The organism is Cytobacillus sp. QJM3NY_8 (genome assembly GCF_056173585.1).
Window position 1 is genome coordinate 1,482,509 of the sequence record NZ_CM149681.1, and the last position, 55,837, is coordinate 1,538,345.

Genomic DNA, 55,837 nt, shown 5'->3' on the forward strand with positions numbered 1-55,837 from the left:
AATTAAATCTTCAATCTTTAAATACAGTTAAAATGATTGGACTAAGAAGGTAAAACTAAACTCTGGCGGAAATCGGCCAAAAAAATAGCCAGCCGAATGGTCGGCTGGCTGCATTTAATTAGTCTTCACAGATATCCAGGTCAACATCTGCAATACATTGAACAGCGCAGAAACATGTTAAATCAACGGTAACACAGTCATTTGTACTGCGGAAGTAGTCAACTTCGCAAACCTTTCTTAAGTCGATGCAGCAGTCATCTGCAAGGTTTACTGTCTTGTCAGGGCCTTCTTTTCTGTTAACCGGCTCCAGTACACGAAGCACCGCGCAGCAGTTATCGAATACTTCTTCTACTCTAAAAAAGATCGAAACACATGCACAGTCATTTCCTGTAAAGAATGCATGGAATGGTGAACCGTCCGCAGTTTTTAATGTGAATACGCGTGTATCCGGACGCTTATGGCGCTTTCTGTTTGAAGGTGATATCGCTCCAAGCGGCTCCAGGAAACAGTTGGAAGGGCATTCGCACACATCTTCTGCGTTATCTTGAATATCTTTTATAGCACGAACTACTTCACATACACAGCTTTTGCCTTTGAAGTCGTCTTTTTTTCCACAACCCATTTTTGTTTTCCTCCTTGTTTGTTTCTTGTGGTCTACACTACTAACATATTGCCGAAGTGCCCTATGGGTTACGGACAAACGCCTTGTTTTTTGAAAAAATAGGCTATTTTTTTACATTGGAGGTGAAAAAAATGGACATAACACCTATGGAACTGCTGATTTTTGCTCTTGCAAGCTTCAGGCTGACCAGACTGATTGTATTTGATAAAATTACCGAGTTTTTGCGCAAGCCTTTTTTGGAAGAGGTTGAAGAAAAGGATGAAAACGGCGAAATTGAAGTTTTTTTGGTTGTGAAAGATGGAAAATTGCGAGGTTTCTTGGGAGAACTTTTAAGCTGTTACTGGTGTACTGGTGTGTGGAGTGCGGTTTTTTTATATTTGTTATATTACTTCTATGCATCATTGGCAGCTCCGGTGCTGCTGATTTTAGCAGTTGCCGGACTTGCAGCTATTATAGAATCTCTGGTGCAAAAATTAATTAATTAATTTGCTTATAGCTATTTGTTCCAGCATGTGGGCGTTTGTTTTACACAAGCTTTGAGGCTCAGCATAAATTAAAAAGAGGAAAATTATTGTTAATGGAGGGCCTCAATGATGTTAAAGAATCATAAGGATCAGCACGCGGAAAAAACACAGCCGGTCAGCAAGAAAAAGAAAAAGGGGTGCGGCTGCGGAAAAAAAACGAAGAAAGCTCAATAGCCGGAGGTCCCGGCTTTTTTTTATTGTTTTCTTCTGGGAAAAATAGGATGGGAAGTAATATTCATAAATCCAAAACTATTCGAGGACAATATAATTAAAGATTCTACATAGGAAGGGACTATTATGAAAAAACTTTTATCGTTTATTGCATTTTCACTGATCTTATTATCAGGCTGCAGCGGAGATGGAAAGGTGACAGAGAGCGACCTTGCGCTGCTCAAAACGACTAATCCCCCTGCTGTATTAATTGATAAAAATACAAAGGGAAATTTGGATTTAGTTGAAAACATTGAACATGACGTCGAAAAAATGAAAGAACTTTATGATGTTGCAGTGGTAAAGAGCAATGGGGATACTCTAGTTGCTTACAAAGTGAAGCATTTGCAGCGATTCCACATGAAAAAAATTGAAAAGAAAATGACAAAAATGCTTGAGGAGAAATACCCTGATGAGAACTTCATTGTTTCAAGCGATTATAAAATCTTTATTGAGGCAGTAGAGCTCCAGGAAAAAATGAAAGATCCCAATTTTACAGACAAAAAGGCTAAAAAGAAACTTGATAAAATCATAAAGCTTAAAAATGAAATGACATAGGAAGGGAGCAGCGGCATGAGTAAAAAAACAAAAACACCGGAACAGCAGCAATATGAGAAGCTTGAGCAAAAGCATGAGCTGAAGCGCCCAGTCCTGAAAAATTGCATTCGTGCTTTCTGGGTGGGAGGTCTCATCTGTGTTGTTGGACAGGCAATAACTTATTTTTATATCTACTTTTTTAACTTTACCGAACAGACAGCCGGAAATCCAACTGTTGCTACCATGATCTTTATCTCCATGCTGCTGACAGGTTTTGGCGTTTATGACCGTTTGGGCCAGTTCGGCGGAGCAGGCAGTGCAGTTCCTGTAACGGGATTTGGAAATGCTGTAATTTCAGCTGCTATTGAGCATCGAACGGAAGGCTTTGTCCTGGGTGTAGGGGGAAACATGTTCAAGCTTGCAGGGTCGGTTATTCTTTTTGGTGTGTTTTCGGCTTTCGTCGTGGCCCTAATTAAAACGCTATTAATTATTTGGGGGGTTATTTAATGCTAAAGGGAAAACAATCCTGGGTCTTTCAAAACCGTCCGGTAATTGCAGCTGCAGGTGTTTCCGGCGGGCCATTTGAGGCAAACGGCAATCTGTCAGAGGATTTTGATGTTCTGCATGATGATTTGTGGATGGGTGAAGACTCTTATGAGAAAGCACATCGGATCCTTTTGGAAGAGGCGGGACAGACTGCCTTAAATAAGGCAAATGTCCAAAAGGAGGATGTACAATTTTATATTGCCGGGGATTTAATCAATCAGATAACACCTTCAAGTTTAAGTGCAAGAACGATACAAATCCCATATTTCGGGGTTTTCGGAGCTTGTTCAACTTCAATGGAAGGACTTGCGCTGGCATCCTTCATTGTTAATTACCGTGGTGCTGATCACGTTTTGACAGGAGCTTCCAGCCATAATGCGGCTGTTGAAAAACAATTCAGATACCCGACAGAATACGGAGGCCAAAAGCCTCCAACAGCACAGTGGACAGTAACTGGTGCAGGTGCGGCACTGGTCTCAGCAAACGCAGCTGGTTCGAATTTGCCGGTTACCACTTCTGCTACAATCGGCAAAGTAATCGACATGGGTTTGACAGATCCTTTTAATATGGGAGGAGCTATGGCGCCGGCAGCAGCAGATACCATTACTGCACACTTCAAAGACATGCAGCTGGATCCATCTCATTACGATCTGATTGTCACAGGGGATCTTGGGAGAATTGGCCAGGAAACAGCTTATGAACTGCTCAAAAATAATGGATTGAACATAGATAGAGAGAAATTTAAAGATTGCGGATTAATGATTTATAAAGATGATCAGCCAGTCCAGTCTGGAGGAAGCGGCGCAGGGTGCTCGGCTGCTGTTTTGTACGGACACCTTTTGAATCAAATGAAACAAGGGACTTACAAGAGAATCCTTGTTGTCGCGACGGGCGCTTTATTATCACCATTGACATTCCAGCAGAGTGAAAGCATCCCCTGTATTGCACATGCAGTTTCAATCGAAATGACTTAAAGAGGATGTTAAAAGGAGGAATATTTGTATGCTGCCTATGTTTTTTTGGGCTTTTGTAATTGGAGGCCTATTTTGCGTATTTGGACAAATATTATTTGATGTTTTTAAGTTAACACCTGGCCATACATTAAGTCTTTTGGTTGTATTGGGAGCTGTTCTTGATGGTGTTGGCCTTTATGAACCGCTTGCGGACTTTGCGGGGGCCGGAGCGACAATCCCTATAACAAGCTTTGGCAATTCCCTCGTCCATGGAGCCCTTCAGGAAGCTGATCAGCACGGGCTTGTCGGCGTATTGACCGGAATGTTCGAAGTAACCAGCTCCGGTATTTCAGCTGCGATAATTTTCGGTTTTATCGGTGCACTAATTTTCAAGCCAAAAGGGTAAATGATATGGTAAATACACAAGAATGCCTTCAAGTTATTTAAAAACAAGCCTCTTATTTCAATCTGACTGAATAAACCAAGCCTGCCTTGGGAGCTTGCCCATACCCCTGCTTTATTTTCACATATGTTGTAGGAAGAAATCCAGGTGAGGTGAGAGGCATGGGCTATGGCTATGGAGGCTGCGGATATGGCGGGGGCTATGGGAATACGTTTGTTCTAATCGTCGTCCTATTCATTTTACTCATTATCGTCGGCGCAAGTTTCTACAATTAGATTCACAAAGGCTGACTCAGAACCGGCAGCAGGTTTTGTGTTGGCTTTTTTGCGTATCAGTACATAAATTTTTAATACATTTCACGTTTTTCGCCCACCTTCATAAGATATAAAGGAGTAAATGAAGGAGCGTGATTGAGCAGGATGGATAACAACTTTTTTAAAAACCTTGAAAAGAAAACAGGCGTAAATATGAAGGATGTATTGGAACTGGCCGGCTCATTGCAGAATGCAAATTTTAAAGATGAAAAAACAGTACGAAATGTAATCAAAAGAGTTTCGCAAATTGCTAATAAACCCGTTTCCAAGGATATGGAAGATAAGATTGTGAAATCGATTGTTGCTGATGGAAAGCAGCTTGACTTTAATACAATTTCCCAGATGATGAATAAAAAATAACAGAAGGACCTGGCCGGGTTGCAGCCAGGTCTTCTGTTTATTTTCCGCCTTTATTCCTGCCGCTTCTTGTAATGGGGGCAAGGAACCTTGAGGCATATGCCTTCCGTCCCCGCCTTTTTTCCGGCACAGAAATGTATAAGTCCTTCCTTGCCCTTGTAACGGCAACGTACATTAACCTTCGTTCTTCCTCCAGCGGTGCAGACTCACCTGAACGGTAAGCTTCCAGTGCATGATCATGCGGGAGGTTTCCTTCAACTGCACCGGCAACATATACCACATTATATTCAAGCCCCTTTGAACGGTGGATAGTGCTTAATGTAATGGCATTATCATTATTCCTGCTGAGGCGCTTGATTTCTTTGTTCATGGCTCTCATATGTTCAGTGTGCTCCAGAAACTCATGAAGAGATTGAAAGTTGCGCGCAGCGACCTTCAAATCTTTTATATCATCAGAGCCTTTATCCATTTTATTGCCTTCATTGCCGCGTTTTTTTATAAAGTCCTGGAAGCCCAGTTCTTTTTCAACAGTTTCAATTGCAGTGATGGGACTAAGTCCTGAGATTGATCTGGTAACAGGGATCACTTTTTTTAACTTGCTTTCCTGAAAAGCAAATCCTGTTTTTATAAACTTTAGGCACTCCAGCATTGAGCAATCCTGCAAGATGCTTTCTGCCTTAATATCCTGAAGGACTGATTGTTTAACAAATAGAGAAGGGAGCATATCTTTCAAGGCATTCTGGTCATCCTCATTTAATGATAACTTTAGAAAAGCAAGCATGCTCCGAACAATAAACCGATCATAAAATGATTCGGCATCCTGATCCAATTTAAACGGAAGGCTGGAATTGGCCAGCCTTTCAAAAATGGCCCTGCTGCCAGTATGGGTGCGGAATAATACTGCAAAATCCCGCGGCTCATATCCTTCTTCAATTTTTTCCTGAATATCAGTCATAATCATCGTTGCTTCTTCTTCCTCATCAAAAGGAAAAAAGAGGAAAGGGTGCTGCCCGCCAGAAAATTGGGCATTCATGCTTTTGACACGTCTATGTTTATTTAAAGAAATGATTTGGTTCGCTGCTGATACGATTTCGTGAGCAGAGCGGTAATTCTGATTCAATGTTATAACTTTAGCACCAGGGAAATCTTTCTCGAAATCTAAAAGATATTGGGGATCGCTTCCTCTGAAAGCATAAATAGATTGATCATCGTCACCCACTGCACAGACATTCTTTGTTTTATCGGACAGCATTTTCATAAGCTCATATTGAACATTATTAATATCCTGGAACTCATCGATCAGAAAATAATGAAAGCGATTTTGATATTGTTCAAGAATTTCAGGCTTTTCATGAAAAAGAGCATGGCAGCCTGTCAGCATATCATCAAAATCAAATAATTCTCTTCTTAATTTTGTTTGTTCATACCTTTCATAAAGAATCGCGGTCTGTTCCTCCCAATCATTCTTTGGATGAACCCTCCCGGGTACGGTAAGAGAGTTTTTCCAATAGCTAATTTGCTGGAGGGCAAGGTCAAAGGCAAATTCCTTTTCATCGAGCTTTAAGTCTTTGCTGGATTCCTTAATGATCTGTTCCCGCTGCCATTCTTTATTAAGGAGTTTGCCGGAAGACCATTTTTCCGGATTGTGGAAGGAGAGAATCCGGTAAAACAAGCTGTGAAAAGTGCCGGAAACGATTTGCCTGACTTTTCGTGAATCCATTCCGGGATATTGGGTAAGGCGCTCCTTCATTTCAGCCGCAGCCTTAGCTGTAAAAGTAACGAGCATTATTGATTTAGGATCGATATCTTTCTCGCGGAGCATAAAAGCAGTCCTGGTTGTTAAAACTCGGGTCTTGCCGCTCCCTGCTCCTGCAAGAACGAGCAGAGGCCCATCAATATGTGAGACAGCCGCTGCCTGCTGTTCATCCAAAAAGACTCCTGCTTGTGATAGGGACTTTAGGTATTCATCAGGGAAACTAGGATTGTGAGTGCTTTCCTGGATATAAGGGGGGATATTTTTTGCCGGCTGAGCTTTTTTAAAGGCTGATTCGATTTCTTTTACAGCAGCAGAAGCAATGGGCCTTGAAACAGGAACTTTAAAGCCGTTTCTTTCTATATATTCTTCAGTTTCAATCTTAGCTGATTCTTGTTTCATTATTATATCCTTGCACATCCTGCTGCTTTGCTGAATATGATAAAAATGAGGCTCATCCATAATTCCTAAATACAAACGGACAGAAGCTCCGCAATCAGGGCAATGCAGCTTTCCTTTTTTGCCTTCTTCATAAATATGCTGAAAACTTTCTCGATTCAATTGTTCCAGATTCACTGCTTTATTATGTAAAATTGCTGTCTTCATAAAAAATACCCCATTTTTATAAATTGCCGAGTTTAAATTATTTATCATCCTTATAACAAGACAAATTTTATCATAACAAACCGGTAAAGGATTCTAAAGTGCTTTTCTGTTTATAATTTTATGTAAACGGGTACATAAAAGTAAAGATTGTTTCGTATACCTTTAATAATTACATACATAGAGAATAGAGAGGGGAGCATTCATGGGCTACATTTTACCTGTACCTTCATATCAGTATAGTCAGTATGCAGAAAGAGAGATTGGCACAAAATATGATCCATTTCATTTCGTTCCAGTTTCCAAAATATCGGCACAATCCAATTCAAAAGATTTCCGTCATGAGCTTCCTCTTAATATTCAAAGAAGGCTAACCAAATCAAATCCTCAGCAGCGGGCGGACAACCAAACACGGAGCACCAGAAAAAAGGCAGAAGAAACATACGGAGAGCTGACGGGTAAAGGCCGCTATATTAGTGAATGCATATAAGAAAAGAAGGAGAGGCTCAGTACGTTTGCACGTGCAAAGCCTCTCCTTTTTTCCACTCTGCGTATAAGACATCTTTGACATTATTGGCGCCATTGTTTTTAATTTCATTAATAAGCTTTGTTTCGTCCCAATTGATGCTTTTGAGATTATCCCAAATCACTTCCCCGTCTAAAATTAAAGTTACTGGCAGCTCGATATTAATTATTGGGAGTTTTAAATCTCCAATGGTTGGGGTCGAGTAAAGTGTTTTTTTTAATGCACTGACCGTTCCATCTGTTTCAAGAATGGCATATTCGCATTCCCTGATTGAAAAGACATCCTTTGAACGGAGGAGGTGCTGGAGCTGATTAAGGTCGAGATGATTTTTCTTCAGTTCTTCATAGACGATTTTTCCTTTTTTTATAACAATAGAGGGTTCACCTTCAAGAAGCTTGCGTGCCCGTTTAAATTTTTGGGTAAGGATTTCTGTTGTGTAAATGAGAATCCCCCATACTGCAACAGCAAAGAATATTTCGGGGATTCCAGTCTCCTGATCATATAGGGCATTTCCCACCAGCTCGCCTAACACGATGGCCGAGATGAAATCAAAAGGAGTAATCTGTGTGATCTGTGTTTTGCCCAGGAGTTTTGCCATAATAAATAAGAAAAAATATCCTATCACAAGTACACTTACGATATGCAAATATTCCATTCAAACCACTCCTTAAAATGCTGTATCTGGAATAGTGTTTGCAGAATGCCCCAAATTATTGCATACAAAAAAGCTCCTGCCATCCTGGCAGAAGCTTTTCCGCTATATCGTTTTTTTCATTGTACGGTGGGGAATCCCGGCATCCATGAATTCTTCCGAGATTACCTGATAGCCGAGCTTTTCATAAAAAGGGATAGCCTGCGTCTGGGCATTTAATTTTAAGGCAGGCAAGCCTTGTTTCTTAGCATGCTCTTCGATTTTATCCATTATTGCTTTTCCTGAGCCGCTCTGACGGTTCTCCTTCAGAACGCATATTCTTTCCACTTTGCCATTGCCGTCAACAGTGCGAAATCTTCCGGCACCTGCAGGCATGCCATTATTATATAGTACAAAATGGACTGCTTCGTCTTCGAACTGATCGATTTCCTCTTCTTCAGGAACATTTTGCTCGTTGATAAAAACTTGTTTCCTTACTGAGAAGGCATCGTGCAATTCTTGTTCAGATGAGACTATTCTTACTTCCACTTTTCACTATTCCTTTCCTAGCCTGAATGTTTCATAAACGGTCCATGAGCCGTTTTCCAGCTGATATAGAAGATGAAAACGATCCACAACCTCTTCGTGATTAACAGGCTGCATTCTTAAGCTCCCATATACATCGGAATGTTCATCATTGGAGAGTTTTTGTCCGATGGTAATATGGGGAACAAAATTATATTCAGGTGTATCGCCGCTAATATGATCATTCAGTTCAATATGTAACTCTTCGAGCTGGGCTGAAGGCTCAATTTTAAAATAAATGACATTGTTGACAGGCTGGAAAGAGCTGATTTTTGTAGCATTTATATGAAATGGCTCGTGTTTCTTCGCTATTCCATGAAGTGTTTCCGTCAGCTGTTTTATTTCTTCTTCAGATGCTTCAAAGCGTGATCTTAATGTTACATGCGGAGGAATTAAAGCATAATGCGGATCATACCGCTTTCTATAAGAATTGGCCAAATCCTGCAATTTTTTTGACGGGAAAATAACTATGCCGTAATTAGTGTTCATACAACAACCTCCATGTTCAGTATTTTTTATAACTGGCAGGCTAAAATGAAATGAAAAACACTTGGTTGGTCTATTATAGCAAATTTTCTAAATTCAATATATAATTATACCTTTTTTCATAATAAAAAACAGTATGTCAAGATAATCTTTTTATAGCGAATGAATAGGTCTTTTTACACATCAAAGTTAAAACATAGACTTTAGCGCCCTTTTTAAATCAGGCTGCCAGTAGGTCCATGTATGATTTCCATCAAATTCATCATAGAAGTAAGGGAATTGTTTCTGCTTAAATAAACTGGAAAGCTCCCGATTTGGAGTAAGAAAATCTTTCTCTTCACCCCCTGTGGTCTTTACAGATGATTCGCCTTTCCCGATAACGTGATAAATATTAAGAAGGTGGGCCTGCGTAAATTCCTGCACTGCCTCTGTAACGGAGGTGTCAACATAAGGTGATTGAAGAATTAACCTCCCAAAAGTATTAGGGTATTGCAGGGCCGCCATTAATGAAACAGTTGCCGCAAGTGAGTCTCCCATAAGGGCACGTCCCATCCCCATTTGATAAGTAGGGAATTCTCGGTCAAGATATGGAACCAGCTCGTGTGCAAGGAAACGAATATAAGCATTATGCTGTTCGCCGTCCGGATGATATTTCTTCCATCTGTCTTTGACGTTTTTATAAGGGACACCAACAATGATGATATTTTCAATTTCTTTATCTTTTAGTAATTCATCCGCGATGCGCCCGACTCTGCCAAGCTGGAAGTAATCTTTGCCATCCTGGGCTATGACAACAGTGTATTTATATAAAGGTGAGAAGGATGCGGGCAAATAAATGAGCAGCTCGACCTCTTCACCCAGTTCCTTGCTCTCGATTGCAATATCTTGTATTGATCCTCTAGGGTAATCCATCATTTTTTGTTCCTCCGTTTAGTTCTGTTATGTTATGTAAGAGTTTACAATGAGATTTTATCATATATATATAGGAATTGCTTTTTCCTTGCATTCTCATTCATGGGTCATGCCGCTTTATTTTGGATAAAATTAACAAATGGGGTGAATCAGTTGCAAAAAGACAATTAACAGCAATTTTAAAAGCAAGGAGGGATCATTTGACAATTCAGATAAGGTTTATGTTAGTATATAATTGATAAAATCTAATCTTTATAAGGGGGAAATAGGATGAAAAAGAGAAGTATATTCCTAGCCACAGCTCTGCTGTTAGCGCTTTCTATGGTTCTTGCAGCCTGCGGAGGCGGAAAAGATGAAGGCGGCGGCGATGGAGAAGGCGGCGGCGCAGACAAGCCTAAATTCATGAGCATCGTGACTGGTGGAACAGGCGGTACATACTATCCGCTGGGCGGATCATTCGCTGAGATTATTTCTGATGCTACAGGCATTGATACAAATGCTGAAGTTTCAGGTGCATCTGCAGAGAACATGAACACACTGAAAGATGGCAATGCTGAGATTGCTTTCTCTCAAACAGATATTGCTTCATATGCACAAGAAGGAAAATTAATGTTTGAAGGTGCAGCAGTGGATAATGTGAGTGCGATCGGCACGCTTTATCCGGAAACGATCCAGATCGTTACTACTGCAAAATCTGGCATTAAATCTGTTGAAGACTTAAAAGGCAAAAAAGTTTCAATAGGAGCTCCTGGTTCAGGAACTGCTGCGAATGCAGAACAGATTCTTGAAGTGCACGGAATCAAATTGGATGACATTCAAAAGCAGGATCTTTCTTTTGATGAGTCAACTGCCGGAATACAGGATGGCAATATTGATGCAGCATTCGTTACAGCAGGAACTCCAACAGGTGCTGTTGAAGGACTTTCTGCAACTGAAGATGTTGTGATCGTTCCGATTGAACAGGATAAAATCGATGCATTAATCGAAAAATATCCTTACTATGTACAGGATGAAGTGCCATCTGGAACATATAAGCTTGCAGAAGCTGTGCCAACAGTAGCAGTACAGGCAATGCTTGTTGTTTCTAATGACCTTTCAGACGATGTAGTTTACGATGTTACAAAAGCAATCTTTGAGAACCTTGACAAAGTTACACATGCCAAAGGAAAAATGATTAAGGCTGAAAATGCTGTCAAAGGTACTGGCATTGAACTGCACCCTGGTGCTAAAAAGTACTTTGACGAAAAAGGCTTTAAAGCTGAATAATCTTTCAATAACATAATCCAATGATGAAATTTGGCCGGCTGTAAAACCTTTTAAGGTGATTGCGCCGGTCAATTAATTTTTAATTGAAATGGCAACCAATTGTAAAAGATGACAATATTTTTTAGGTGGAGGTTCCATGAACTTTAATAAGCCAGGGAATAAAAAAGCGGTCCTGGCACTCCTCGTAATCTTAACCATCGCAATCATGTTCTTCATACCCATTAAGCAGGCAGTTGTTTTTGAGTATCAAAACAAAGGAAAGGTGATTGCTTATTTCCTGATTAAAGAGGACAGAACCTTTAAGATAAAGTATACACATTCCATCCACCTTACAGATGTTGTAGAAAGCTATACTATAACCGAGGATGGAAGGATTAAATTGTTTGAACTCATGTATGAGGATTTTGCCATCGGCATGCCTGAGAATGCTTCAGATGGAGAAACATTTGAACAAAAGGACGGCAAATATTATATTAAGAATATGAAAAGGTTTTTTCCTTCATTTGACTTAAGGCTGGGTAAGGTCAGAGCGAATCACAGAATGATCTTGCAAGGCGAAGAATATGTCCTTACAGACTATATCGAACCTGGCACATGGGTACGGATAAAGGCAAAAAAAATAAACTTATTCGAGGTGTTGAAAGGAGTGAATATCCTTGGAAAATAAAGGGGAAACATTATCACTTGAGGAGCAGCAGAAATTGCTGGAAAAATACGATCCAGAGGCTGGTACAAGGAAATTAGGAGGAGTATTAGGCTGGATCGTCTTTTTTGGGCTTTTAGCATTTTCACTGTTCCATTTATATACAGGGGTTTTCGGGATGCTTACAGCCCAGCTGCAGCGTTCGATTCATTTAGGTTTTGCATTAGCCCTAATATTTCTATTATTCCCTGCAAGGAAGAAAGACAGGGGACGAAAGCATAAAGTTGCCTGGTACGATATCATTTTAGCTATACTGGGTATTGCGGTAGGAGCTTATTGGCCGCTTTTTATTGATGAAATTGTCATGAGGGCTGGCCGTCTGACCGAGATTGATTTTTATGTAGGACTAATTGCAGTTCTTCTGGTACTGGAAGCGACCAGGCGAGCGGTTGGACTTCCAATAACCATTATTGCCGTCATTTTTCTTGCCTATGCTATGTTCGGGCCATATATGCCGGCATTTTTGGCGCACCGCGGTCTTGATTTAGAAAGATTGGTGCAGACCATGTTCTTTACGACCGAGGGAATCCTAGGTACTCCATTAGGCGTATCTGCTACGTTTATATTCCTATTCTTGTTATTTGGTTCATTCCTTGTAAAAACGGGTGTAGGGCAGTATTTTAATGATTTGGCTGTATCCATCGCCGGAAAGAGAACTGGCGGACCGGCGAAGGTTGCCATTTTCTCAAGTGCTCTACAGGGAACAATCAGCGGTAGTTCTGTAGCTAACGTAGTAACTTCAGGCTCTTTTACCATCCCAATGATGAAAAAGCTGGGCTACAAGAAAGAATTCGCCGGCGCAGTTGAAGCGACTGCATCAACCGGCGGCCAGATTATGCCTCCAATCATGGGTGCTGCTGCATTCCTGATGGTTGAGTTTATTGGCGGCGGCATTACATACTGGGATATTGCCAAGGCAGCTGCTATTCCAGCCCTTCTATATTTTGCCGGGGTCTGGATAATGACTCACTTCGAAGCAAAACGTGTAGGACTTAGAGGGCTGAAAGATGAAGAGATGCCTAACCGTAAGGAAGTATTGAAGAAGATTTATCTGCTGCTGCCGATTTTGGCAGTTATCATCCTGCTAATGAGCGGAATGAGTGTAATACGTGCAGCTCTTTGGTCAATTGTAATTACGGTTGCAGTAAGTATGATTAGCAAGGAAACGCGCATTGGATTCAGAGATGCTATCGATGCTTTAGTTGATGGTGCACGCACGGCTTTGGGCGTTGCTGCAGCAACTGCTGCGGCAGGTATTATTGTTGGGGTAGTTGTAAAGACAGGTCTTGGATTAAAGATGGCGAATGGCCTCCTTGATCTTTCGGGCGGACTGTTGATCCCGACTTTGATGCTGACAATGGTTGCAGCGATTATCCTTGGAATGGGATCACCAACAACTGCAAACTATGTTATTACATCAACTATAGCTGCCCCAGCAATCATCCTTCTGGGCGTACCTGATTTATCTGCTCACTTATTTGTGTTCTACTTCGGTATTGTGGCAGATGTCACACCTCCAGTTGCTCTTGCAGCATTTGCGGCGGCTGGTGTATCCGGCGGAGATCCGATAAAGACGGGAGTAACAGCTTCAAAGCTTGCCATAGGGGCTTTTATTATTCCATACATGTTTGTCCTTTCACCGGAATTATTGATGATTGATACAACCTGGTATTATTTAATCTGGGTAGTATTCACCGCTTTGGCAGGTATGATGGCAATCGGCGCTGGGGTAATTGGCTACTGGCTGCGTAAATTGAATATTTTTGAAAGACTGCTGGGAATTGCAGGGGGACTATTGCTTATCTACCCTGAAGGGGTTACTGATATTGTAGGATTAGTTATTTTTATCCTGTTGATTGCATTGCAGGTCTTCATTAAAAAAGACGATCAGGCAAAGCCGCAAACAGCATAATAATTAAAGAAGGAAGGATGCTCACATATGAGATCCTTCCTTTTTGCTTCTGCAGCTTATAGCCTGTCAGGATCCCTGATCGCTATGGCCGATTGAAAGGGTGGCATTAACAAAATCATCTTCGCTGCTGGTTAATAACACAGAGAATGTACCGGGTTCATCTCCTTCATATACTTCATCACTGAGGGTTTCTTTTAATAGTTCGCTTTTATATTCAATGATTTCACGCTCATTGTTATCTTCTTTAAATCTGTTAACCTCTTCAGCATCTTTCGGAATGCGTTTTTCGATAAAAGCAAGAACCTCTTCATTACTCATATCTTTTTCCATATCTTCAAATTGCAGCTCAACATTTACTGCCCGATGCGTTTGAAACTCTACCAGCATACTGTCTCCATTGAAGCGGGCAATTTCATTATTATTTTTATTTTCCCCATAAGCCTTTGTGAAAAGATCCCGTGTGTCTCCTAAACCAACTTCTTCAGTGATCTTTTTGTTATCTCCCGGAGCTTCCTCTGTTTTCGCCCGCTGTTCTTCCGTAGAAGGATTATTCTTGTCTTCATCCTCTACAATTTGCTCTTCATTCGGATTACAGCCTGCCAGTATAAGGATTGCTGAAAACAAAGCAGCAATCAATGAGTAGCTTTTCATAAAATCCTTCCTTTCTTTAGCTTAAATTATTTAAGGGCCAAATCCCGGTTAGAGAGTATATACCCGAATGAGGACCAGATAATCGGGGAAAGAAAGGAGCATAATAAAAAGCCGTACTTCCATGTGAAATACAGGCTTTGATGAATAAAATGAAATATTTTGAAAGAAGGCTCCTTTTAGCTGATCTGGCGAGCTTTCTTTTCGGGCAAAATGGACATGATATGGTTCAAGTTGAAAATGCGCATTTGTTTTCTATATAAACAATAGGCTAAAATCGTGCTGCCTCGAAGTTCTTTTATTAATATTTTTCTTTGTGTAAATGAATTGCGTTTGGAGAGATAAATGATTTCCACAGGCTTTCTCTCTTCCATAGCTCGATAAAGAATTCCTTTCATAGAGAAATCCCCCCTTACTTTTATTTACATTATACACGAACGCGTGTTCCTTATCAAGTAGGGTGCGAAAATTTGTTCGTATAAAAAAGACTTCACAAGTGAAGTCTTTTAAATAATCTTTAAACCCTTATTTTTCAAGTGATTAAGCAAAACAGTGCCGTATTGTATGGCATAGCCTAAAAAGACGGCAACGAACAATGTGCCTAATCCAACTGGACCGCCTAAAATAAGGCCAATGGCCAATGCCAATAATTCATTAATTATACGTGCGGTCTTAATGCTGATATTTAGCCTTTTGGCAGTTGCGATCATTAATCCATCAATTGGGCCGCTGAATAATTGCGGACGGATATATATAGATACCCCGAAGCCCAGAAATGAGACACCTGTGATGAAGGCAAGGATCTGAAGGGAAAAGCTTGTAACTGTGATGCCGCTGAAAACAAGCTCCATCCAAAAATCGATCCCCACACTCGCTAAAATGGTTCCAATAAATGATTTAAACTGGGGCTTTTCCCAGGTCAGCAGAGCATTGAAGAATATAAGGGATGCTGTTACCAGAAATGACCATGTTCCGATTGTCAGACCGAACTTATTAAAAAGGCCAACATAAACAGTGTCCCAGGCACCTGCACCGAGATTGGATAAGATAATTAATGAGACACCGAGAGTGAGAATAAAATAACCTGCAATTATTTGAATGAATGTTGTGTGTTTAATCATGTTGTATCCTCCCCAATAAATATTACCGTAATTAAATAAATTCTCAAGGGAAAGAAAAGGAAGAAACTTATTGAGTATTCATAAGCCAGTATGGGGAATAGCACTTTTATTAATACTCTAACACATAAAAACAGCTCCCAAATGGGAACTGTTTTAAAGATACTTATACCTTAATATCAATTTTTGCACTTTTCTTCAATTCTTCTACATGCTTAACCAGCATATCCTGCTGTTTTTGCTGTTCGAGCTGCTGCTTGATCTGAGGCTTTACTTCCTCCAATTTAGGCGGCTCCTGTCCTTCAGCACCACCCTGGCTGGCATATTCATCATAGAATTTCTGAATTTCAGCATCTGTAACTTCCCCTGGTTTAATCTCGCCATTAATATATTTCGTATATTTAATATTGTTGGCAATTTCCTTCTCTAATGAGTCAGGGTTAAGGCCAGCCTGTTTCATTGCTGTTTCGAATTCCTTGTCGTCCTTGAATTGTCCTTTTGTTTCTTCCAGCTGCTTTTTGACTTCTTCATCAGAAGCTTTGTAGCCTTTTTTGTCTGCCTCTTGGAGAAGAAGTGTCTGGCCGACTAGACTGTCGAGTGTCTGCTCCTTGATTTTATCTGCAGCATCTTTGGTAGTAGGGTCTTGTCCCATTTGCTGATACATCATTTGTGATGAAGTAAGCACGCTGTTATACTCGCGGCCAAGGATTTCCTGGTCATTAACGATTGCAACAGTCTTTTCTTCATCAAGCTTTTGTTTGTCCATTTTCTTTTGCATTTCTTCCATTTGCTTCTGTTGGTCCTGCTGGTCGGTTTCAGCTGTTTTCGCTTCCTCTTTTTTATCTGCACTCTTGCTTTCATCATCAGCTCCACAAGCAGCTAAAACGGCAGATATTAATACTAGTAAAAAGGGATACATTAGTTTTTTCATTAATATTTCTCCTTCCGTAACCCTGTATGATTTGATTCAGCTAACAAAAGAATCATATAGAGGGCATTATAAAGCATATACTCTTAAAAAGATACCTTTAAGGCATAAATGCAGAATTTGTAATGGGAATGTAATCTAGTTTCCAAGCTGATAACCTTATAGTTTATGGATGAAATATAGGTATTGACTTTTATGTTAGAAAGAAGTATATTTTATATTGTCCCCAATACAGGGAATATCATAACGATTCCGTAGCTCAGCTGGGAGAGCGCTACCTTGACAGGGTAGAGGTCGCTGGTTCGAACCCAGTCGGAATCATCAGTTAAAAGCCTAGAGCCTCAATGGTTCTAGGCTTTTTCTATATTCTTAAAAATATAGAGTAAACCCCAATTGTTGACGGAATTTTTAAATGCTATTTTTATGCCGTTTAAAAAGTGAGTCTAATTTGTTAGCTGCTCCCTGTTCTGCAGTTTGTAAAAAATGTCCATATTTATCCATGGTTATACGGATATTTGAATGACCAAGTCTCTTTGAAATGATTTTTGCGTGAACACCCTGATTTATTAATAGGGTTGCTGATGTGTGTCGCAGATCATGTAACCTGATAAATCGGACACCAGCCCGGTCAGTAAATCGTTTCTACCAGGTAGTAGGGGTAGTGGGATAATAGTGTTTTCCGTTCTCATTGCAAAAGACAAATTCATGCTCATGTTCAATCCACAAATCTCTCATACGCATTTCTTTTTTCCAGTGTATAAGAAATTTTTTTAGCTCTTCGATCACCATAGGTGACAAAGAAATAACGAAACTATAAATATTAAAAGGGCTGGAATAAAAGTGAATAAAGTATTTTCTCCAATGCATATCCATTCTTCCTTATTTCGTTAGTTAGTTTACGGTAGATATTTTGAAAAGTTTCAATTAATTACAGTTGTTTACATTTGACCCAATTTGCCATCAGGTAAGTTTCCATCACTTATTTTTTATTTAGATATCGGTGTAGTTCAAAACCGGTTCCTAAGAGGGTGGTGACCATAGCAATGAAGAATAGCACTTCTGTAGTTGAACTGGCTGTCCAAACATCTATAAAATGCATAAATGTTAATATGGTAAAACAAGATGCACTAAAAATATTTAAATAGAGTTGAGTTGTATTTGACAATTAGAAATCACCTCAATTAGGGAGTAGTTATCTCGAATTATAACATTTTTTAGGAATTGTAATATCATCTGAAGTTAATAACAAACAGAAAATAAGAAAAGTTAAATTGGGTGCAAAAAAAAAGGAAAGCTTTAAAAGCTTATCCCCGATACTTCCCTATCTATTAATGAGGGTAATTCTAAAATAGGTTTTAATTTAGGACTTCCTTTATAAGGTAGCATATCAATACTTCCTATTTTAGTAGCAACATCATACTCTCCAATTATAGTGTCTAATAATATAAAGGCTGCGTTTTCCCACTCTTCAAAATCAGAATCGTAACCTTTGAGATATAGAACAATGTCTAACGTGTCACCATTTTTTCGGTAAGTGAAAAATACATCATCAGGCCCTAAACTAATATCCTCGTACTCGATAGTCGAAATATCATCAACATCACTTTTGGGGCGAAAAGCAATTATTTTAAAGCCGTCAAGTTTCGGTGCTTTTTCAACTAGGTCAATGACATCTGTAAAGGCAGACAGGATACCATCAGCGCTTATAATAAACTCTCTCTTTCCATCGATTAAATCAGCACTAAATTCAAAAGCTATATCCTCATTTATCTTAGATAACTGTTTATCTAGTTTGTAGAACAATGAATTTAACTTTTCTTCTTTCAACTGATAATAGTCTTGTGAATTCTTTTCAAACCAAATCCAGAATTCAGCAGCTGTAAAGTTTTTTCCAAAGAGTTTTTTGAACATAACGTTCCATCCTTTATAGTTAATTTAGATAATTATACTTAATCGAGAGCTAGTAGGAAATAATAAATTGAAACATATGATAAAGATCTAGATTTGCGTTCTTTCCAACAGGAAAAGGTAAGCACTTCCCGAACTATATTAATAGGAGTTAATGCTATTTATAGGGGGGAAGAGATATGACCGAGAAAAAAACAAGCTATTTATTGTTTTGTTCTGAATGTGGTGTGCCTCGGCCAATCCCGCAATACATCATGGAAACTTACTTTATCAAAGGGGTTGACGGAGTATATTGCAGTAACTGTGGAAATAAGTCAATTATTCCAGGATACCTGAAAAAAATAAAAAATGATTTGTAAATACAAAAAAGCCAGGACTCCTCCTGACCTACCTACATCAAATTATAACATTGGAGGGGTGCTGAACTGCACAGGACCTCAATACTTGGGGATCAGTTTTTAATTTGTTGACGGAGTATTTTCTAATCCGTATGTTTTACTGCTAATAATGGTGAGTGTGTGGAATGCCTTATATGATCCTACAACAAGGGGAATCGAGGATAGCTAACAAGCTAAACATTATCAATGGCCAAAATAAGCTGCCCTTTAGAGGGTGGCTTTTCTTATGCAGTGAAAGGAGTGATTGTCATGTAGAAGGAAGGACAGCAGTACCGACAGTCACTATTGCTTCCGTGACTGTTTGCCACTTTGACAGGGTAGAGGTCGCTGGTTCGAACCCAGTCGGAATCATACTTAAAGTGTCTGGCTGCCGATAGCCAGGCACTTTTTTTGTTTACAGGGGGTTGCTTTTAAAGTGGGAACCCCTGCAATGTTTTAACGAAACAGTGATAGGGAATCGTTAAAATATAAAAATTCACAAAATAATTTTTATTAAAAATCTATGCTATAATTTCATTGTGAAATTACAAGAGTTAGGGGATATTTCTATGTTGAAAGATCTGTTTATCGGCCTTTCCCAAAACGAATTTCTGAATAGCGCTGCAAAGAAATATGGGTTGAAATTGGGAGCGCAGAGTGTAGTTGCGGGAACAAATTTAGATGAAGCAATTCAAAGCATAAAAGAGCTTAACGCTCATGGCATCTCTTGTACTGTCGATAACCTCGGGGAATTTGTATATAAAAAAGAAGAGGCGGCAGAAGCGAAGAAACAAATAATTGAAGTGATAGAAGCCATTCATGAAAATCAGGTGGATGCACATATATCTTTAAAGCCTTCCCAATTAGGCCTGGATATCGACTTCTCTTTCTGTCTTGAAAATGTTAGGGAGATAGTAGAGAGAGCAAGCCATTATGGTATTTTTGTGAATATGGATATGGAAGACTCTAAGCGTTTGCAGCCTTCCTTTGATATACTGGATGAATTATCTAAAGAATATAATAACATAGGTACAGTTATTCAAGCCTATTTCCTGAGTGCTGAAGAAGATTTAATGAAATATAAGGATTTCCGCTTGCGAATTGTAAAAGGGGCTTATAAGGAGCCTGAGGAAATTGCTTATCAGGACAAAAGTGACATCGATGCTAACTTTATAAAATTAATAGAATGGCATTTGCTGAATGGCAAATTTACATCTATTGCAACACATGACCATAAAGTAATTAATCATATAAAAGATTTTGTAAGGGCTAACAATATCCCTAAAGAGAAATTTGAATTTCAAATGCTTTATGGCTTCCGCAAGGATATGCAGCTGAAGCTTGCTGGTGAAGGCTATAATTTCTGTACCTATGTACCTTTTGGGAATGACTGGTACGGCTACTTCATGAGGCGTCTGGCTGAAAGGCCGCAGAATTTAAACCTTGTTGCCAAGCAGGTATTTACTAAGAAAACCAATACTGTGATTGGTGTGGCCGCAGGAGCTTTCCTATTAGGCAGATTGACAAAGAAACGGAAGAAATAATACTGCGAAAGTCTCCCTGTTTTATTTAAGCAGGGAGGCTTTTTTGTCTTAAAAGGGTACGGTATACCGGCTATAAAACTTGTGATAAAGGAAATGAAAGAGCTGTATGCTTGTAATGAAATCTACATATCAGTCATCAAGGAGGATGAGCCGGCTATTCGTGTTTATGAGAAAGTTGGTTTCGAACCAACAGGTGAGCTCTTTCAGGCCTTCCATCCTAAGCCCATCTACAAGCTAAAAGTGTAAAAAGAGTCCCTGACAGAGTTGTCAGGGACTTTTGCCTATATTTCAATTTCAACGCCATAATGATCTGAAATGATGGGTTTGTGTATGCCGTTAAAAATAACCCGAGAATATTTCGGCTGTATAGGCTGAGCCGAAAGAATTAAATCAATCCGCATATCATGTTTATTGTTCTCCCAGCCGGCAATCTTTCCTCTAACAGTAACACCAGAATCCTTCCTGGAAGCTAATTCATAAGTGTCGTAGAGCCCATTGCCTGTCAGAAAGTCATAACCTTCATTGCGGACATAAGCGGAGCTGTTGAAATCTCCCATTAAAATGGCGGATTCATCCTTTGGGACTTGTGAAAGTAGAGATTCAACCTGGAATTTATAGGACTCTTCTTGATCGTGCCACCAGCCGAGATGACAAGAATAGAAGGAGATGGGCTTATCTTGATGAAGTAATTTAATACCAACTATTTTCCGTGTCTTCCAGTGTTTCTGGTCTCGGTTTTTTGTAATGAAAAATGATTGATCTTCTTTTATTTCATGCCTTGTTATGATTGCAAGACCTTCTTCATATATATCGTAGCCAATATGTGAAAAATCCCATTTAAAAACGTAATCTTTCACACCTATTTTTCTCAATTCTTCAATTAACAACAGTGCATAATTATCTTCTCTGATATGGCCGTCTATCAAAGGGGCTTTGATATGCTGGCTGACTTCCTGCAGAGCGATGACATCATAGAGGTTCTCTTTAATTGCCTCAGCAAGAATTTTTATTTTTTCCAGCTGCTGATCCTCCTGCCATGAGTGGCAGTTTAGAGTTAATAATTTCATTGTTAAGCTCCCAGCAAGTCCTGTATATCAGATTTAAGGACATCTGCTTTGGGCCCATAAATTGCCTGAACGCCTTTGTCCTTAACGAGAAGACCTAAAGCTCCATTCTTCTTCCAGTCCTGTTCACCAGCAACTGATGAAGTGTCCTTTACAGTGACACGCAAGCGGGTCATGCAGGCATCAACATCTTCAATATTTTCTTTTCCGCCTAATAATTCAATTAACACTGGGGCTAGTGAATTCTTATTGACTGAAGTATCCGATGATGCAGCGGTATTTTCTTCTTCAATATAGTTTCCATTACGTCCCGGTGTAGGGAAGTTGAATTTTCGGATCATAAAATTGGCAACACCAAAGTTTAACCCGAAGAATATTAGACAGGCAATTACAAAGTTTACAAGATCCAGCCATAAGCCAGCTTTTAAAATCATTGGTGTTCTTGTAATCAATTCAATGATGCCGAAAGAATGGACACGGATATTTATAATATCAACAATTGCAAAGGCCAGACCTGTCATAACTGCATACACGATATAAAGAAGAGGAGCAGCAAACATGAACATAAATTCGATTGGTTCAGTTACTCCAGTCAGGAATACTGCCAAACCAGCAGATAAGAACATCGATTTGTATTTCTTCTTTTTTTCATGATCTACATTGCGGTACATTGCAAGCGCAATTCCCAGCAGGGCAGCAGCGGATAGAATCATTTGGCCTACCTTGAAACGGGCAGGAGTAACATCATTCAGCAGCTGCTTGTAGCTTTCTGTATCTCCTGCAGTCAAAAAGTTATTTAAGTCAGCAATCCATGCAAGCCATAGCGGATCTTGTCCAGCCACCGTTGAACCTGCATTAGAGCCTGTCAGGATTTTGTAAGTTCCGCCAAGCTCCGTGTAATTAATTGGGACAGTCAGCATATGATGCAATCCAAATGGAAGAAGCAATCGTTCCAGTGCACCAAAAACAAATGGAGCAATAACAGGCGCCGTATTTCGTGATGTAGCAATCCATTGTCCGAAATCATTTAATAATCCTTGAATAAATGGCCACACAATCGATAAGACCAACGCAGCTGCAACAGAGCCGACAATTACAGTGAAGGGAACAAAGCGCTTTCCATTGAAAAAGGAAAGTGAATTTGGCAATTTATCATAGTTATAATACTTGTTAAATAAATTGGCTCCAAGAAAACCTGAGATAATTCCGACGAATACTCCCATATTCAATGCTGGTGCGCCTAAAACAGAAGTGAAATAGTCCGGGACAATAAGGTCTTGTCCAAACAGGGATTTTACCGCAGCCTCAGGATTACCTAACATGTCGGACTTTACTCCGAATATAGCGCCTGTGATTCTATTAATCAGAATGAAAGCAATGAGAGCTGCAAACGCTCCGCCTGCACGTTCCTTAGCCCAGGAACCGCCAATTGCAACTGCGAATAAGATATGAAGATTTGTAATGATGGCCCATCCGATATCCTCCAGCACTCGTGCAATCGCTTGCACAAATGCGATGTCAGTCCCCGTCATGCCAACAAGCTTTCCAAGTGAAATCATAATACCTGCAGCTGGCATTACGGCCACTACAACAAGTAATGCTTTCCCAAACTTTTGCCAGAAATCAAAAGAAAATAGTTTTTTCATCGTTCTTCTCTCCCTTATTGTATGGGCTTTCATTAAATGGTCTAAAAAAGTATTTTCATAATTTGACGAAAAAAATTTCGATATATGAATGAATTTATTCCGTGAAAATACTATTTAGCTTTATTATTATCTTAAAATAACACGGGTAGAAAAATGATGCAACCGTTTGCGTAAAAAATCATTCGAAGTTTTAGAAGGAGATAATAGGAAAGATTCTTAAAACAATCGTTCCTTTAATATTATTTTATAAGAGGAAATGGGGAGCAATTATCAAAATGCAGAAAACGGACATTTATATGCCCGTTTTCCAGTGTTATTAAAATGGATAGTGCCTATCTTTAGTTTGTATCGACACCCATTTGGTGACGGTAAATTCCTCAACAACCCATGGGTTTCCAAACCTTCCTAATCCACTAGCCTTATTTCCTCCAAATGGAATATGGGGTGCGTCATTTACAGTTTGATCATTCACATGCGTCATTCCACTATCAATTTTTAGAGCTAATTCTTCTCCTCGAGCTAAATCGCTTGTAAAAATAGCGGAGCTTAAACCATATTCTGTATCATTGGCCATATTAATAGCATGTTCGTCTGAATCAGCTTTAATAATGGTGGCAATTGGGGCAAATAATTCAGTCTGTGCCAGTTTACTGGAATTATCCACATCAGTAAAAACAAAAGGTGTAATAACATTGCCAATCCGCTGGCCTTCTAAAGCGAGTGTCGCGCCTTCCTGCTTTGCTGTTTCAATATACTGAATAGCCTTCTCCAATTGGCGTTCGTTGATAAGAGGACCTATAACAGTATTAGGGTCGCTTGGATCTCCATATGGCAGGGACTTCGCTCGGTCTATAAATTTTTCTGTAAAATCATTGTATATGTCTTTATGGACGATGATCCGGTTTACAATCATACATATTTGGCCCTGGTGGATGAACTTGCCGAATATTGCAGCATTCACTGCCTGATCGACATTCGCGTCTGAAAGGACAATCAGCGGGCTGTTACCTCCCAGCTCCAAAGCAACTCTTTTTAAATTTCGGCCAGCAATAGCTCCGATTTGACGGCCTACAGCAGAGGAACCAGTAAAACTTATTAGTTTTGAATGCGGATTAGTCAGCATGCTGTCTCCGATTTCATTAATATCAGTTAAGACGATGTTAAGAACACCTTTCGGAAGCCCCGCGTGTTCAAAAGCTTTGGCTATAATCGAACCGCCAGAAAGGGCAACTTGAACATCTGGCTTATGAACAACACTATTCCCTAGAGCGATGGCAGGTGCAATAGTTCTCATTGAGAGATTCAATGGAAAGTTAAACGGAGAAATTGAGGCAATGACCCCTAGTGGTAAGCGATGGATGTGGTTAAGCTTTTCATCTGATCCTGCAACTTCTCTTACCTTATTAACTTCATCAGCGTAGTTAATAGCTTCTTCAAGGAACTCGATGGCAAGATGCAATTCAATATTGCTCTTTAGTATAGTACTGCCAGTTTCTCTTTGAATAATTGCCGTAATTTCTTCTCGGTTTTCTTTTAAATAGGCAGCCGCCTTTGAAAGGACCTCTCTTCTTTCCTCAACAGTAGAGGCAGCCCATTTTTTTTGGGCACGGCTGGCAATTTCGAACGTTTCAGCCAGCTGACCTTTTGTCGCCAGCTTCACAGTGGTGACGACACTGTGGTCATAAGGATTCAAAATTTCATAGATTCTCCCGCTTTTTCCTTCAGTCCATACTCCGTTAATAAAGCTTTTACTAATCTCTTCACTGATGAGGCTGTTTGCAATACTTTGTGATTGCTGCATTTCATTACCCCCTCCTTAATAATGGCAACGCTTACACGTTTCTACGCACTTAGTATAACAGCATGGATTTTTTTAAAGAATAGCAAAGTTGCGCTATATGAAAATCATTGAAAAATTATTAACCGGGTTAAATGGAATTTTTGATAGGTTCCAGTAAAGATGACGCCCCTTTGGTGTTCTTATAAATTGGAGGGGTTTCACATAAGTCAAAAGGGTAATCTGATCCAGGAACAACTCTATTCTCTCCAACTGTTTTTACCAAGAAATCCAATCCAGCAGGGTTCCACAAAACTGTATCAAACCAAAATCGTTTTATATATTGGGATGGAGGCGCATCCAAGTTTGAGGATACCTGATTCCATTGTTCATAGCCTTTATCAAGCCGTCCAATCTGGTAAGGAAGGAAACCTCCGCCATGAGCAAATAAAATCTTAACATCTGGAAAGTTATCAATCATCCCGCTAAGTAAGATATCTGTTGCACAAACGGTAGTTTCCCAAGGAACCCCAATTAAATTTGGCATCATTTTTGTTTTGAGGCGAGGATCTTCACTTAAAAGCGGGTGAATGAAAAGAATGGCTTTCATCCTGTTTGCCGTTTCAAAAAATGGTTTGAAATATTCATCCGAAAGCATTCTTTCTGATAGACCAGGTCCAATAATTGCCCCTTTAAGCCCTAGGTTAATGGCTCTTTCCAATTCATCAGCAGCCATTTCAGGGTTGTTCAATGGCAAGGTTGCAAGAGCAGCTGTTTTTTCTGGTGCTGAGGATGCCAAATTAGCTAATGATTGATTATATACAAGAGATATTTCTGCTGTAATTTCTTGAGGAAAGTCATACATAAATAGCTGAGGAATGGGTGATATCAAAGAGTGAGTTACCCCGGCATTAAATTGTTTTTTGTTAAATAAATCAAAGTGATAAAATTCTGGTTTTAATTCAAAGCCCCATTTATTATTGACTATTAAAAATTCATCTTTCTCAGGTGATTTTTTAATCCACTCCGCTTTTACTGCAGTTTGATTCTCTTTCACCCAGTCAAGTACCTCCGGTGGAATAAAGTGTGTATGAAAATCGAACATATAAAATTACTCCTCTCGTTTTTATTAATCTACTATTTCCAATATCCCATTCTGCTGGATATTTCATCGGCAGCAATTATGACCCTTTTTGAATAGTTCTTAATCTTGCTCTGCTGGATTCTTTGTTTTGGACCTACAATCGCTAAAGCGGCAATGACTCTGCCCTTATAATCATAGATTGGTGCTGCAATGGAATTTACCCCTTCAAGATACTCCTCATTGCTCCAGGAATACCCTTGTTCTCTAATTTGCAATAAATGAGATTTAAGCTTCTCGGGGTCAGTAATCGTCGTTTTAGTATGTTGTTCAAGGCCTTTATTGAGAACTGCATTAAAAACATCTTCTTTTGCATGGGCAAGCAGTGCCTTCCCTGAGCTTGTACAGTAGAGGGGATTTCTTCTGCCGACATGTGTCAGGAATCTCACAGGGTGATTGCATTCAACCTTTTGCAAATAAATGACTTCATTGTTATCTAAAACCGAAATATGGGCAGTCTCTCCCAATTCCTGTACGATTTTATTTAAAACAGGCTGGGACTCTCTGTATATATCCATTTGGCTGTTTACAATACCTCCAAGGGAGAGAATGGACAGCCCCAAACGATACTTTTTGCTTTCAGGATCTTTAAAGACGAATCCTTCACTGGCTAATGTAGCCATGGTTCGGCTGACCGTACTTTTATTAAGACCAAGTGATACCGAAATGTCGCTTATTTTTTTTTCTGGTTCGTCCATGGAAAAGCATCTCAATATACGTAATGCATTTTTTACAGATGAAAGGTAACTCTCCTCATTTGTCTTTAAAGCCATTTCAAATCCTCCTTTATGTTGCTATATGTTAAACATGGTTGCTTTATAGTGGAAAATATATCAAAGAAATTTACAAAAGAAAAGTAAATGTTTGAAAAATTTAGAAATTTAGCTATTGTCCTTTCAGGTTTTTGAGGGTTTTTAAAAAGTTTCAAAAATTTACCCCTTGTTGCATATAGAGCAATTGACGTGTTGTGAAGCTCTAAAGTAAGCGTTAACATAAAATTGCGAAAATAAAAAAGTTATTTAGGAGGCTAACATTTTGCAAACAGAAGCTAAAATCAAAGCTATTAATTGTCAGCATTTTATTAACGGACAGTTTGTCGATTCCAAAAATCAAAAAACATTTGAAAATATTAACCCTGCAACCGAAGAAGTTTTGAGTACAGTCGCAGAAGGGGGAAAGGAAGAAGTGGATTATGCTGTTGCAGCAGCAAGAAGAGCATTAAAAGGACCTTGGAAAAGTACGACTCTGCAAGAGCGTTCAAATATCCTTCGCCGAATTGGAGATCTAATTCTTGAAAGACAGGAAGAGCTGGCACACCTTGAATCTTTGGATACGGGAAAACCTTTTTCCCTTGCAAATAGCATTGATATTCCAAGGGCAGCATATAATTTCCATTTTTATGCTGATTATATTACTTCAATCGGAACGGAAGCTTACCAGCAGGATCAGCAGGCACTACATTATGCATACCGCCGTCCAGTAGGTGTTGTTGGTATTATTAAGCCATGGAATCTGCCATTATTATTGCTTACCTGGAAATTAGCACCATGCCTAGGCATGGGCAATACAGCTGTCATTAAGCCGGCAGAGTGGACACCGATGACCGCTACAGTACTAATGGAAATTTGTAAGGAAGCGGGTGTACCTGATGGGGTTGTTAATCTTGTTCACGGCTTTGGACCTAATTCTGCAGGTGGCGCGATCTCCGAACATCCTGATATTGATGCCATTTCATTTATCGGAGAGCCTGGAACAGGTTCAGCGATTATGAAGTCGGCAGCTGATTCACTGAAAAAACTTTCATATGAACTTGGCGGCAAGAATCCTAATATCATTTTTGCTGATGCAGACTTGGATGAAGTAATTGAAACGACAATTAAATCCAGCTTTGTTAATCAAGGGGAAGTTTGCCTGTGCGGATCACGTATATACGTAGAACGACCGATCTATGATGAATTTATCAGCAGGTTTGCTGTAAGGGCTAAAGCACTTAAAGTTGGCCATCCATTGGATGATGATACAAATGTGGGGGCACTGGTCAGCAAAGAACACTATGACAGGGTCATGGGGTATGTTGGAATCGCCAAAAGTGATGGGGGAACCATTGTAACTGGTGGAAAGCGGCCAGAGGGACTTGAAAAAGGATATTATCTTGAGCCTACCATTATTACAGACTTAAGCCGCAATTCCCGCTGTGTCCGTGAAGAAATCTTTGGGCCTGTTGTAACAGTCACCCCATTTGATATGGAGGAAGAAGTAGTTATGCAGGCAAATGATACACACTATGGGTTAAGCGCAACGATTTGGACCAGCAATTTAAAGCGCGCCCACCGTGTTTCCCATCAAATTGAAGCAGGAATTATCTGGGTGAACACTTGGTTCTTGCGTGATTTGAGAACTCCATTCGGAGGGATGAAGAATAGCGGTATTGGAAGAACAGGCGGCATGCACAGCGTTGATTTTTACTCCGAACTATCCAATATAACTATTAAATTGTAGGAAGGAGAGCATGTCATGGGTGCAAATATAAAACAATATGCTGCTCAGCTAGCAGAGGCAGAGTTTTCCCGTATTGGGGTCTTGCCAATCACTTCCGATAGGCCAGAGCTTACTATAGAAGAGGCTTATCAAATTCAACTTGAAAATATTAAGCGCAAAATTGAGGGCGGCCAAAAGATTGTCGGAAAAAAAATTGGTTTAACTTCCCTTGCTATGCAGCGACTGCTGAATGTAGAGGAACCCGACTACGGTCATTTGCTTGATAGCATGGTTGTTGAGAATGGTGGAAAAGTTTCAATCAAGAAGGTTTCTCAGCCTAAAGTGGAGGCGGAAATTGCGTTTGTATTAAAAAAGGAATTAAAGGGGCCAAATGTCACAGCTCTAGATGTAATCCAGGCAACAGATTACGTAATTCCTGCATTAGAGATTGTTGACAGCAGAATCAAAGATTGGAAGATTAAACTACATGACACCATTGCAGATAATGCTTCTTCCGGCTTCTATGTTTTAGGAGGAAAACCAGCGAGGCTTTCAGAGATAGACCTGGAATTAATCGGAATGATATTGACGAAAAATGGGGAGATTTCCAATACAGGTGTTGGTGCGGCAGCATTAGGCAATCCGATCAATTGCGTAGCATGGCTTGCAAATAGATTAGCAGATTTTGATATTTACCTTAAAAAGGGTGAAGTGATCCTATCTGGTGCCCTTTCTGCAGCTGTTGAAGCTCACCCAGGAGATTTCTTTACAGCACGGTTTGCTCATATTGGCCAAGTAAGTGTGCATTTTTAAAAAATCATTGATACCCTCTTCCGGTAAACACCTCCGGGAGAGGGCGGGTATGTTTGATTAGCCTGAAAACAACTTCTTTAATAAAGAAAGGGGAGCGTTATGGAAAAAGTTAAAGTTGCTGTATTGGGTTCCGGTAATATAGGGACAGATCTAATGTTAAAGCTCCATCGTTCTGAAGTGCTTGAACTCACAACAGTTATCGGAATTGACCCTGAGTCTGATGGGTTAAAAAAAGCAAGGGAGCTAGGCTATCAAACATTTGATGATGGAATAAAAGGGTTCCTTGAAAGACCGGAAATGGCAGATATCGTATTTGATGCCACTTCTGCAAAATCACATCTCAGACATGCACAGCTATTGAGAGAAGCCGGGAAGCAGGTTCTAGATTTAACACCGGCAGCAGTTGGCCCCTTTGTAGTACCTCCTGTAAATATTTCGGAGCACCTGGACGCAAATAATATCAACCTAATAACATGCGGCGGACAGGCGACAATACCAATGGTTCATGCCATTAATAGAGTGCAGCCTGTAGAGTATGCAGAAATTGTGGCCACGATTTCTTCGAAAAGTGCAGGTCCCGGTACAAGGGCAAATATCGATGAATTTACACAGACTACTTCCAGAGGAATAGAAAAAATCGGCGGAGCAAAAAAGGGAAAAGCAATTATTATATTAAATCCTGCAGAACCTCCAATTTTAATGAGAGATACCGTTCATGTATTAGTTGAAGGAGAAAAAGTCAAAGAAGAAGAGATTATTGCTTCAATTAATGAAATGGAAAAGCAGGTTCAGTCATATGTTCCAGGTTATCGCTTGAGACAGGAGCCAATTTTTGACGGCAGTAAGGTAACCGTTTTTCTGGAGGTGGAAGGAGCAGGAGATTATTTGCCGAAATACTCCGGAAACCTTGATATCATGACGGCTGCAGCCGTAAAGGTGGCTGAAGAGTGGGCCAAGAATATAATCAACAAGGTAACTGTCTAAGAAAGGAGAGGAGCCGAAAATGACTCTAAACAGAGATATTCTAATAACAGAGGTGGCATTGCGTGACGGGAGCCATGCAGTAGGGCACCAATTTACAGTTGACCAAGTAACACAAGTAGCCCGTGGACTGGATGAAGCAAATGTCCCTTACATAGAAGTGACCCATGGCGACGGTTTGGGCGGTTCTTCTTTACAATATGGCTTATCGCTGACGAATGAAATGGAGTTAATTGAAGCAGCTGCGGCTTCGGTAACAAATTCTAAAATAGCTGTTTTGCTATTGCCTGGAATTGGTACAATGCCGGAGTTAAAAGAAGCTGCCCGTTTAGGCGCAAAGATGGCCAGAATTGCCACCCATGTTACGGAAGCAGATGTTTCACCGCAGCATATTGCATTGGCAAAAGATTTGGGAATGGAAACGGTTGGATTTTTAATGATGTCCCATATGGCGCCAACAGGAAAACTGGTTGAACAGGCAAAGCTGATGGAAAGCTATGGAGCAGATACAGTATATGTAGTTGATTCTGCAGGGGCCTTACTTCCTAATCAAGTGAAAGAGAGAATTCAAGCATTGAAAAATAGCCTATCGGTTAATGTCGGTTTTCACGGACATAACAACCTATCCCTGGCAATGGGGAATACTCTCGCTGCTATTGAAGCAGGGGCTACCAGGATTGACGGAAGCATTCGCTGTCTTGGGGCAGGGGCAGGAAATACCCAGACTGAAGTGCTTGTTGCTGTTTTAGACCGTCTTGGAATTACAACTGGTGTGGATATATATAAAATGATGGATATTGCAGAAAATTTGGTAGCGCCAATTTTACAAAAACCCCAGGAAATAACAAAGGATAGCCTGGTTCTTGGTTATGCAGGTGTCTATTCCAGCTTTCTGCTGCATGCACAGCGAGCCGCAGCAAGATTTGGAATCGATTCACGGGATATATTAATAGAACTTGGAAAGAGAAAAGTTGTTGGAGGCCAGGAAGATATGATTATTGATGTGGCAGCAGAGATATCAAAGAAAAAACTTGGTGCCGGCGTCTGATAAGGAGGAAATTAAATGCCAAATCAAGAATATAAGGAAATTGCTGAATATTTAGTAGCAGCAGAAGTAGAAAAGCGTGAAGTAACTAAGGTTACCGCAGAAATCAAACCTAATCTGACAGTTGAGGAAGGTTACCTTGTCCAACAAGAACTGGTAAATATCAAAATGGCTGAGGGGAAGAGAATAATAGGCCCTAAGATGGGTTTAACCAGTCAGGCAAAGATGAAACAAATGAATGTGGATGAGCCGATTTATGGATATGTATTTGATTATATGCTCATTGAAAATGGCGGGAATTTGTCTTTCCGTGAGTTGATACATCCTAAAGTAGAAGCTGAAATTGCATTTGTGATCGGTGAAGATATTGAAGGACCAGGTGTAACTGGTGCCCAAGTGCTTGCAAAGACAGAATATGTGCTGCCGGCTCTAGAAATTATTGATAGCCGCTATGAGAACTTCAATTTTACCCTCCCAGATGTAATTGCTGATAATGCTTCAACATCCCGTGTCGTATTTGGTACATCATTAAAGAAACCTGAACAATTAGAGCTGGATTTGGTAGGTGCCATTTTATCAATCAACGGTGAAATTAAAGATTTGGGAGCAGGAGCTGCGGTGTTAGGACATCCTGCTAATTCAATTGCCATGCTTGCAAATATGCTTTCAAGAAAAGGCGAAAAAGTGCGAAAAGGGGACGTGATTCTCACTGGGGCACTTACTGGGGCAAGTATGCTGGCAGCAGGCGATTTTGTCAGTGGCAAATTTGATGGTCTTGGTGAGGTGACATTCATAGTAAAAGAGTAAGGAACCAGAGGTGTTTTCCAGTAACTTAAACTTATTATATAGAAGGAAGATGAGAAGATATGCCAATTATCAATGTTCAAATCATTGAAGGGAGACCGAAGGAAAAGGTTGCGGAAGTTATTCAGAATATTACAAATGCGGTTTCGGAAACATTGGATGCACCGAAAGAAACCGTAAGAGTGATTGTGACAGAAATCCCTAAAACCCACTGGGGAAAAGCTGGGAAGCCAATGTCAGAACAATGAAAGCTCATCGTTTAGTTTTCTTTGAGCGTGAAAGAAACTTTTTAAAGGAGGATCAGATGAATGACAATTGAGCTAAGTATGCTCGTACCCCATGTTCCAAGTATTTGCCATGAAGATCAAGTTCCTGACTTCCAGCAGCCAATGGTAAATGCAATGAAGGAAGTGGCCAAGGACATTGAACAAATTAAACCGGATGCAATTGTTCTTGTTTCATGTCACTGGCCGTCGACGTTTTTTCACTATGTTGATGGTACACCAGTTCATAAAGGGATCTTAACAGCGATAGAAGCACCGGACTTAATTAAAGATGTTCCCTACTCGTATCCAGGAGATGAAATGCTGGCGAATGAATTGGTGAGTGCTGGAATAGATGCCGGCCTGCAAGTGCAATGCGTAAATGATCCATATTATGTATGGGATTACGGAAGTGTGGTACCGCTGAGATACCTTGTTCCCAAAGAGGATATACCAGTCATTAACCTTTCGGTTACATTAGCGGCAAGCATTGAGGAAACCTATCAATGGGGACAGGTTATTGCAAAGGTTCTGCGTGAAAGCCAAAAACGGATTGTGTTTGTTTCGAGCGGTGCATTATCTCATAATCTGGTTAGGGGCAGGCATAACAAGCCAACTATCGCAGAACATGCGCTTGATAAACAGTTTGTAGAGTTTGTCATGAATAAAGATTACAAATCTGCTTATCAAATGCTTCCTGAATATGCGAGAATGGCGAAGGTCGAATCGGGTGGACGCCACTTGGCGATGCTTTTCAGCATGCTGGATAATTGTACCCCATCCTATTTGGCTGATGGTCAATCTTCCGGAAGCTGGAATGCTCTTATTACATTTGAAAAAATAAATGTATCATGTAGGGGTATGACCACAGGAAGAGAATATGTTAACTAATAAAATGATATTGATAAATAAGCTGTGTGAATTTAGATTTACACAGCTTATTTGATGCTTTAATTTCAGCTTTGAATCAATTGTTCCTTTTTAATTTTTTTAGAATATGATGGCTGTTCTTGTTAAATGTTTCTAAGAAGCGTTTGGCGATCTGAGATAAATAGCCGTTCTTCAGCCAGATAGCATAAGTTCCTGTGGTAAGGCGGCAATCATTAATAGAAAGAACTTTAATATTATCTCGGGAGTAAGATATCGAAGCTGATAAGGGAAGAATAACTGCACCGACCCCAGACTCAACTAATGATAATAGGATGGTGGTATTTGGAGACTCTGCAACAATCTTTGGTTTTAATCCCCTTTTTGTGAATTCTTCAAGAAGCATTTCATAAATACCTTCTCCGTTTACCCGATGCAAAGCTACCAAAGGCAAAACAGAGAGTTCTTCCATAGTCACAGAATTCGCCTTACTGCCAACTGGCCACTCCTTAGGAAGTACACAAACAAAAGGTTCTTCTTCTATTGAAATATATGAGAAATTTTTCTTTTCGATTGGGGAACGAACGATTGCAAGCTCAATTTGCCGGTCAAGAATGTAATCAGATAAACGAAAGGGATCACCTTCCCATATTTTAAAAGTAATGTGAGGATAATGTGCTTGAAAGTGGTGAATTCGTTCCGGAAGATAGCATATACACGAAATGGCTGTCCCGATATTGAGAGTTCCACGCAATCCTCCTCCTGCTTCTTTTACTTCAGTGACAATATCATCTAAGTTATATAAATGCTTTTTCCCCTTTTTATATAAAATTTCCCCGGCTTCAGTTAATTCAAGTGTTCTTCCATTACGAATAAGTAATTTTGTTCCAAGCTCTTTCTCTAAATTTATTAACTGTTGGCTCAGCGGAGGCTGAGCCATATTCAATTTTTTCGCTGCGAGTGTAATTTGTCCTTCTTCTACAATTGTAATGAAATATTTGAGCTGCCTTAAATCCATATAAACCGGCTCCTTGTCTTAGGTATACTTTAAAAGTATATAATTATTAGAAAATTAATATTTTTCATATATTTTACCATGTGATAGGATTTAATTAAATAGTGATGTAAGCGCTTAATAATGGTTTAGGCAAAAATGATCACGATAGGAGGAGAAAATGTGAGTGTTCAGGAAGTGAATAAAGAAACAAGCATAGATTCAAACTATAAGACAATTTATACAACAGCTGATGCCATGCTGGAAACTTTACAGGAAAATGGAGTGAAATATATCTTTGCCAATTTGGGAAGTGACCATCCCGCCATCATTGAAAGCTTTGCCAAAGCTAAATTAGAAGGCAAAGATGCACCTCAAGTTATTACTTGTCCTCACGAATTTGTTGCTATGAGTGCTGCACATGGATATGCCATGCTTACTGGGGAACCGCAGGCTGTTGTTGTTCATGTTGACTGTGGGACACAAAATTTGGGAGGGGCTATACATAATGCTGCAAAGGCGAGAATCCCAATTCTGATATTTGCTGGAACATCACCTTCTACCCAAGAGGGGGAATTAAAGGGAAGCCGAAATGAGTATATTCATTGGCTGCAGGATTCGTTTGATCAGCGGGGAATCGTAAGAGGATATGCAAAATATGACAATGAAATACGAACTGGTAAAAATATCAAACAAATGGTAACTCGGGCAATGCAAATTGCTAAGAGTGATCCAAAAGGGCCCGCATACTTAATGGCTGCACGTGAAGTAATGGAAGATGAAATTGAACCTTATGAAATTGATCTTAAGAGATGGGGGGGCATTTCTCCTTCTGCCATACCGGATGATAGAATACATGAAATAACAGGCCGGTTGCTGAAAGCCGAAAAACCTTTAATCGTTACTTCATATTTAGGAAGGAACCAGAGAAGTGTACAACAATTAATTAAGTTATCTGAAAGACTGGCAATACCTGTACTTGAATCAGTGCCCAGCTATATGAATTTTCCATCTGACCATCCGATGCATATTGGTTATACATGGAATGAACCACATCAAAATAAACATTTGGAAGATGCTGACTTTATTCTTGTAGTAGACAGCGATGTTCCATGGATACCGTTTAAAAATAAACCCTCTGAGAATTGCGAAATTATAATCATTGACATAGATCCATTAAAAGAAGAAATTCCGCTTTGGTATATTCCGGCTGAAGGATTCTTTAAAGCGGATTCTTACACAGCCCTCTCGCAAATTAATTCATACATTAACAAGCACCAGAGATTAATAGATGAATCGTACGTTTCAAATAGATATACAAGCATTTCAAAAATTCACAAAGCGCAAAGACTTGAATGGAAGGCAATGGAGCATCCCTGCGAGGAATCAGCCATTACACCACAAATGCTGACAGGCTGTTTAAGGGAGGTTCTTAAAGATGAAGACATAGTCATTAGTGAAGCAATAACAAATTTTTCAACAGTTACAAGACACCTGCCAAGGAACAAGCCTGGTACTTACTTTAGCCCTGGAGCAAGTTCCTTAGGATGGAGCGGAGGAGCTGCATTTGGTGCAAAGCTGGCCGCACCAGATAAGCTTGTTGTTGCTTTGACAGGTGATGGAAGTTTTATGTTCAGTAATCCAACTCCTTTGCACTGGATGTCAGGAAAATATGAAACTCCTTTCTTGACGATTATTTACAACAATGAGGGCTGGACAGCACCTAAGTTTTCCACATTAGGAGTGCATCCAAATGGAATCGCTCAAAAAACAGATGAATTTTTTGTTAAATTTAATCCAGCGGCAAGGTACGCTGATATCGCTAAAGCTGCAGGCGGGACATTCGCATTTATTATTGAAAGGCCAGAAGAACTAAAAGATACCCTACTAAAAGCTATTCATGCAGTCAAACATGAAGGTAAGTCAGCGGTAGTGGATGTCAGGCTGCCGCAATGCTGAAATTTCAAAGAAGAAAAGTGATTAAGCCGATTCCTTATGAAGCACAATTCGAATAGCTTAACATCAATGTAAAAAATGAGAAAGTTTTAAACTGTTAAAAGAAAAGGGGTGTAATGCAGTGGGAAAGAATCAGCGATTTATTAGACGTATTGGTATTTTTGGATTTGCAAGCTTTTTGACTTTGGCATTAACAGCTTGTGACGGTTCTTCCAAAAACACCGCAGCGAAAGGTGAAAAAACTGTTGATCTGGCTGTGTCCAGCTTTATGCCAGGCCAGCATCCGCAGCATTCGGATGTTATTGAGCCGTTTTTGAAAGAGGTTGAAAAAGCAACTGAAGGAAGAGTCAAAGGGACTATTTATTCTGGGAGTGCCCTGGGAAAAGCTAATGAACAATATGACTTGGCGGTTACAGGTACGGCAGCTATGTCAATGGCACTGCATGCTAATACTCCTGGCAAGTTCCCTTTAACAGGTGTCACAGAACTGCCGTTTATGGGGAAAAATGCCGAAGACGGTACCCGTATTTTCTGGTCATTGTATGAAAAATTCCCTGAAATAGCTGAAGAACATGCAGAGACTAAAATCGCCTGGTTATTTAAGAATGATGCAGCCCAAATTTTCACTTCGAAAAAACCTATTAAGAAAATGGAAGACTTAAAAGGATTGAAGATTCGAACACCTTCTCCTGCTGGAACAGCTATTCTTGAGACGTTTGGAGCTACCCCTGTATCCATTCCTATGGATGGTGTATATGAAGCCATGCAGAAGGGAGTCGTTGATGGAGCTTTAGCTCCTGCATCAGTGATAACGAATTTCCAATTGTCTGATGTTACAAAGTATATAACTAAAGGGGATTTCTATACGAGTAGCCTATTCATGGTTATGAACGCCAAAACTTGGGAAAGCATATCCCCTGAGGATCAAAAAGCTATAGAAAATCTAATGGGCGAATCACTGGCAATGAAAGCTGGTGCAGTCTATGATGAAGACGGTGAGCTTGGCTGGAAGCAAGCGGAAAATGCAGGAATAGAAGTTTATAAGCTATCTGATGATGAAAAAGCAGAATGGGAAAAAGCCCTGCAGCCTGTTTATAGTAAATGGATTGATGAAATGGAGGCCAAAGGGCTTCCAGGAAAGGAAGTTTATGAAGAAGCTGTTCGCTTGAAAAATCAATAATTCTTGAAAAATGCGCCTTAGCCCAGATGGGGCGGGCGCACTTTTTATACGGTCAAATACAGGAACTGCTTTTTTGAATTATTACAGAAAGGTCATCAGCAGCTCTCCTTACAAACTTTGCTAACTCAGGAGCTGTTTGTGAATCGATTCTGGAAGAAGGACCAGCAATACTAATAGAGAAATGAACTTTTCCTTTTTTAGTATAGATGGGGGATGCAATGGATGATATACCGTTATGCATTTCTTCCCTGCTAAAAGCATAGCCATTTCTTTTAACCAGGGAGAGTAATAATTTCAGCTTTTTGGGGTTGGTCACCGTGTGATCAGTTAACTTTGGGAGTCCTTTTTCAATCACTTCCTTAATTATTTCATCAGGCTGGAAAGCTAGTATAGCTTGGCCTGAACTTGTACAGTGAATATAGTTTTGCCTGCCTGCATGTGAAAGAAGATGAACATAGTTTACTGCATCTATTTTTTGCAAATAAATTACTCTATTATCAGTCAAGGTAGACAAATGTGCTGTTTCCCCTGTCTCTTGGACAAGTTTCTTCAGAATTGGAGGTGAATACTTACAGATATCATAGTAGGACAGAATCGTCGTTCCTTTAGCTAGAATTGAGGATCCAAGCCTGAAGTTTTTAGAAACAGAATCTCTCGCCAGGAAACCTTCTTGCACTAGTGTAAAGGTCAATCGATAAATGGTACTGTTTCCAAGTCCCAGTTTTTTGCTTAGTTCACTTAAACTTAATTCTGGTTCTTCCATTGTGAAAAGATTTAATAGCCTTAGTGAGTTTTTCAAGGAGGAAACTCTCTCTGATGGCAAATTATCCATTTAATACACCCCATACTTTTAAATCTCAATAAAACCTGACTCAAGATACCCTAACCTGTTCGAAATAGTCTCTGCTGTTTGGGTGATTTCTGAAGCAATTTCTTTCATCTTGCTTTCTGAAATCCTTTTTCTTGAACCGGCTGAACTAACAGCAGCAATGACATGGCCGGTATAATCTCGGATAGGTGCAGCAATACTGACTGAGTCTGGATGAAGTACATCAATACAGATTGCATACCCCTTTTCTTTTATGTATTTAAGTTCCTGCATAAGTTCTTCCTGGTTAGTAAAACTGTTCGGCCCCATCTGGGGGAACCCCTTGCCAATCACCTCTATCGTTTTTTCCATAGGCTGGTGAGCCAATAACACCAGTCCAGAACTCGTGCATAAGGCAGGATTGTCTTTGCCTATGTATGAAAGGAGCCTGACTGGGTGTTTACATTCAGTTTTTAGTAAATATATGATTCTGTCACCTTCCAATACGGAGATGTGAGCTGTTTCTCCTATTCTATTCACCAGTGAGTTTAATGGCTCTGCCGATTCCCGATTTATTTCCAAATGAGTAGTAAGGACGCCAGCTAAACATAAAAGGGTTAATCCAAGGCGGTATTGTCTTCTGGATTTTTCTAAATAACCCTCATCTGTCAGATCTGCAACTAAGCGGCTAACAGAACTTTTGGGTAAATTTAGCTCGCGCGAAATCTCCGTTATCCCCCATAGAGGCTTATCTTTTGTAAACAATTTAATTATGAAAAGTCCGTTTTGGACTGATTGCAATAACGATTTACTGGAAGCCAAACAAACCACTCCAAAAAAATTTATAATTGTTCCATATAGAAGAAAAAGCTTCTTCTATTCAGAATATTCATATTATAACATGATAATGAAAGCGTTAACATATTAATAGCAAAAAAGGAGATTGGTAGTTTGCGTACAAAAGTAGGAATTATTGGAGCCGGACCTGCAGGACTGATGTTATCTCATTTACTCCATCTGCAGGGGATTGATACAATTATTATTGAGAAAAGGTCACAGGAAGAAATTGAAGGCACAATCCGTGCAGGAGTGCTGGAACAGGGGACAGTGGATTTGCTGAATGCATCCGGAGTAGGAGAAAGAATGTTGAAAGAGGGACATATTCATCAGGGCATAGAGCTGCAATTTAGTGGAAAAAGGCATCGGATCAACATGGAAGAATTGACAGGCGGCAAAAAGATTACTGTCTATGCCCAGCACGAAGTTATCAAGGATTTAGTTGCTGCGAGGGTACAGGCTGGCGGGACAATTATTTTTAATGCAGATCATGTGAGTTTATATGATATCGAAACAGAAGAGCCTAAGATTCGCTTTGAGAAGGAAGGAATGGAAAATGAAATTGTATGCGATTTTATATCTGGCTGTGATGGTTTCCATGGGCCCAGTCGCCAGGCCATTCCAAACATCATCCGTACAGAAAAGCAGAAAGTGTATCCTTTTGGATGGCTTGGAATCTTGGCTGAAACCCCACTGGTAAATCCCGAACTAATTTACACAAACCATGAAAGAGGATTTGCCCTAATTAGTACACGTTCACCTGAAGTCCAGCGTCATTATCTTCAGGTTGATCCAAACGATGATATAAATAATTGGTCAGACGACCGTATTTGGACAGAACTTCATGCCAGGGTTGATAATGAAGATAGCTTTAAAATGAAAGAAGGACCAATCATCCAAAAAAATATCGTATCAATGCGGAGTTTTGTTTGTGAAACCATGCAGCATGGACGTTTATTTATTGCCGGTGATGCAGCACATATTGTACCGCCTACAGGCGCCAAGGGATTAAATCTTGCTATCTCGGATGTATATGTCCTGTCAAATGGCCTGCTGCAGTTCTATCAATCAGGCAAAAATGAAATCCTTGACCAATATTCTGAAATATGCCTGCGCAGAATCTGGAAGGCACAAAGATTCTCTTATTGGATGACAACAATGCTGCATCAAGATATCAAACATTCATCCTATGAATATCAAATCCAACTCGCAGAGCTGGATTATGTGACATCCTCAATTGCTGCATCGACTAGCCTTGCTGAGAATTATGTTGGTCTTCCATTTGAAGTTTCAGGATATAATTTCAAGATGGATTCTGCGAGTTTATCAGTTTAAATATTTCTTTGCTGCTCATAATGATGCGCCTTTTGCACTCATTATGAGTTTTTTTATTTTAGGGCAAAAAAATAAAAAAATTTAGATGTGTTGCATATAGAGCAACTGAACTCTTGTTGCTAAATAAATAATGAAATAACATAAAAATAAGAAAATATAAAAAATTTAATATATTCAAAACGAAAGGAGGTCCCTTTGCTGTTTATACATTTTTATTGATTAAAATGAAAGCGTTTTATTTATACAAGTGCAAGTATTTTAATGAAAAATTAAATAGGCAGAAAGGAAGAAAAAAATAGTGAAAAAAACTACAAAGTTTTCTTTTGCGATTTTGATGATATTGATGCTGATGGTTTTCACTGCATGTTCAAGCAGTTCTAGCGGTGAGGCTAATGCTGATGGGAAAGCGCTTGAATTTAAAATGGGACATATGAATTCCCCTGATCATGTCCAAGACAAATTAGCAATGGCACCTTTTAGTGAAGAGGTTGCACAGGTTACAAAAAATAGAGTGAAATTTAAAATATACCCAGGCGGAGCTTTAGGCGGCCCTAAAGATACTTATGACAATATTGTTACAGGGATCATGGATGCTGGCTGGGGACTTCAGGGATATAATGCAGGGAAATTCCCAGTTCATTCTGTTCTGCAGCTTCCATTTCTTACTGGCGGCAACGGTGCTGAATTAAGTGTTGTAGCTCAAAAACTGTATGACACTTTCCCGGAAATTCAGAAAGAATATGACGATGTAAAGCTGCTTTGGGTACATGCTGCCGATCCTTATGCAATTATTACAAAAGGTAAAGCTGTAAGAAGTTTTGAAGATGTTAAGGGCTTGAAGTTAAGAACACCATCAGTAGAAGCTGGAAAAATGATCGAGTCTTGGGGGGCAACTCCTGTTTCACTTCCTGCACCGGAGATTTATGATGCTATGCAAAAGGGTGTGATAGATGGAGGGGTTCTGCCAGTTGCAGCAATCAAGGATTTTAACTTATTTGATGTAGTGGATTATGTTACACTTGGCGAATTTAATACGAGCATTTATTACGTTGCAATGAATAGGAATAGCTGGGACAAGATCCCTAAAGAAGATCAAGAAATGATAAATGAACTAATCGGCGTTCCAATGGCAGAAAAAGCCGGTGCTGCCTTCGATAAACAAAAAGAACTTGCAGAGAAAGAAGCAAAAGATGGAGGCACGGAGTTCATTACTTTATCAGATTCAGACTTACAGAAATTTAAAGATGCATCAAAAGGTGTAACAGAAAATTGGTTATCCGAAATGGAGAAAAATGATGTTGATGGCAAAAAAATATATGATGAAACGGTTAAGTTAATAGAGAGCAAGTAGTACTACACTACGAGGTGATATTAATGGAACAAGAATTACAAAAAAATATCTCGTTGGGGAAAGTAATTCCCAGCGAGCTTTCCTTTTTTCAAAAATTGACACTTTTTCTAGAAAAACTAACCCTAACAATAAACAATATCTTGCATAAAGTCTCCAGCATATTGCTTTTCTTATTAATGTTTCTAACTACCGCAGATGTAATAGGGAGATACTTTTTCAATAATCCGATAACAGGAACTTATGAATTAACAGGTCTGGCACTTGCATTGATGATTTTCTTTAGTCTTGGCTCAGGACAAATCTTCAAAGACCATATTGAGATTGATTTTTTGACAAGTAAAATGCCTATTAAGGTTCAAGCAGTATTAAGTGGAACGGCTTCTCTTATTCTATTCACTCTAATGTCCCTAACAACCTGGCAATTAATCGAATACACCAAGAGGACCTGGCAGGGAAATGAGTTAAGTGGAGATTTAGGATTACCGCTGTATATTTTTATAGGTTTAACAGTATTTGGTGCTTTTTCTTTTACCCTGACTTTTCTATTAGATGCTTTTCAGTCATTCATAAAGGCGGTGATTAAAAATGAGTCCTGAGGTAATTGGTGTTATTGGCATCTTGGTGTTGCTCACTCTGATCCTCTTAAGGGTATCAGTTGGTCTTTCGCTATTCCTGGTTGGTTTTTTAGGTGTTTCATGGCTGTCTGATTGGAGTGTGGGTTTATCCCAATTAGGCTCTTCTGCATTTGGGTCTGCCAATAATTATGGTTTAAGTGTTATCCCCCTCTTTATTTTAATGGGAATGTTTATGTCAAATACCGGTTTAGGCAAGGATCTTTTTGTTGCTGTTGATAAGTGGATTGGCCATTTTCGAGGCGGATTGGCAATTGCGACAGTTGGTGCAGCTTCAATCTTTTCTGCAATTTCAGGCTCATCTAATGCCACAACAGCGACATTGTCAAAAATATGCATTCCTGAAATGAATGAATATCAATATAAAAAACCCTTTTCTACTGCAGCAGTAGCAGCTGGCGGTACATTAGGAGTGCTGATACCGCCAAGTGTCCTGCTGATAATTTATGGTGCACTTACTTCTGAACCCATTGGGCCATTATTAATAGGAGGCCTTGTGCCTGGAATTCTAATGACACTCTTATTTATGCTGATGATTAATATACAAGTCCGCTTGAATCCTGAAATCGCTCCAACAAAGCAGGTTGTTTCGACAACGAAAGAAAAATTCTCTTCTTTAAGAGGCATCTGGCCTTTTCTGCTAATATTTGCAATAAGTATTGGCGGTATTTATTTTGGTGTATTTACTCCGAGTGAAGCTGGGGGTATCGGTGCAATTGGAGCATTTTTACTTACTGTACTAACTAAACGTTTGAAATTTAAAGACTTACTATCATCTTTGGATGAGACTTTGAGATTAACAGTTATGTTATTTTTGATTCTAATTGGGGCGGCTTTATTTGGGAAGTTTTTAGCTTTAAGCCAAATTCCAATGTATTTGACTACGCTGGTAGGAGGGCTTGATGTATCTCCTTACGTAATATTGGCTTTAATCCTGGTTGTTTATTTCATATTAGGGATGTTTCTTGAAGGTATTGCCATAATGACACTAACACTTCCAATAGTATATCCGATTATTACTCAATTAGGCTTTGATGGTTTATGGTTTGGCATCATCATGATCATGCTTATCAATATTGGTGTATTAACTCCGCCTCTGGGATTGAGTGTTTATATTATTAGTGGAGTAGTAAAAGATGTTCCTATTGAAAAAATCTTTAGAGGAGTAATTCCAGCAATTTGTACAATGGCGGTGTTAACTATCATCCTCATTATTTTCCCAGAGATAGTAACATTTCTGCCGAGCATGATTAAGTAAAGCGAGAGAATGTTATGGATGAATCTTAATATACTCGGAGGGGATCCTGAGACATGATAAAAAAAACTTTGGACGAAAAGGCATTTCATTTATTGAAGGAAAAAATGGAGCAGGGCTTGTTTCCGCAATGGGTGCTTACAGATCCAGATATTTATGAATTGGAAATTGATAAGGTATTTGGGCACACTTGGCAGTTTCTTGCTCATGAAACAGAGCTTAAAGATCCAGGCAGTTATGTTACCAGATGGATGGTTAATGACCCGGTCCTTCTTGTGAAGAATAGGAAAGGTGAAATTAAAGGTTATTTAAACTCCTGCACCCATCGGGGGACACAGCTATGTACGGCTGATCATGGAAATAAAAAAAACTTCACTTGCCCTTATCATGGCTGGAGCTATAACTTAGACGGTGAATTGATTGGAATTGTAGCAGGCAATAAGGTTTATGGAGAAGAAATGGATAAATCAGAGTGGGGTTTAAGAGAAATTCCTCAAGTAGCAAGTTATCAGGGAATGATTTTTGGATGCCTGGACCCTGTAGCAATGCCATTGGAAGAATATTTAGGTGATATGAAATGGTATTTTGATATATTGCTTGGCAGAAGTGACGGCGGAATGGAAGTGAGAGGCCTTCCGCAACGTTGGGTAGCAAAAGCGAATTGGAAGGCAACGGCAGAAAATTTTGCAGCAGATCCTTACCATGTCCAAACAACCCACAGATCGACTGTCGAGCTTGGAATCAGTCCGGAAGATCCCCTATATGCCGGCTATGGGCACCAGATAGTTACTGAAAATGGACATGGCATAAATGTTATCACCTCTAAAACAGGTAAAGCCAGAGTTCCTTATCAAGGCACTCCTGAGTCCATGTGGCCGATGTTTAAAAAGAATCTGACACCGGAACAGGATGAAATCTTATCTGGAGTAACCGTTTTTGTTGGAGGAGTGTATCCTAATCTTTCATTTGTAAGTCCCATTCATGGGACTGAAGGGCATCTGCATAATTATTTGAATTTTAGGATGTGGAGGCCTATAGGACCTGAAAAAGTAGAGGTCTGGTGCTGGTTTCTTATAGACAAGGCAGCCCCGGAAGAGTATAAGGAAGCTGCTTATAGGGGATATTTAGGTTCATTTGGCCCCACTGGCACTCTTGAACAGGATGATACAGAAACATGGGCAAGGATTGTTGAAGTCAGCAAAGGGCTAATGATGAGGGATAAAGAATTAAGTTATAATAATGTCAGTAATTATTTAATGGGGTTTGACAGGGTTGAACCAGATGAATCCTTCCCTGGGCCGGGAATCGCCTATCCGACCACTTATGTAGATGCTATTTCGAGAAGTATGCATGAGAATTGGTTTAAGCTAATTTCAAAAGACCTCTTTGTAAAGGAGGCTGTAAAATGAGTTCGTATTTGTCAATTCCAATTACAGCCCACTTGCAAATGGAAATAACTAATCTTCTTAACATGGAAGCTTACTATTTGGATAATGGGAAATATAAAGAATGGCTTGACCTATTGTCTGACAATCTCACATATAGAATGCCGCTGCGGGAAACACTTGAAGGAGTAGGAGCCGATAATGTATCCAAAGATGCATTATTCTTTGAGGAAACAAAGAAGTCGTTAACCACACGGGTAAATCGTCTATATACAAAGTCTGCATGGGTAGAGAATCCAGCCACCAGGCAGCGTCACTTTATCTCAAATATCATGATTGAGAGCACGAAAAATCCAGAAGAATTTAAAGTGAGAAGTTATTTTTTATTCAAAAGAAGCAGAGGGTCAACCCATGATATAGAGGAGATGTTCGGCGAGAGAAATGATATCGTAAGGAAAGAGAGTAATCAGTGGAAGATTGTATCAAGAACAATACTTCCAGATCAATCAGTCATTACGACAATGAATATGAGCATGTTTTTATAACAAAAAAACCACTAAAGACACTCTTTAGTGGTTTTTTTTCGATTCTATGCAATTTCAGGTGATTACTTCAAACTTCTGGCAATGTATTGCATAAAAATAAATAACTTTTACTAAAAATACATTTTTCTCTTGCTAAAGAAGTATTTCATCCTTTAAAATTCTCTTAAAGAAGGATTCCCTTCATGTAGAAGAATAGATTTCTAAATAGATATTGATAAAAATAATTTTGAATAGTGGAAATTCTTCTTGTTAGAGAAGCATTTCATGCTTTATACTTTGCATAAGAAGTTTTTCCTTCACTATTCATGAGGAGCCGGCATGGATAAGAAAACAATGAGCCAGTTGATTAAAGAAAGCTATTCCTCACTCTCGCCAGGACAGAGGAAAGCTGCTGAATTTATTATGGAGCATGCTGATGAAGCTGTTCTATTAACAGCATTTCAAGTTGGGAAAAATGCAGGAGTCAGTGAGACAACGGTCATCCGTCTTGCGTATGCACTAGGGTTCAGCGGTTATTCCCAAATGCAGGATCGAATTAGAAAAGAGTGGCTTGCCGGGAAACAGATGGATTATTTTGAGGATGACTCTTCCATAGAAAATGCTGCGAAAGAGAATCTGTTTAGGAGAGTCATTGATCAGGAGAGGAAGATACTTCGGCAATTGCTTGATCAGGTTGATGAAAGGGAAATCTGGAAAGCGATTGATGCATTAATCCGTGCAGACAGGGTTTATGTTGGTGGTTTTGGCAGCTCTTTTGCCGCAGCATACTGGTTTTATTACACACTTAAACAAATAAGGGGAAATGTTTATATCTCAGGCCCTAACGGTTTTCTTTCTGAGGATGTGTGTGATTTAACAGATCAATCGGCCGTTGTCATTTTTTCTTTTCCTCGCTATCGGAAAGAAGCGTTAAAGCTTGCTTCTTTTGCTGAAAGGCAAGATTCCGGGGTTATTGCCATAACAGACCGCCAGCTGTCGCCTATCGGGCAGTTGGCAGCAGTTACGCTTACTACGGATGAGCTTATGGATTCAGGACATCATTCGGCAGCTTCCGTAATTAGTTTACTGGAGGTACTGATTGCAGGTATCGATGAACGGGATCATGAAAGAATTGCAAAAAGACAGCAGGAACTGGAAATCTTATATGCTGAACAAGAGCGGTTTTTTGAGTAAGTTTGAACAGCAGGGGAGTTAATACAAGAAATAAAGGGGGCAAAATGAATGAGCAGTTTATCAAAGAAGATGATTCAGCAGGAGGAAAGGCCATCCTACACAACCGGGGACTATTTAAAGTTTTTAATTCCTTCTCTAATCGGGGTTTTACTATTTATGGTACCGATTCAAGGAGCTGATGGAATTACCATCCCCGTTGCTTATTTAGCAAATCAAATTAATAGTTTACTGGGAGATTCCATACCTTCAATTACAGTTTTGATCATGGCTCTTTCAGTAATTGGCTCACTGATAGCAGTAATTTTTAAACCGGGCTTTATCTTGGACAGTCCATATCTGAACAAATTACTGAATGTGAGCAAGTTTTGGGTGGCGGCCCGTTTATTTGGAACAGTTTTTGCTATTATTACATTATTTGAGTTCGGTTTGGAACCGATATATTCAGAGAATACGGGTGCGCTCTTAATCTATGATTTAATTCCTATACTATTTACTACATTTCTTCTGGCAGGATTATTGCTGCCGCTTCTATTAAATTTCGGTCTCCTCGAATTTTTTGGTGCATTATTGATCAAAGTTATGAGGCCAGTTTTTAAGCTGCCGGGGCGTTCTTCGCTTGATTGTCTGGCATCATGGGTAGGTGACGGGACAATTGGAGTCCTGTTAACGACAAAACAATACGAAGAAGGATATTACACAAAGCGTGAGGCAGCAGTGGTGGCAACAACCTTCTCAGTTGTTTCCATTACTTTTACAATTGTAATTATTCAATATTTAAACTTAGAGCAATACTTCATTCATTATTATTTAACGATTATTCTGGCTGGTCTGGTGGCAGCTATAGTAATGCCTCGAATACCGCCTTTATCAAGGAAAGCGGATACAGCTTATGAAGGGACAGAGCTCAAGGCGGAAACGAATATCCCTACACACACTACACCTGTTAAATGGGGATTAAATAATGCTATTAAGAAAGCGCGTACAAATAATAGTGCAGCCGCTGTTGTAAAAGAAGGTGTTGAAAATGTTTTGGACATGTGGATGGGAGTACTGCCAATTGTTATGGCGATTGGAACGGTTGCCTTGGTAATAGCTGAATTTACCCCTGCATTTACTATTCTTGGCAAGCCGTTTGAACCGATCCTGGCCCTGATGCAAATTCCGGAGGCGGCAGAAGCAGCCCAGACAATGGTGGTTGGATTTGCAGATATGTTCCTTCCAGCTGTCATCGGCAGCGGCATTGAAAGTGAAATGACAAGATTTATTATTGCCTGTGTCTCTGTAACACAGCTGGTATATATGTCTGAAATGGGCGGCCTGCTATTAGGTTCAAATCTGCCTGTCAGCATTAAGGATTTAATTCTAATTTTCCTTCTGCGTACTATTATAACACTGCCAATTGTAGCAGTTGTGGCTCATATTATTTTTTAGAAACTTTATAGCATTCATAAAAAAGGCAGCATATAGACCGGAAAATCTTTGGGTATGCAGGGAAGGGGAAGGTTATGAAGCAAGAAGCATTAACATCACTGGTAATTAAAAACCTTCACACAGTTAAGGACCTTGAAGCTGTATACGAACTTGAAACTCGCATATGGAGTGTGGAAGAAGCGGTGCCGGTTAATCATACGGTGGCAACGGTTAAAAATGGCGGGTTTGTGTTAGGTGCTTACCTGGAAGAGGAACTGATCGGATTTCAATACAGCTTCCCTGGCTTTGACGGCACAAAGGTATATCTTTGCTCTCACAGCCTTGGGGTTCGCGAGGAGTACCGGGCGTTCGGGATTGGGGAAAAGCTGAAACATGCTCAAAAAAAGACAGCGCTTGAGAAAGGCTATGATCTCATTTCGTGGACATATGACCCGCTTGAAACGGTTAATGCCAATCTCAATCTGCATAAACTCGGTGCGGTATGCACTCAATATATTGAAAATGCTTATGGTGAAATGTCAGACCATATGAATGCAGGCATACCATCAGACCGATTTGTAGTGGAGTGGCGAATTAAAGGGGAATGTCCTGAACGTCAATGGTCTGAAGAGGTTCTGCCGATGGCATTGGAAACAGGTATGGCGGATGGCTTTTATTTTCCTGATAATACACAGTTGTTTCATGAAAATGAAAAAATTCTTATCCCGGTTCCGGGGAATTTTCAAGATATAAAAAAGCGGGATTTTGAATTGGCTTTGAAATGGAGGGAGAGCACGAAAGAAGTATTCGTTCATTATCTCAGCAAAGGCTGGATTGTAACGGATCTGATAAGGGACATAACCGCGGAAAACCAATACTTATATCTCTTGGAAAAAGAAAAGGGATACTGCTAGGAGAATGGGAAGATGGACATTAAAAGCATCGTTTTAAGGCACGTCAAAATGGAGCTGCTGAATCCATTTACAACAAGTGTCGGAACGGAAGTGGATAAGGACTTTATTCTGGTAGAAGTAAAATCAAAAAGCGGCGAGTCAGGCTGGGCTGAATCGGTTTCCATTATGGAGCCGATATACAATGAAGAAACAGTTAAAACAAATTGGCATATAATGAGTGATCATTTAATACCGATCCTTTTTGCATCAGAAATCCGGCACCCTGATGATGTTTCAGAGGCATTCAGGCCTATCAGGGGAAACTTTAATGCCAAAGCAGCGCTAGAGGGTGCTGTCTGGGACCTTTATGCCCGGGAGAAGGGGATTTCTCTCGCAAAAGCTTTAGGCGGAGTAAAGGAAAAAATAGAAGTGGGCGTAAGTGTGGGCATACAGGAGTCGGAAGTAAAGATGCTCAAGCAAATTGAAGGTTATGTAAATGAAGGTTACCGGCGGATTAAGGTGAAAATCAAGCCCGGCTGGGATGTGCATATTTTAAAATCCATTCGTGCCCAATTTCCTGAAATACAGCTTATGGCTGATGCCAATTGCGCCTATACGCTTAATGATATTGATCATCTTCAAAGGATGGAGGAGTTTAATCTTATGATGATTGAACAGCCTCTAGATCATGATGATATTATCGACCATGCCAAGCTTCAAAGTCATCTGAAAACGCCAATTTGCCTTGATGAAAGTATACATACCTTTGAGGATGCAAGAAAAGCGATTGAGCTTGGAAGCTGCAGAATCATAAATCTTAAAATCGGCCGTGTTGGAGGACTGACAGAGTCCAGAAGAATTCACGACCTTTGCGAAGATCATAACATTCCGATGTGGTGTGGCGGAATGCTTGAAGCTGGAATAGGCCGTGCGCACAATATTGCCATTACTTCGCTGTCCAATTTTACGCTTCCTGGAGATACAGCGCCATCATCCCACTACTGGAAGGAAGATATCATCGATCCTGAAGTCACTATGGAAGATGGATTTATATTCGTGCCTGAAAGGCCTGGGATAGGCTATGAACCTAATCGTTCTAAACTAGAGGATGTCACCCTTTATAGCCGTACTTATTCAAAATAAATGACATGCATAGCTGCGCCAGGGGGAACTCTGGCGTTTTTTTTTTCTTATGTTGAAAATTGCATTAGGGCCCGCTTAAATTTGTGATTCATATCACCGAAAGTTTGTCCTGCTTTTGATAAACTGATTGCAAAATTGTAAATGCTGCAATAAAAGGGGTGTGTGCTTTGAAGGTAAATCGGCTGGCATTTTTAACAATTGTCCTTACCTATTTTCTGATTGTATTCGGCGGGTATGTGGCATCTTCGGAGTCAGGCATGGGATGCGGGCCGGAATGGCCTTTATGCAATGGTCTGGTAATCCCGATATTAGAAGGAGATACCTTAATTGAATTTGCTCACAGGGTTATCGGTGCAGCACTTGGAATAATGACGGCAATGTTGTATTTTAGTATTCAAAAATCAAATCCGGTGCGAGAACTTGATAAAGTTTCTAAGGTACTGATGGTGCTTTTAATAATTCAAATTTTACTGGGGGCTGCTGTGGTTTGGATGGATTTGCCTGCTGTAGTTGTCTCTGTTCACCTAATCGTAGCTATGCTTTTCCTGGCCGCACTGATCTGGATCTGGCGAAATGCTGATGAACAGCGATCACTTGCTGTATTCGGAAAAGATAATAGTTTGCAAAATAAATTTAACGGATTGCTGATTGTGACGCTTCTTACTTTATTCCTTGGTGCTTATATTAAGCATGAATCATTCGGATTGTCATGCGGATGGCTTGAATGTGCAAATGGTTTTATGCCTGTATCTATTCCTGCAATGGTCCAGACCGGACATAGGATTCTGGCTGGAGTTGTGGCATTTTACATATTTATTCTTACGTATCTTTCATTTAAAAATAAATGGGAGGCTGGGTTGCAGAATCGGCTCATGGCTGCCTCCTTGCTTGTTTTAATCCAAATCATTATCGGAATTCTTACCATTATAAGTTACATTGAAATATCCTGGGCCGTTATCCATCTTGCTTTTGGGACAGTGTTATTTGCAATTGTTTTTGAGGCAGGAGTTTTTGTATCACGATTAAGTAGGGTGATTACTCCAGGGAAAATAACCCGTAATCAGAAGTATTTTGGTTAAATTAAGAATGAATAACAACCACCCAAAAAAAGGCAGTCAAGTGACGTGCCTTTTTTGTGTGAGACTTTTTATTTTTGCAGATCTTTTTTTGTCATTTCGCTTCTGATATCTGCCTCTCTTGAGAATTCCGTATCCTGTTTTTGGTTTTTAGGATATTTGTTTTTTCTTTCGCGGTTATCATTTTTGTTGGTCATAAGTATGCCTCCGTTTGGTAATTAAGCTTTTGAGTGAAACCATTTTTTTATTAACCGGCCCATGGGCAGGGCCGGTTAAGTCCAGCAAAAAAACATCCTCTACTGATTTTGCTGGTTTTTAAGCTGCTGTTCTGCCATTGCGACAAGGCGCTTTGTCATCTCCCCGCCGACAGAACCGTTTGCTCGTGCGGTCGTATCAGCACCAAGCTGAACTCCAAACTCATTGGCGATTTCCTGTTTCATTTGATCCAATACATTTCCTGCACCGGGTACCAATAGTTTGTTTCTTGCCATGATACATCACTCCCCACGATTATTTGAGCAAATTAATGCTCGTTTTTAACTTATCCGATTAATGAAAAACAGATGCAACTATAAAATTGCCAATCGTTATAATCTGATAATAAAATTCATGTCAGATTATATAACACAAAAATTATAAATTTTCTAAAAACAGATTGACTTCTATAAAATTTAGAGTAAAATAAGGATTAAATTAAATGATGTTAGATAATATAACATTAAATTTATATTAATTCTTACATCAAAAAAATAACAGGGAGGAATGACAATTGGATTCCACATTTTTAATGAACAGTCTGTGGGTTATGCTGGGAGCAATTTTAGTCATTTTTATGCTTGGCGGTTTTATTATGCTGGAAGCAGGTTCTACCAGGATGAAAAATGCGGGGCATATTGCAGGAAAAACGATCTTTACCTTTGGTCTATCATCATTAGTGTTTTGGGCAGTGGGCTTTGGCTTCATATTTGGCGGTAACGCAAATATCCTGGTCGGGCTTACCAATTTCTTTTACTCAGGTGCTGAACTTGAGGGAATGGGCTTATCATCTTCGGTATTCTTCGTATTCCAGCTGGCATTTGCCGGTATTGCCATCACGATTGCACTCGGCGGATTTGCTGAACGTGCAAAACTATCCGTTTACCTCATTTTCACCGTATTATTTTCCGCAATTGTATATCCTGTTGTTGCCCATTGGATTTGGGGAGGGGGCTGGCTTGCAGAACACGGCAAGCAGGACTTTGCCGGTTCAACAGTTGTTCACTTAACAGGTGCTATGGCAGCCTTGGCCGCTACTATTTTACTTAAGCCCCGAATTGGAAAGTTTAACAAGGACGGTTCGGCTAACAATATCTATGGTCATAACCAAGTATATACAGCCTTGGGTGTGCTGATCCTGTGGGTTGGCTGGTTCGGTTTTAACGCTGGGAGTACATTGACTGTTGACGATGGGTTCTTTGGATTTGTAGCTCTTAATACAAATCTTGCTGCGGGAGCAGGCGCAGTATCAGCACTGATTATTTCCTGGGTGGTTATGGGGAAATCCGATGTGCCGACAATGCTTAATGGTGCTCTTGCGGGCTTGGTCGCTATTACAGCTTCCTGTGCATTTGTGGATACTTGGGCGGCTGTTGTCATAGGGTTTGTAGCAGGAATACTGGTATTCTACAGTGTGCGATTCTTTGAAAAGAGGAAAATCGATGATCCCATCTTTGCCCTATCTGTTCACGGTGCAGCTGGGGTTTGGGGAACATTATCCACTGGATTCTTTGCGACACCTGAATTGGCAGCAGTCGGAAAGCCAGGATTGTTTTATGGAGGCGGTTTTGAACAGCTGGGAGTCCAGTTCATGGGTGTAGCTGTATCCGGTCTTTATGCATTTGCTGTATCCTTCATTATTTTGGCAGCTGCCAAGAAAGTATTGGGAGGACTTCGGGTAACAGAAGAAGAAGAAATTATGGGATTAGATTTAAGTGAACATGGAAGCTACGGATATCCGGAAGTCTTCATGGCTGAGGAAAACAAAAGTTTAAGCTCATAAGCAGGACTCGAGCTTTCTTTAAAGGAAGTGCCTGGATGGAATCATCATTTAATTCTTATCAATCCCTGAAAAAGTGGAAAGAGGAACAGATAATATATCGCTATGATACCAGTGCCCTGAATGAATTTCACGACCTTATCATGAATGCTGTTATTAGCATAGCTTTGGAGCGATTGAAAATAGAAAGATCACCTTCATGGAAGTTTGCCTGGTTTACAATGGGAAGCGGCGGGAGAATGGAACAGGGCTTTCTGAGTGACCAGGACCATGGCTTGGTGTTTGAACCGGGTGAGGCAGAAGCAGAAGCGTATTTTTTGCAGCTGGGGGAGGAAATTTCAAAAGGTCTGCATGCAGCTGGATATCCCTATTGCGAAGGGAATGTGATGAGTTCAAATCCGCTGTGGTGCAAGTCGCTTTCTAAATGGAAAAGACAGATTCAAGCATGGATGCAGGAGGAGAGTCTGCAGACGATAAGAAATCTCCACATTTTCTATGACAGCAGAGTTCTTGCGGGCCAGGAGGAATATATAGGTGAATTGAAGTCCAGTATCCACACGAACATTCAAAAAAGCCCTCATTTGCTGACCAGGATGATGGAGACCAGTATGCATATAAAAAAATCAGTTGGTCCATTTGGCCAGCTTCTGACAGAGGAAAAGGGGAGCCATCAAGGAGAGCTGGATCTAAAATATGCAGCATTTATACCTTATGTAAATGCGGTTAGAATTCTTGCTGTCAAAGAAGGGATATTGGAGACATCCACTATTGCCCGAATGGGTAAGCTCAAAAAAATGAATGGCTATGATGAGGAAATGGGTAAATATGAAAGTAATTTTGCCGCTTTGTTAAAATGGAGACTTCAATCTTACAGGCAAACAGATACCTATGATGATACTCATTACATTCAGCTGAAATCCTTATCAAAATCTGAAAGAAATGAATTGAAAAATATTTTAAAGGATGGCAAAAAGCTTCATCAATTTGTAATCAGGGCAATTGAAAAGGGTGCAGGTTAATGGGATTCCATCCTTTTGTCCAATTTGTCAGAGGTATTCAAGGAAAACTTCAAACTAATATGTTTGGTGGGATGAATGGTCAAAATCCACAGCAAATGGCATTTATAAGGCAAATGCAGAGGGAATTGGAGAATACCGATTCAATGGCTATTCCATTCGGAAATTTGAATGTGGCTGTCTTTGATATTGAAACAACTGGATTTTATCCGGATAAAGGGGATCAGATTATATCGATTGGTGCGGTTAAAATTATTAAAGGGAAAGTCAGTGAAGACAATTTTTATTCACTCGCCCGATTTGAAAAGCCACTTTCAAACGAAATTAAGGAGCTGACGGGTTTATCTGAGGCTGATTTAGAAAAAGCCCCTCCTCTCTCGGAAGTATTGATTAGTTTCCTTGAATTTGTGAAGGATATGCCGCTTGTGGCCCATCATGCGAACCACGAGAAAAGCTTTATGCAGCACAGCTGCTGGAAGCTATTCCGTACGCCATTCAAGTATAGGATATTAGATACTTCCTTCCTTTACAGGATAGCTGATCATAATAAATCATTCTGGAGATTAGAAGACCTTTGTGAATTTTATAGCATCCCTGTTAAAGACCGCCATCATGCCCTGGGAGATGCAAAGCTTACTGCTCTCTTATGGTGCCGTTTGATCGAGGAGGTTCATAAATTAGGATGCTCCAACTTAAAAGAGGTTTACGAGCGAATAGCCAGGTTTAGCTAAACAGTAGATGCCCTAACACTGGCCGGACAGTAATTACAAAGTTTGCGTATAAACCAATAGGTAAATTAAAGCCCCAATCACTATGAGATTGGGGCAAAGTTGTTATTCCTAAGGCTCACGGCAGTAAGCACAAAGTTCTCCCTTAGAATTCCCCGTCAAAAGGAGTAAAAGGGATGTTAAGTCTATTCTCAACTGCCCTTAGCCTTTGGTTCAGCCGATTAAGCCTTCGTGTATGGCGGTCAACGGTCTGGTTCAGCATTTTAACCTGGTCAGTCAAATTTACCAGCTGCCTGTTCAGCCGGGTAATCTCTCTGGATTGCTCCTGATTTTGCCTTTCCAAAGCTGTAACCCTTCTTTCGAGCTGCTGGGGCTGTCTGTCATCATATTGTTCGTACTGCTGATAATCATATTCAGGGGTGAAGTGGGCTGCTGGCTGAGGAAGATAACCTTGATAATAGCCATATGGATACATTGGGCACTCTCCTTTTATGCAAAAATCCTATAACTCCTTATAAGGTATGCATAAGTGGGCGGAGAGACACGGCAAATGCCTATTTTAATTGCCGGCTGCTAATTTGTGATCGGTATCATCTGAAGGGAAGGTCTTTAAACAGCCGTATCTGTCTTTACATGAAGGGGGGAACACCTTTGCTGATTTCTGAAACAAGGGAAGTGAGTGATTGCATCTGCTGGTCATCGAGGTCAAAAGCAATTTTAATTTTATTTTCAAGATCAGCTGTTACTCTTCTCTTGCCTACCTCAACCAGAGCTATTAGAGAGAAGCTGCAGCTGACAACTCTTGCGAAATCACGCTGTGTCATGTTATAGCTTTTTCTG

Annotated in this window: 61 protein-coding genes, 1 tRNA gene and 1 pseudogene (2 of these 63 cut by a window edge); 39 read left to right on the forward strand and 24 right to left on the reverse strand. The window is 39.9% G+C overall.

The window, feature by feature from the left end; all coding sequences use genetic code 11:
* Window positions 1-53, forward strand: partial view of a CotO family spore coat protein gene (locus tag AC0VZ9_RS07790; RefSeq protein WP_071156857.1) — the 3' portion only. The gene continues 490 nt to the left of window position 1, outside the view; the window shows 53 of its 543 coding nt (coding positions 491-543); the start codon falls outside the window, past its left edge; it ends in the stop codon at window positions 51-53.
* Between the two features lie 65 nt (window positions 54-118).
* On the opposite strand, the gene AC0VZ9_RS07795 is transcribed toward AC0VZ9_RS07790, so the two are convergent.
* Window positions 119-622, reverse strand: coding sequence for a CotY/CotZ family spore coat protein (locus AC0VZ9_RS07795; RefSeq protein WP_009331183.1), 504 nt, complete (start codon window positions 620-622; stop codon window positions 119-121).
* A 131-nt stretch (window positions 623-753) separates the two neighbouring features.
* Here AC0VZ9_RS07795 and AC0VZ9_RS07800 point away from each other — a divergent pair, with 131 nt between their 5' ends.
* The 7 genes from AC0VZ9_RS07800 to spoVIF all read left to right on the forward strand — a co-directional run bounded on the left by AC0VZ9_RS07800 (window position 754) and on the right by spoVIF (window position 4,469).
* Window positions 754-1,107: a DUF1360 domain-containing protein gene (locus AC0VZ9_RS07800; protein ID WP_071156859.1), complete on the forward strand. Its 354-nt coding sequence runs from the start codon at window positions 754-756 to the stop codon at window positions 1,105-1,107.
* 336 nt (window positions 1,108-1,443) lie between these two features.
* Complete coding sequence (locus tag AC0VZ9_RS07805; protein WP_009331180.1) at window positions 1,444-1,914, forward strand: YhcN/YlaJ family sporulation lipoprotein; 471 nt, start codon at window positions 1,444-1,446, stop codon at window positions 1,912-1,914.
* A gap of 15 nt (window positions 1,915-1,929) precedes the next feature.
* Window positions 1,930-2,400: a stage V sporulation protein AC gene (gene spoVAC, locus AC0VZ9_RS07810; RefSeq protein WP_009331179.1), complete on the forward strand. Its 471-nt coding sequence runs from the start codon at window positions 1,930-1,932 to the stop codon at window positions 2,398-2,400.
* Complete coding sequence (gene spoVAD, locus AC0VZ9_RS07815; RefSeq protein ID WP_009331178.1) at window positions 2,400-3,413, forward strand: stage V sporulation protein AD; 1,014 nt, start codon at window positions 2,400-2,402, stop codon at window positions 3,411-3,413. Before spoVAC ends, spoVAD begins: the two co-directional genes overlap by 1 nt.
* 28 nt (window positions 3,414-3,441) lie before the next feature.
* Window positions 3,442-3,798, forward strand: coding sequence for a stage V sporulation protein AE (gene spoVAE, locus AC0VZ9_RS07820; protein WP_009331177.1), 357 nt, complete (start codon window positions 3,442-3,444; stop codon window positions 3,796-3,798).
* 158 nt (window positions 3,799-3,956) lie between these two features.
* Complete coding sequence (locus AC0VZ9_RS07825; RefSeq protein ID WP_019381501.1) at window positions 3,957-4,070, forward strand: YjcZ family sporulation protein; 114 nt, start codon at window positions 3,957-3,959, stop codon at window positions 4,068-4,070.
* Window positions 4,071-4,214: 144 nt separating this feature from the next.
* On the forward strand, window positions 4,215-4,469 hold the full coding sequence (gene spoVIF, locus AC0VZ9_RS07830; protein WP_009331176.1) for a sporulation-specific transcription regulator SpoVIF: 255 nt from the start codon (window positions 4,215-4,217) through the stop codon (window positions 4,467-4,469).
* A 37-nt stretch (window positions 4,470-4,506) separates the two neighbouring features.
* Here the strand turns inward: spoVIF and AC0VZ9_RS07835 are convergent, their stop codons facing one another.
* Complete coding sequence (locus tag AC0VZ9_RS07835) at window positions 4,507-6,825, reverse strand: UvrD-helicase domain-containing protein (RefSeq protein WP_071156861.1); 2,319 nt, start codon at window positions 6,823-6,825, stop codon at window positions 4,507-4,509.
* Between the two features lie 202 nt (window positions 6,826-7,027).
* On the opposite strand from AC0VZ9_RS07835, the gene AC0VZ9_RS07840 reads away from it, so the two are divergent.
* On the forward strand, window positions 7,028-7,312 hold the full coding sequence (locus tag AC0VZ9_RS07840; protein ID WP_019381502.1) for a hypothetical protein: 285 nt from the start codon (window positions 7,028-7,030) through the stop codon (window positions 7,310-7,312).
* Window positions 7,313-7,328: 16 nt separating this feature from the next.
* Here the strand turns inward: AC0VZ9_RS07840 and AC0VZ9_RS07845 are convergent, their stop codons facing one another.
* The 4 genes from AC0VZ9_RS07845 to AC0VZ9_RS07860 form a co-directional block, all read right to left on the reverse strand.
* On the reverse strand, window positions 7,329-8,003 hold the full coding sequence (locus AC0VZ9_RS07845; RefSeq protein WP_071156863.1) for a DUF421 domain-containing protein: 675 nt from the start codon (window positions 8,001-8,003) through the stop codon (window positions 7,329-7,331).
* Between the two features lie 102 nt (window positions 8,004-8,105).
* Entirely contained in the window at window positions 8,106-8,528 is a 423-nt protein-coding gene (locus AC0VZ9_RS07850) for a GNAT family N-acetyltransferase (protein ID WP_019381504.1), read from the reverse strand.
* A gap of 6 nt (window positions 8,529-8,534) precedes the next feature.
* Window positions 8,535-9,053 (reverse strand): YjcG family protein, encoded by a 519-nt coding sequence (locus AC0VZ9_RS07855; RefSeq protein ID WP_009331171.1) that lies wholly within the window; start codon window positions 9,051-9,053, stop codon window positions 8,535-8,537.
* 186 nt (window positions 9,054-9,239) lie between these two features.
* The gene (locus AC0VZ9_RS07860) at window positions 9,240-9,965 is read right to left on the reverse strand and encodes an alpha/beta hydrolase (protein ID WP_475397192.1); all 726 of its coding nucleotides are present in this window, start codon (window positions 9,963-9,965) and stop codon (window positions 9,240-9,242) included.
* A 267-nt stretch (window positions 9,966-10,232) separates the two neighbouring features.
* Here AC0VZ9_RS07860 and AC0VZ9_RS07865 point away from each other — a divergent pair, with 267 nt between their 5' ends.
* The 3 genes from AC0VZ9_RS07865 to AC0VZ9_RS07875 all read left to right on the forward strand — a co-directional run bounded on the left by AC0VZ9_RS07865 (window position 10,233) and on the right by AC0VZ9_RS07875 (window position 13,843).
* Window positions 10,233-11,228 carry a TAXI family TRAP transporter solute-binding subunit gene (locus tag AC0VZ9_RS07865; RefSeq protein WP_009331169.1) on the forward strand — a complete coding sequence of 332 codons (996 nt, stop codon included), beginning with the start codon at window positions 10,233-10,235 and terminating at the stop codon, window positions 11,226-11,228.
* A 136-nt stretch (window positions 11,229-11,364) separates the two neighbouring features.
* Window positions 11,365-11,895, forward strand: coding sequence for a DUF1850 domain-containing protein (locus tag AC0VZ9_RS07870; RefSeq protein ID WP_009331168.1), 531 nt, complete (start codon window positions 11,365-11,367; stop codon window positions 11,893-11,895).
* A complete protein-coding gene (locus tag AC0VZ9_RS07875; RefSeq protein ID WP_019381507.1) occupies window positions 11,885-13,843 on the forward strand; it encodes a TRAP transporter permease in 1,959 nt (652 codons plus the stop codon). Before AC0VZ9_RS07870 ends, AC0VZ9_RS07875 begins: the two co-directional genes overlap by 11 nt.
* Window positions 13,844-13,909: 66 nt before the next feature.
* On the opposite strand, the gene AC0VZ9_RS07880 is transcribed toward AC0VZ9_RS07875, so the two are convergent.
* From AC0VZ9_RS07880 to AC0VZ9_RS07895, 4 genes are all read right to left on the reverse strand, one after another.
* Window positions 13,910-14,494 carry a hypothetical protein gene (locus AC0VZ9_RS07880; protein WP_475397193.1) on the reverse strand — a complete coding sequence of 195 codons (585 nt, stop codon included), beginning with the start codon at window positions 14,492-14,494 and terminating at the stop codon, window positions 13,910-13,912.
* 176 nt (window positions 14,495-14,670) lie between these two features.
* On the reverse strand, window positions 14,671-14,889 hold the full coding sequence (locus AC0VZ9_RS07885; RefSeq protein WP_035327332.1) for a hypothetical protein: 219 nt from the start codon (window positions 14,887-14,889) through the stop codon (window positions 14,671-14,673).
* 108 nt (window positions 14,890-14,997) lie between these two features.
* Window positions 14,998-15,612 carry a YczE/YyaS/YitT family protein gene (locus tag AC0VZ9_RS07890; protein ID WP_071156869.1) on the reverse strand — a complete coding sequence of 205 codons (615 nt, stop codon included), beginning with the start codon at window positions 15,610-15,612 and terminating at the stop codon, window positions 14,998-15,000.
* Between the two features lie 163 nt (window positions 15,613-15,775).
* Window positions 15,776-16,540, reverse strand: a complete 765-nt coding sequence (locus AC0VZ9_RS07895; RefSeq protein ID WP_009331163.1) for a SurA N-terminal domain-containing protein — start codon at window positions 16,538-16,540, stop codon at window positions 15,776-15,778.
* A gap of 245 nt (window positions 16,541-16,785) precedes the next feature.
* Between AC0VZ9_RS07895 and AC0VZ9_RS07900 the strand changes: the two genes are divergently transcribed.
* Window positions 16,786-16,858 (forward strand) — tRNA-Val (locus AC0VZ9_RS07900).
* Between the two features lie 87 nt (window positions 16,859-16,945).
* On the opposite strand, the pseudogene AC0VZ9_RS07905 reads toward AC0VZ9_RS07900, so the two are convergent.
* Window positions 16,946-17,158: pseudogene (locus tag AC0VZ9_RS07905) on the reverse strand (tyrosine-type recombinase/integrase); the annotation flags it as partial.
* A gap of 675 nt (window positions 17,159-17,833) precedes the next feature.
* Complete coding sequence (locus AC0VZ9_RS07910) at window positions 17,834-18,448, reverse strand: hypothetical protein (RefSeq protein ID WP_009331144.1); 615 nt, start codon at window positions 18,446-18,448, stop codon at window positions 17,834-17,836.
* Window positions 18,449-18,624: 176 nt separating this feature from the next.
* On the opposite strand from AC0VZ9_RS07910, the gene AC0VZ9_RS07915 reads away from it, so the two are divergent.
* From AC0VZ9_RS07915 to AC0VZ9_RS07925, 3 genes are all read left to right on the forward strand, one after another.
* Window positions 18,625-18,804 carry a hypothetical protein gene (locus AC0VZ9_RS07915; RefSeq protein WP_009331143.1) on the forward strand — a complete coding sequence of 60 codons (180 nt, stop codon included), beginning with the start codon at window positions 18,625-18,627 and terminating at the stop codon, window positions 18,802-18,804.
* Between the two features lie 587 nt (window positions 18,805-19,391).
* Complete coding sequence (locus tag AC0VZ9_RS07920; RefSeq protein ID WP_009331142.1) at window positions 19,392-20,366, forward strand: proline dehydrogenase family protein; 975 nt, start codon at window positions 19,392-19,394, stop codon at window positions 20,364-20,366.
* 63 nt (window positions 20,367-20,429) lie between these two features.
* Window positions 20,430-20,612: a GNAT family N-acetyltransferase gene (locus AC0VZ9_RS07925; protein WP_475397498.1), complete on the forward strand. Its 183-nt coding sequence runs from the start codon at window positions 20,430-20,432 to the stop codon at window positions 20,610-20,612.
* Window positions 20,613-20,647: 35 nt separating this feature from the next.
* Here AC0VZ9_RS07925 and AC0VZ9_RS07930 read toward each other — a convergent pair whose 3' ends face one another.
* From AC0VZ9_RS07930 to AC0VZ9_RS07950, 5 genes are all read right to left on the reverse strand, one after another.
* Window positions 20,648-21,433: an endonuclease/exonuclease/phosphatase family protein gene (locus tag AC0VZ9_RS07930; RefSeq protein WP_217026903.1), complete on the reverse strand. Its 786-nt coding sequence runs from the start codon at window positions 21,431-21,433 to the stop codon at window positions 20,648-20,650.
* A 2-nt stretch (window positions 21,434-21,435) separates the two neighbouring features.
* A complete protein-coding gene (locus tag AC0VZ9_RS07935; protein ID WP_217026901.1) occupies window positions 21,436-23,076 on the reverse strand; it encodes a PTS transporter subunit IIBC in 1,641 nt (546 codons plus the stop codon).
* Window positions 23,077-23,392: 316 nt separating this feature from the next.
* On the reverse strand, window positions 23,393-24,877 hold the full coding sequence (locus AC0VZ9_RS07940) for an aldehyde dehydrogenase family protein (protein ID WP_217026899.1): 1,485 nt from the start codon (window positions 24,875-24,877) through the stop codon (window positions 23,393-23,395).
* Window positions 24,878-25,004: 127 nt separating this feature from the next.
* Window positions 25,005-25,958, reverse strand: coding sequence for an amidohydrolase family protein (locus AC0VZ9_RS07945; RefSeq protein WP_217026897.1), 954 nt, complete (start codon window positions 25,956-25,958; stop codon window positions 25,005-25,007).
* A 32-nt stretch (window positions 25,959-25,990) separates the two neighbouring features.
* The gene (locus AC0VZ9_RS07950; RefSeq protein ID WP_217026895.1) at window positions 25,991-26,767 is read right to left on the reverse strand and encodes an IclR family transcriptional regulator; all 777 of its coding nucleotides are present in this window, start codon (window positions 26,765-26,767) and stop codon (window positions 25,991-25,993) included.
* Window positions 26,768-27,029: 262 nt separating this feature from the next.
* Between AC0VZ9_RS07950 and AC0VZ9_RS07955 the strand changes: the two genes are divergently transcribed.
* The 7 genes from AC0VZ9_RS07955 to AC0VZ9_RS07985 all read left to right on the forward strand — a co-directional run bounded on the left by AC0VZ9_RS07955 (window position 27,030) and on the right by AC0VZ9_RS07985 (window position 33,269).
* A complete protein-coding gene (locus tag AC0VZ9_RS07955) occupies window positions 27,030-28,493 on the forward strand; it encodes an aldehyde dehydrogenase (protein WP_217026893.1) in 1,464 nt (487 codons plus the stop codon).
* A gap of 15 nt (window positions 28,494-28,508) precedes the next feature.
* Entirely contained in the window at window positions 28,509-29,285 is a 777-nt protein-coding gene (locus tag AC0VZ9_RS07960; RefSeq protein WP_475397194.1) for a 2-keto-4-pentenoate hydratase, read from the forward strand.
* 99 nt (window positions 29,286-29,384) lie between these two features.
* Window positions 29,385-30,269 (forward strand): acetaldehyde dehydrogenase (acetylating), encoded by an 885-nt coding sequence (locus tag AC0VZ9_RS07965; protein ID WP_217026888.1) that lies wholly within the window; start codon window positions 29,385-29,387, stop codon window positions 30,267-30,269.
* A 19-nt stretch (window positions 30,270-30,288) separates the two neighbouring features.
* Window positions 30,289-31,314 (forward strand): 4-hydroxy-2-oxovalerate aldolase, encoded by a 1,026-nt coding sequence (gene dmpG, locus AC0VZ9_RS07970; RefSeq protein ID WP_217026886.1) that lies wholly within the window; start codon window positions 30,289-30,291, stop codon window positions 31,312-31,314.
* A gap of 15 nt (window positions 31,315-31,329) precedes the next feature.
* On the forward strand, window positions 31,330-32,118 hold the full coding sequence (locus tag AC0VZ9_RS07975) for a 2-keto-4-pentenoate hydratase (RefSeq protein ID WP_475397195.1): 789 nt from the start codon (window positions 31,330-31,332) through the stop codon (window positions 32,116-32,118).
* A 59-nt stretch (window positions 32,119-32,177) separates the two neighbouring features.
* Window positions 32,178-32,363: a 4-oxalocrotonate tautomerase gene (locus AC0VZ9_RS07980; RefSeq protein ID WP_217026871.1), complete on the forward strand. Its 186-nt coding sequence runs from the start codon at window positions 32,178-32,180 to the stop codon at window positions 32,361-32,363.
* Between the two features lie 60 nt (window positions 32,364-32,423).
* A complete protein-coding gene (locus AC0VZ9_RS07985) occupies window positions 32,424-33,269 on the forward strand; it encodes a DODA-type extradiol aromatic ring-opening family dioxygenase (protein WP_217026868.1) in 846 nt (281 codons plus the stop codon).
* Window positions 33,270-33,345: 76 nt separating this feature from the next.
* Here AC0VZ9_RS07985 and AC0VZ9_RS07990 read toward each other — a convergent pair whose 3' ends face one another.
* Entirely contained in the window at window positions 33,346-34,263 is a 918-nt protein-coding gene (locus tag AC0VZ9_RS07990) for a LysR family transcriptional regulator (protein WP_217026866.1), read from the reverse strand.
* Between the two features lie 159 nt (window positions 34,264-34,422).
* On the opposite strand from AC0VZ9_RS07990, the gene AC0VZ9_RS07995 reads away from it, so the two are divergent.
* Window positions 34,423-36,198 carry a thiamine pyrophosphate-requiring protein gene (locus AC0VZ9_RS07995; protein ID WP_475397196.1) on the forward strand — a complete coding sequence of 592 codons (1,776 nt, stop codon included), beginning with the start codon at window positions 34,423-34,425 and terminating at the stop codon, window positions 36,196-36,198.
* A gap of 118 nt (window positions 36,199-36,316) precedes the next feature.
* Window positions 36,317-37,375, forward strand: a complete 1,059-nt coding sequence (locus AC0VZ9_RS08000) for a TRAP transporter substrate-binding protein (RefSeq protein WP_217026861.1) — start codon at window positions 36,317-36,319, stop codon at window positions 37,373-37,375.
* Window positions 37,376-37,427: 52 nt separating this feature from the next.
* Here AC0VZ9_RS08000 and AC0VZ9_RS08005 read toward each other — a convergent pair whose 3' ends face one another.
* Both AC0VZ9_RS08005 and AC0VZ9_RS08010 read right to left on the reverse strand, forming a co-directional pair.
* The gene (locus AC0VZ9_RS08005) at window positions 37,428-38,207 is read right to left on the reverse strand and encodes an IclR family transcriptional regulator (RefSeq protein WP_217026859.1); all 780 of its coding nucleotides are present in this window, start codon (window positions 38,205-38,207) and stop codon (window positions 37,428-37,430) included.
* Between the two features lie 18 nt (window positions 38,208-38,225).
* Window positions 38,226-39,014, reverse strand: coding sequence for an IclR family transcriptional regulator (locus AC0VZ9_RS08010; protein ID WP_375373426.1), 789 nt, complete (start codon window positions 39,012-39,014; stop codon window positions 38,226-38,228).
* A 120-nt stretch (window positions 39,015-39,134) separates the two neighbouring features.
* Here AC0VZ9_RS08010 and pobA point away from each other — a divergent pair, with 120 nt between their 5' ends.
* From pobA to AC0VZ9_RS08065, 11 genes are all read left to right on the forward strand, one after another.
* Complete coding sequence (pobA, locus tag AC0VZ9_RS08015; RefSeq protein ID WP_475397197.1) at window positions 39,135-40,355, forward strand: 4-hydroxybenzoate 3-monooxygenase; 1,221 nt, start codon at window positions 39,135-39,137, stop codon at window positions 40,353-40,355.
* 298 nt (window positions 40,356-40,653) lie between these two features.
* Window positions 40,654-41,706 carry a TRAP transporter substrate-binding protein gene (locus tag AC0VZ9_RS08020; protein ID WP_475397198.1) on the forward strand — a complete coding sequence of 351 codons (1,053 nt, stop codon included), beginning with the start codon at window positions 40,654-40,656 and terminating at the stop codon, window positions 41,704-41,706.
* 23 nt (window positions 41,707-41,729) lie between these two features.
* Window positions 41,730-42,302, forward strand: a complete 573-nt coding sequence (locus tag AC0VZ9_RS08025) for a TRAP transporter small permease (RefSeq protein ID WP_217026848.1) — start codon at window positions 41,730-41,732, stop codon at window positions 42,300-42,302.
* Window positions 42,292-43,596 carry a TRAP transporter large permease gene (locus tag AC0VZ9_RS08030; RefSeq protein ID WP_217026846.1) on the forward strand — a complete coding sequence of 435 codons (1,305 nt, stop codon included), beginning with the start codon at window positions 42,292-42,294 and terminating at the stop codon, window positions 43,594-43,596. The genes AC0VZ9_RS08025 and AC0VZ9_RS08030 overlap by 11 nt, the downstream gene beginning before the upstream one ends.
* A 53-nt stretch (window positions 43,597-43,649) precedes the next feature.
* Window positions 43,650-45,002: an aromatic ring-hydroxylating oxygenase subunit alpha gene (locus AC0VZ9_RS08035; RefSeq protein ID WP_217026843.1), complete on the forward strand. Its 1,353-nt coding sequence runs from the start codon at window positions 43,650-43,652 to the stop codon at window positions 45,000-45,002.
* Window positions 44,999-45,523, forward strand: coding sequence for a 3-phenylpropionate/cinnamic acid dioxygenase subunit beta (locus AC0VZ9_RS08040; protein ID WP_217026841.1), 525 nt, complete (start codon window positions 44,999-45,001; stop codon window positions 45,521-45,523). Before AC0VZ9_RS08035 ends, AC0VZ9_RS08040 begins: the two co-directional genes overlap by 4 nt.
* 318 nt (window positions 45,524-45,841) lie before the next feature.
* The gene (locus tag AC0VZ9_RS08045) at window positions 45,842-46,696 is read left to right on the forward strand and encodes a MurR/RpiR family transcriptional regulator (RefSeq protein ID WP_217026839.1); all 855 of its coding nucleotides are present in this window, start codon (window positions 45,842-45,844) and stop codon (window positions 46,694-46,696) included.
* Window positions 46,697-46,744: 48 nt separating this feature from the next.
* The gene (locus tag AC0VZ9_RS08050) at window positions 46,745-48,127 is read left to right on the forward strand and encodes a YjiH family protein (RefSeq protein WP_475397199.1); all 1,383 of its coding nucleotides are present in this window, start codon (window positions 46,745-46,747) and stop codon (window positions 48,125-48,127) included.
* Window positions 48,128-48,201: 74 nt separating this feature from the next.
* Window positions 48,202-49,020, forward strand: coding sequence for a GNAT family N-acetyltransferase (locus AC0VZ9_RS08055; RefSeq protein WP_217026834.1), 819 nt, complete (start codon window positions 48,202-48,204; stop codon window positions 49,018-49,020).
* Between the two features lie 12 nt (window positions 49,021-49,032).
* Window positions 49,033-50,142, forward strand: a complete 1,110-nt coding sequence (gene menC, locus AC0VZ9_RS08060) for an o-succinylbenzoate synthase (protein WP_019381572.1) — start codon at window positions 49,033-49,035, stop codon at window positions 50,140-50,142.
* Between the two features lie 158 nt (window positions 50,143-50,300).
* Window positions 50,301-51,221 (forward strand): COX15/CtaA family protein, encoded by a 921-nt coding sequence (locus AC0VZ9_RS08065; protein ID WP_226280698.1) that lies wholly within the window; start codon window positions 50,301-50,303, stop codon window positions 51,219-51,221.
* 68 nt (window positions 51,222-51,289) lie between these two features.
* On the opposite strand, the gene AC0VZ9_RS08070 is transcribed toward AC0VZ9_RS08065, so the two are convergent.
* Window positions 51,290-51,415, reverse strand: coding sequence for a hypothetical protein (locus tag AC0VZ9_RS08070; RefSeq protein WP_019381574.1), 126 nt, complete (start codon window positions 51,413-51,415; stop codon window positions 51,290-51,292).
* A gap of 99 nt (window positions 51,416-51,514) precedes the next feature.
* Window positions 51,515-51,709, reverse strand: a complete 195-nt coding sequence (locus tag AC0VZ9_RS08075) for an alpha/beta-type small acid-soluble spore protein (protein ID WP_009331132.1) — start codon at window positions 51,707-51,709, stop codon at window positions 51,515-51,517.
* 278 nt (window positions 51,710-51,987) lie between these two features.
* Here AC0VZ9_RS08075 and AC0VZ9_RS08080 point away from each other — a divergent pair, with 278 nt between their 5' ends.
* From AC0VZ9_RS08080 to AC0VZ9_RS08090, 3 genes are read left to right on the forward strand one after another with little or no spacing between them, the layout of a single operon-like run.
* Window positions 51,988-53,256 carry an ammonium transporter gene (locus AC0VZ9_RS08080; protein ID WP_009331131.1) on the forward strand — a complete coding sequence of 423 codons (1,269 nt, stop codon included), beginning with the start codon at window positions 51,988-51,990 and terminating at the stop codon, window positions 53,254-53,256.
* Between the two features lie 35 nt (window positions 53,257-53,291).
* Entirely contained in the window at window positions 53,292-54,272 is a 981-nt protein-coding gene (locus AC0VZ9_RS08085; RefSeq protein ID WP_009331130.1) for a DUF294 nucleotidyltransferase-like domain-containing protein, read from the forward strand.
* Complete coding sequence (locus AC0VZ9_RS08090) at window positions 54,272-55,000, forward strand: exonuclease domain-containing protein (RefSeq protein ID WP_192908370.1); 729 nt, start codon at window positions 54,272-54,274, stop codon at window positions 54,998-55,000. The genes AC0VZ9_RS08085 and AC0VZ9_RS08090 overlap by 1 nt, the downstream gene beginning before the upstream one ends.
* Window positions 55,001-55,142: 142 nt before the next feature.
* Here the strand turns inward: AC0VZ9_RS08090 and AC0VZ9_RS08095 are convergent, their stop codons facing one another.
* Window positions 55,143-55,472 (reverse strand): hypothetical protein, encoded by a 330-nt coding sequence (locus AC0VZ9_RS08095; RefSeq protein WP_009331128.1) that lies wholly within the window; start codon window positions 55,470-55,472, stop codon window positions 55,143-55,145.
* A 154-nt stretch (window positions 55,473-55,626) separates the two neighbouring features.
* A protein-coding gene (locus AC0VZ9_RS08100; RefSeq protein ID WP_009331127.1) for a helix-turn-helix domain-containing protein crosses the window boundary here: on the reverse strand, window positions 55,627-55,837 show its 3' portion. The gene runs 26 nt beyond the window's last position; only the last 211 of its 237 coding nucleotides appear in the window; its start codon lies off the right edge, out of view; it ends in the stop codon at window positions 55,627-55,629.

Excerpts from the sequence above, each read along its gene's own strand:
- spoVIF (WP_009331176.1), top strand. The coding sequence starts at position 4,215 with ATGGATAACAACTTTTTTAAAAACCTTGAAAAGAAAACAGGCGTAAAT.
- AC0VZ9_RS07945 (WP_217026897.1), bottom strand. The coding sequence starts at position 25,958 with ATGTTCGATTTTCATACACACTTTATTCCACCGGAGGTACTTGACTGG.
- AC0VZ9_RS07890 (WP_071156869.1), bottom strand. The coding sequence starts at position 15,612 with ATGATTAAACACACAACATTCATTCAAATAATTGCAGGTTATTTTATT.
- AC0VZ9_RS07805 (WP_009331180.1), top strand. The coding sequence starts at position 1,444 with ATGAAAAAACTTTTATCGTTTATTGCATTTTCACTGATCTTATTATCA.
- AC0VZ9_RS08035 (WP_217026843.1), top strand. The coding sequence starts at position 43,650 with ATGATAAAAAAAACTTTGGACGAAAAGGCATTTCATTTATTGAAGGAA.
- AC0VZ9_RS07860 (WP_475397192.1), bottom strand. The coding sequence starts at position 9,965 with ATGATGGATTACCCTAGAGGATCAATACAAGATATTGCAATCGAGAGC.
- dmpG (WP_217026886.1), top strand. The coding sequence starts at position 30,289 with ATGACTCTAAACAGAGATATTCTAATAACAGAGGTGGCATTGCGTGAC.
- AC0VZ9_RS08055 (WP_217026834.1), top strand. The coding sequence starts at position 48,202 with ATGAAGCAAGAAGCATTAACATCACTGGTAATTAAAAACCTTCACACA.
- AC0VZ9_RS07800 (WP_071156859.1), top strand. The coding sequence starts at position 754 with ATGGACATAACACCTATGGAACTGCTGATTTTTGCTCTTGCAAGCTTC.
- AC0VZ9_RS08070 (WP_019381574.1), bottom strand. The coding sequence starts at position 51,415 with ATGACCAACAAAAATGATAACCGCGAAAGAAAAAACAAATATCCTAAA.
- menC (WP_019381572.1), top strand. The coding sequence starts at position 49,033 with ATGGACATTAAAAGCATCGTTTTAAGGCACGTCAAAATGGAGCTGCTG.
- AC0VZ9_RS07795 (WP_009331183.1), bottom strand. The coding sequence starts at position 622 with ATGGGTTGTGGAAAAAAAGACGACTTCAAAGGCAAAAGCTGTGTATGT.
- AC0VZ9_RS08045 (WP_217026839.1), top strand. The coding sequence starts at position 45,842 with ATGGATAAGAAAACAATGAGCCAGTTGATTAAAGAAAGCTATTCCTCA.
- AC0VZ9_RS07940 (WP_217026899.1), bottom strand. The coding sequence starts at position 24,877 with ATGCAGCAATCACAAAGTATTGCAAACAGCCTCATCAGTGAAGAGATT.
- AC0VZ9_RS07915 (WP_009331143.1), top strand. The coding sequence starts at position 18,625 with ATGACCGAGAAAAAAACAAGCTATTTATTGTTTTGTTCTGAATGTGGT.
- AC0VZ9_RS07950 (WP_217026895.1), bottom strand. The coding sequence starts at position 26,767 with ATGGCTTTAAAGACAAATGAGGAGAGTTACCTTTCATCTGTAAAAAAT.
- AC0VZ9_RS07855 (WP_009331171.1), bottom strand. The coding sequence starts at position 9,053 with ATGAACACTAATTACGGCATAGTTATTTTCCCGTCAAAAAAATTGCAG.
- AC0VZ9_RS07930 (WP_217026903.1), bottom strand. The coding sequence starts at position 21,433 with ATGAAATTATTAACTCTAAACTGCCACTCATGGCAGGAGGATCAGCAG.
- AC0VZ9_RS08095 (WP_009331128.1), bottom strand. The coding sequence starts at position 55,472 with ATGTATCCATATGGCTATTATCAAGGTTATCTTCCTCAGCCAGCAGCC.
- AC0VZ9_RS07985 (WP_217026868.1), top strand. The coding sequence starts at position 32,424 with ATGACAATTGAGCTAAGTATGCTCGTACCCCATGTTCCAAGTATTTGC.
- AC0VZ9_RS07865 (WP_009331169.1), top strand. The coding sequence starts at position 10,233 with ATGAAAAAGAGAAGTATATTCCTAGCCACAGCTCTGCTGTTAGCGCTT.
- AC0VZ9_RS08085 (WP_009331130.1), top strand. The coding sequence starts at position 53,292 with ATGGAATCATCATTTAATTCTTATCAATCCCTGAAAAAGTGGAAAGAG.
- AC0VZ9_RS08005 (WP_217026859.1), bottom strand. The coding sequence starts at position 38,207 with ATGGATAATTTGCCATCAGAGAGAGTTTCCTCCTTGAAAAACTCACTA.
- AC0VZ9_RS07880 (WP_475397193.1), bottom strand. The coding sequence starts at position 14,494 with ATGAAAAGCTACTCATTGATTGCTGCTTTGTTTTCAGCAATCCTTATA.
- AC0VZ9_RS07935 (WP_217026901.1), bottom strand. The coding sequence starts at position 23,076 with ATGAAAAAACTATTTTCTTTTGATTTCTGGCAAAAGTTTGGGAAAGCA.
- AC0VZ9_RS07835 (WP_071156861.1), bottom strand. The coding sequence starts at position 6,825 with ATGAAGACAGCAATTTTACATAATAAAGCAGTGAATCTGGAACAATTG.
- spoVAE (WP_009331177.1), top strand. The coding sequence starts at position 3,442 with ATGCTGCCTATGTTTTTTTGGGCTTTTGTAATTGGAGGCCTATTTTGC.
- AC0VZ9_RS07885 (WP_035327332.1), bottom strand. The coding sequence starts at position 14,889 with ATGAAAGGAATTCTTTATCGAGCTATGGAAGAGAGAAAGCCTGTGGAA.
- AC0VZ9_RS08050 (WP_475397199.1), top strand. The coding sequence starts at position 46,745 with ATGAGCAGTTTATCAAAGAAGATGATTCAGCAGGAGGAAAGGCCATCC.
- AC0VZ9_RS08040 (WP_217026841.1), top strand. The coding sequence starts at position 44,999 with ATGAGTTCGTATTTGTCAATTCCAATTACAGCCCACTTGCAAATGGAA.
- spoVAD (WP_009331178.1), top strand. The coding sequence starts at position 2,400 with ATGCTAAAGGGAAAACAATCCTGGGTCTTTCAAAACCGTCCGGTAATT.
- AC0VZ9_RS07870 (WP_009331168.1), top strand. The coding sequence starts at position 11,365 with ATGAACTTTAATAAGCCAGGGAATAAAAAAGCGGTCCTGGCACTCCTC.
- AC0VZ9_RS07840 (WP_019381502.1), top strand. The coding sequence starts at position 7,028 with ATGGGCTACATTTTACCTGTACCTTCATATCAGTATAGTCAGTATGCA.
- spoVAC (WP_009331179.1), top strand. The coding sequence starts at position 1,930 with ATGAGTAAAAAAACAAAAACACCGGAACAGCAGCAATATGAGAAGCTT.
- AC0VZ9_RS08030 (WP_217026846.1), top strand. The coding sequence starts at position 42,292 with ATGAGTCCTGAGGTAATTGGTGTTATTGGCATCTTGGTGTTGCTCACT.
- AC0VZ9_RS07910 (WP_009331144.1), bottom strand. The coding sequence starts at position 18,448 with ATGTTCAAAAAACTCTTTGGAAAAAACTTTACAGCTGCTGAATTCTGG.
- AC0VZ9_RS07980 (WP_217026871.1), top strand. The coding sequence starts at position 32,178 with ATGCCAATTATCAATGTTCAAATCATTGAAGGGAGACCGAAGGAAAAG.
- AC0VZ9_RS07990 (WP_217026866.1), bottom strand. The coding sequence starts at position 34,263 with ATGGATTTAAGGCAGCTCAAATATTTCATTACAATTGTAGAAGAAGGA.
- AC0VZ9_RS08025 (WP_217026848.1), top strand. The coding sequence starts at position 41,730 with ATGGAACAAGAATTACAAAAAAATATCTCGTTGGGGAAAGTAATTCCC.
- AC0VZ9_RS07845 (WP_071156863.1), bottom strand. The coding sequence starts at position 8,003 with ATGGAATATTTGCATATCGTAAGTGTACTTGTGATAGGATATTTTTTC.
- AC0VZ9_RS07965 (WP_217026888.1), top strand. The coding sequence starts at position 29,385 with ATGGAAAAAGTTAAAGTTGCTGTATTGGGTTCCGGTAATATAGGGACA.
- AC0VZ9_RS08075 (WP_009331132.1), bottom strand. The coding sequence starts at position 51,709 with ATGGCAAGAAACAAACTATTGGTACCCGGTGCAGGAAATGTATTGGAT.
- AC0VZ9_RS07920 (WP_009331142.1), top strand. The coding sequence starts at position 19,392 with ATGTTGAAAGATCTGTTTATCGGCCTTTCCCAAAACGAATTTCTGAAT.
- AC0VZ9_RS08090 (WP_192908370.1), top strand. The coding sequence starts at position 54,272 with ATGGGATTCCATCCTTTTGTCCAATTTGTCAGAGGTATTCAAGGAAAA.
- AC0VZ9_RS07960 (WP_475397194.1), top strand. The coding sequence starts at position 28,509 with ATGGGTGCAAATATAAAACAATATGCTGCTCAGCTAGCAGAGGCAGAG.
- AC0VZ9_RS07895 (WP_009331163.1), bottom strand. The coding sequence starts at position 16,540 with ATGAAAAAACTAATGTATCCCTTTTTACTAGTATTAATATCTGCCGTT.
- AC0VZ9_RS07825 (WP_019381501.1), top strand. The coding sequence starts at position 3,957 with ATGGGCTATGGCTATGGAGGCTGCGGATATGGCGGGGGCTATGGGAAT.
- AC0VZ9_RS07975 (WP_475397195.1), top strand. The coding sequence starts at position 31,330 with ATGCCAAATCAAGAATATAAGGAAATTGCTGAATATTTAGTAGCAGCA.